At 67.4% G+C, this 57671-nt stretch carries 50 protein-coding genes and 1 pseudogene; 28 read left to right on the forward strand and 23 right to left on the reverse strand.

Features of this window, described 5'->3' with window-relative positions; translation table 11 throughout:
* The 5 genes from ACYVD1_RS12355 to ACYVD1_RS12375 all read left to right on the forward strand — a co-directional run.
* On the forward strand, window positions 1-1200 hold a 1200-nt coding region (locus ACYVD1_RS12355), incomplete at its 5' end, for a WD40 repeat domain-containing protein (protein ID WP_460771564.1).
* Window positions 1201-1272: 72 nt separating this feature from the next.
* Window positions 1273-3375, forward strand: a complete 2103-nt coding sequence (locus ACYVD1_RS12360; protein WP_460771568.1) for a WD40 repeat domain-containing serine/threonine protein kinase — start codon at window positions 1273-1275, stop codon at window positions 3373-3375.
* Window positions 3376-3535: 160 nt separating this feature from the next.
* On the forward strand, window positions 3536-5590 hold the full coding sequence (locus ACYVD1_RS12365) for a WD40 repeat domain-containing serine/threonine protein kinase (RefSeq protein ID WP_460771570.1): 2055 nt from the start codon (window positions 3536-3538) through the stop codon (window positions 5588-5590).
* Between the two features lie 49 nt (window positions 5591-5639).
* Window positions 5640-7691, forward strand: a complete 2052-nt coding sequence (locus tag ACYVD1_RS12370; RefSeq protein WP_460771573.1) for a hypothetical protein — start codon at window positions 5640-5642, stop codon at window positions 7689-7691.
* A gap of 93 nt (window positions 7692-7784) precedes the next feature.
* Window positions 7785-8222: a GerW family sporulation protein gene (locus tag ACYVD1_RS12375; RefSeq protein ID WP_460771575.1), complete on the forward strand. Its 438-nt coding sequence runs from the start codon at window positions 7785-7787 to the stop codon at window positions 8220-8222.
* Window positions 8223-8291: 69 nt separating this feature from the next.
* Here ACYVD1_RS12375 and ACYVD1_RS12380 read toward each other — a convergent pair whose 3' ends face one another.
* The 3 genes from ACYVD1_RS12380 to ACYVD1_RS12390 all read right to left on the reverse strand — a co-directional run bounded on the left by ACYVD1_RS12380 (window position 8292) and on the right by ACYVD1_RS12390 (window position 9363).
* Window positions 8292-8618 carry a hypothetical protein gene (locus tag ACYVD1_RS12380; protein ID WP_460771578.1) on the reverse strand — a complete coding sequence of 109 codons (327 nt, stop codon included), beginning with the start codon at window positions 8616-8618 and terminating at the stop codon, window positions 8292-8294.
* A 28-nt stretch (window positions 8619-8646) separates the two neighbouring features.
* A complete protein-coding gene (locus tag ACYVD1_RS12385) occupies window positions 8647-8943 on the reverse strand; it encodes a WXG100 family type VII secretion target (RefSeq protein ID WP_460771581.1) in 297 nt (98 codons plus the stop codon).
* Between the two features lie 84 nt (window positions 8944-9027).
* Window positions 9028-9363: a hypothetical protein gene (locus ACYVD1_RS12390; RefSeq protein WP_460771583.1), complete on the reverse strand. Its 336-nt coding sequence runs from the start codon at window positions 9361-9363 to the stop codon at window positions 9028-9030.
* A gap of 265 nt (window positions 9364-9628) precedes the next feature.
* Here ACYVD1_RS12390 and ACYVD1_RS12395 point away from each other — a divergent pair, with 265 nt between their 5' ends.
* From ACYVD1_RS12395 to ACYVD1_RS12405, 3 genes are read left to right on the forward strand one after another with little or no spacing between them, the layout of a single operon-like run.
* Window positions 9629-9925 carry a hypothetical protein gene (locus tag ACYVD1_RS12395; protein WP_460771585.1) on the forward strand — a complete coding sequence of 99 codons (297 nt, stop codon included), beginning with the start codon at window positions 9629-9631 and terminating at the stop codon, window positions 9923-9925.
* Between the two features lie 35 nt (window positions 9926-9960).
* Window positions 9961-12516 (forward strand): TPR repeat region-containing protein, encoded by a 2556-nt coding sequence (locus tag ACYVD1_RS12400; protein ID WP_460771587.1) that lies wholly within the window; start codon window positions 9961-9963, stop codon window positions 12514-12516.
* 40 nt (window positions 12517-12556) lie between these two features.
* Window positions 12557-14005 carry an outer membrane protein assembly factor BamB family protein gene (locus ACYVD1_RS12405; protein ID WP_460771589.1) on the forward strand — a complete coding sequence of 483 codons (1449 nt, stop codon included), beginning with the start codon at window positions 12557-12559 and terminating at the stop codon, window positions 14003-14005.
* A gap of 164 nt (window positions 14006-14169) precedes the next feature.
* Here the strand turns inward: ACYVD1_RS12405 and eccCa are convergent, their stop codons facing one another.
* A complete protein-coding gene (gene eccCa, locus ACYVD1_RS12410) occupies window positions 14170-18081 on the reverse strand; it encodes a type VII secretion protein EccCa (protein WP_460771591.1) in 3912 nt (1303 codons plus the stop codon).
* On the opposite strand from eccCa, the gene ACYVD1_RS12415 reads away from it, so the two are divergent.
* Complete coding sequence (locus ACYVD1_RS12415; RefSeq protein ID WP_460771593.1) at window positions 18035-18235, forward strand: hypothetical protein; 201 nt, start codon at window positions 18035-18037, stop codon at window positions 18233-18235. The genes eccCa and ACYVD1_RS12415 overlap by 47 nt on opposite strands.
* Before the next feature lie 53 nt (window positions 18236-18288).
* On the opposite strand, the gene eccD is transcribed toward ACYVD1_RS12415, so the two are convergent.
* Window positions 18289-19626 (reverse strand): type VII secretion integral membrane protein EccD, encoded by a 1338-nt coding sequence (gene eccD, locus ACYVD1_RS12420; RefSeq protein WP_460771595.1) that lies wholly within the window; start codon window positions 19624-19626, stop codon window positions 18289-18291.
* 831 nt (window positions 19627-20457) lie between these two features.
* Between eccD and ACYVD1_RS12425 the strand changes: the two are divergent.
* From ACYVD1_RS12425 to ACYVD1_RS12445, 5 genes and pseudogenes are all read left to right on the forward strand, one after another.
* A pseudogene (locus ACYVD1_RS12425) lies at window positions 20458-21219 on the forward strand (protein kinase domain-containing protein); the annotation flags it as partial.
* Window positions 21220-21672: 453 nt separating this feature from the next.
* Window positions 21673-22410, forward strand: coding sequence for a hypothetical protein (locus ACYVD1_RS12430; protein WP_460771762.1), 738 nt, complete (start codon window positions 21673-21675; stop codon window positions 22408-22410).
* Window positions 22411-22526: 116 nt separating this feature from the next.
* Complete coding sequence (locus ACYVD1_RS12435; RefSeq protein WP_460771597.1) at window positions 22527-23705, forward strand: hypothetical protein; 1179 nt, start codon at window positions 22527-22529, stop codon at window positions 23703-23705.
* A gap of 179 nt (window positions 23706-23884) precedes the next feature.
* Complete coding sequence (locus ACYVD1_RS12440) at window positions 23885-24817, forward strand: AEC family transporter (RefSeq protein WP_460771599.1); 933 nt, start codon at window positions 23885-23887, stop codon at window positions 24815-24817.
* Between the two features lie 174 nt (window positions 24818-24991).
* Window positions 24992-26929: a serine hydrolase domain-containing protein gene (locus ACYVD1_RS12445; RefSeq protein ID WP_460771601.1), complete on the forward strand. Its 1938-nt coding sequence runs from the start codon at window positions 24992-24994 to the stop codon at window positions 26927-26929.
* 262 nt (window positions 26930-27191) lie between these two features.
* Here ACYVD1_RS12445 and ACYVD1_RS12450 read toward each other — a convergent pair whose 3' ends face one another.
* From ACYVD1_RS12450 to ACYVD1_RS12495, 10 genes are all read right to left on the reverse strand, one after another.
* Window positions 27192-28619, reverse strand: a complete 1428-nt coding sequence (locus ACYVD1_RS12450) for a dihydrolipoamide acetyltransferase family protein (protein ID WP_460771604.1) — start codon at window positions 28617-28619, stop codon at window positions 27192-27194.
* A gap of 19 nt (window positions 28620-28638) precedes the next feature.
* Window positions 28639-29619 (reverse strand): alpha-ketoacid dehydrogenase subunit beta, encoded by a 981-nt coding sequence (locus ACYVD1_RS12455; protein ID WP_460771607.1) that lies wholly within the window; start codon window positions 29617-29619, stop codon window positions 28639-28641.
* A gap of 3 nt (window positions 29620-29622) precedes the next feature.
* Window positions 29623-30738, reverse strand: coding sequence for a pyruvate dehydrogenase (acetyl-transferring) E1 component subunit alpha (pdhA, locus tag ACYVD1_RS12460; RefSeq protein WP_460771609.1), 1116 nt, complete (start codon window positions 30736-30738; stop codon window positions 29623-29625).
* A gap of 362 nt (window positions 30739-31100) precedes the next feature.
* Window positions 31101-31670, reverse strand: coding sequence for a PIN domain-containing protein (locus ACYVD1_RS12465; RefSeq protein ID WP_460771611.1), 570 nt, complete (start codon window positions 31668-31670; stop codon window positions 31101-31103).
* A gap of 14 nt (window positions 31671-31684) precedes the next feature.
* A complete protein-coding gene (locus tag ACYVD1_RS12470; protein WP_460771614.1) occupies window positions 31685-32134 on the reverse strand; it encodes a helix-turn-helix transcriptional regulator in 450 nt (149 codons plus the stop codon).
* Window positions 32135-32435: 301 nt separating this feature from the next.
* The gene (locus ACYVD1_RS12475; protein ID WP_460771617.1) at window positions 32436-34169 is read right to left on the reverse strand and encodes an ABC-three component system protein; all 1734 of its coding nucleotides are present in this window, start codon (window positions 34167-34169) and stop codon (window positions 32436-32438) included.
* The gene (locus ACYVD1_RS12480; protein ID WP_460771619.1) at window positions 34159-34419 is read right to left on the reverse strand and encodes an ABC-three component system middle component 6; all 261 of its coding nucleotides are present in this window, start codon (window positions 34417-34419) and stop codon (window positions 34159-34161) included. Before ACYVD1_RS12480 ends, ACYVD1_RS12475 begins: the two co-directional genes overlap by 11 nt.
* Window positions 34416-35354 (reverse strand): ABC-three component system protein, encoded by a 939-nt coding sequence (locus tag ACYVD1_RS12485; RefSeq protein ID WP_460771621.1) that lies wholly within the window; start codon window positions 35352-35354, stop codon window positions 34416-34418. Before ACYVD1_RS12485 ends, ACYVD1_RS12480 begins: the two co-directional genes overlap by 4 nt.
* 144 nt (window positions 35355-35498) lie before the next feature.
* The gene (locus ACYVD1_RS12490; RefSeq protein WP_460771624.1) at window positions 35499-36041 is read right to left on the reverse strand and encodes a hypothetical protein; all 543 of its coding nucleotides are present in this window, start codon (window positions 36039-36041) and stop codon (window positions 35499-35501) included.
* Window positions 36038-36592, reverse strand: coding sequence for an ATP-binding protein (locus tag ACYVD1_RS12495; protein WP_460771626.1), 555 nt, complete (start codon window positions 36590-36592; stop codon window positions 36038-36040). Before ACYVD1_RS12495 ends, ACYVD1_RS12490 begins: the two co-directional genes overlap by 4 nt.
* A gap of 333 nt (window positions 36593-36925) precedes the next feature.
* On the opposite strand from ACYVD1_RS12495, the gene ACYVD1_RS12500 reads away from it, so the two are divergent.
* The 6 genes from ACYVD1_RS12500 to ACYVD1_RS12525 all read left to right on the forward strand — a co-directional run bounded on the left by ACYVD1_RS12500 (window position 36926) and on the right by ACYVD1_RS12525 (window position 41328).
* Window positions 36926-37774 (forward strand): helix-turn-helix domain-containing protein, encoded by an 849-nt coding sequence (locus ACYVD1_RS12500; protein WP_460771628.1) that lies wholly within the window; start codon window positions 36926-36928, stop codon window positions 37772-37774.
* Window positions 37774-37968: a DUF397 domain-containing protein gene (locus ACYVD1_RS12505; RefSeq protein WP_460771631.1), complete on the forward strand. Its 195-nt coding sequence runs from the start codon at window positions 37774-37776 to the stop codon at window positions 37966-37968. Before ACYVD1_RS12500 ends, ACYVD1_RS12505 begins: the two co-directional genes overlap by 1 nt.
* A 227-nt stretch (window positions 37969-38195) precedes the next feature.
* Window positions 38196-39275, forward strand: coding sequence for a DUF2207 domain-containing protein (locus tag ACYVD1_RS12510; protein ID WP_460771634.1), 1080 nt, complete (start codon window positions 38196-38198; stop codon window positions 39273-39275).
* Between the two features lie 103 nt (window positions 39276-39378).
* On the forward strand, window positions 39379-39672 hold the full coding sequence (locus ACYVD1_RS12515; protein ID WP_460771636.1) for an ArsR/SmtB family transcription factor: 294 nt from the start codon (window positions 39379-39381) through the stop codon (window positions 39670-39672).
* Window positions 39669-40085 carry a VOC family protein gene (locus ACYVD1_RS12520; protein ID WP_460771639.1) on the forward strand — a complete coding sequence of 139 codons (417 nt, stop codon included), beginning with the start codon at window positions 39669-39671 and terminating at the stop codon, window positions 40083-40085. Before ACYVD1_RS12515 ends, ACYVD1_RS12520 begins: the two co-directional genes overlap by 4 nt.
* A gap of 325 nt (window positions 40086-40410) precedes the next feature.
* Complete coding sequence (locus ACYVD1_RS12525; protein ID WP_460771641.1) at window positions 40411-41328, forward strand: lysostaphin resistance A-like protein; 918 nt, start codon at window positions 40411-40413, stop codon at window positions 41326-41328.
* 88 nt (window positions 41329-41416) lie between these two features.
* Here the strand turns inward: ACYVD1_RS12525 and ACYVD1_RS12530 are convergent, their stop codons facing one another.
* A complete protein-coding gene (locus ACYVD1_RS12530; protein WP_460771643.1) occupies window positions 41417-42052 on the reverse strand; it encodes a sigma-70 family RNA polymerase sigma factor in 636 nt (211 codons plus the stop codon).
* A 276-nt stretch (window positions 42053-42328) separates the two neighbouring features.
* On the opposite strand from ACYVD1_RS12530, the gene purS reads away from it, so the two are divergent.
* From purS to purL, 5 genes are all read left to right on the forward strand, one after another.
* The gene (gene purS, locus ACYVD1_RS12535; RefSeq protein ID WP_014910038.1) at window positions 42329-42571 is read left to right on the forward strand and encodes a phosphoribosylformylglycinamidine synthase subunit PurS; all 243 of its coding nucleotides are present in this window, start codon (window positions 42329-42331) and stop codon (window positions 42569-42571) included.
* A gap of 213 nt (window positions 42572-42784) precedes the next feature.
* A complete protein-coding gene (locus ACYVD1_RS12540) occupies window positions 42785-43264 on the forward strand; it encodes an ATP-binding protein (RefSeq protein ID WP_460771646.1) in 480 nt (159 codons plus the stop codon).
* A 308-nt stretch (window positions 43265-43572) separates the two neighbouring features.
* Window positions 43573-44268 (forward strand): phosphoribosylformylglycinamidine synthase subunit PurQ, encoded by a 696-nt coding sequence (purQ, locus tag ACYVD1_RS12545; RefSeq protein WP_460771650.1) that lies wholly within the window; start codon window positions 43573-43575, stop codon window positions 44266-44268.
* Window positions 44269-44298: 30 nt separating this feature from the next.
* Window positions 44299-44859 carry a hypothetical protein gene (locus ACYVD1_RS12550; RefSeq protein WP_460771653.1) on the forward strand — a complete coding sequence of 187 codons (561 nt, stop codon included), beginning with the start codon at window positions 44299-44301 and terminating at the stop codon, window positions 44857-44859.
* Between the two features lie 80 nt (window positions 44860-44939).
* On the forward strand, window positions 44940-47234 hold the full coding sequence (gene purL, locus ACYVD1_RS12555) for a phosphoribosylformylglycinamidine synthase subunit PurL (protein ID WP_460771657.1): 2295 nt from the start codon (window positions 44940-44942) through the stop codon (window positions 47232-47234).
* 60 nt (window positions 47235-47294) lie between these two features.
* On the opposite strand, the gene ACYVD1_RS12560 is transcribed toward purL, so the two are convergent.
* Both ACYVD1_RS12560 and ACYVD1_RS12565 read right to left on the reverse strand, forming a co-directional pair.
* Window positions 47295-47702 (reverse strand): type II toxin-antitoxin system VapC family toxin, encoded by a 408-nt coding sequence (locus ACYVD1_RS12560; RefSeq protein ID WP_460771659.1) that lies wholly within the window; start codon window positions 47700-47702, stop codon window positions 47295-47297.
* Window positions 47702-48022, reverse strand: coding sequence for a type II toxin-antitoxin system Phd/YefM family antitoxin (locus ACYVD1_RS12565; RefSeq protein WP_460771661.1), 321 nt, complete (start codon window positions 48020-48022; stop codon window positions 47702-47704). The genes ACYVD1_RS12560 and ACYVD1_RS12565 overlap by 1 nt, the downstream gene beginning before the upstream one ends.
* 155 nt (window positions 48023-48177) lie before the next feature.
* On the opposite strand from ACYVD1_RS12565, the gene ACYVD1_RS12570 reads away from it, so the two are divergent.
* The 3 genes from ACYVD1_RS12570 (at window position 48178) to ACYVD1_RS12580 (ending at window position 49813) form a co-directional block, all read left to right on the forward strand.
* Complete coding sequence (locus tag ACYVD1_RS12570; protein ID WP_460754446.1) at window positions 48178-48426, forward strand: hypothetical protein; 249 nt, start codon at window positions 48178-48180, stop codon at window positions 48424-48426.
* Between the two features lie 497 nt (window positions 48427-48923).
* Window positions 48924-49097, forward strand: a complete 174-nt coding sequence (locus ACYVD1_RS12575; protein WP_460771664.1) for a hypothetical protein — start codon at window positions 48924-48926, stop codon at window positions 49095-49097.
* Window positions 49097-49813 carry a DUF6518 family protein gene (locus ACYVD1_RS12580; RefSeq protein WP_460771666.1) on the forward strand — a complete coding sequence of 239 codons (717 nt, stop codon included), beginning with the start codon at window positions 49097-49099 and terminating at the stop codon, window positions 49811-49813. The genes ACYVD1_RS12575 and ACYVD1_RS12580 overlap by 1 nt, the downstream gene beginning before the upstream one ends.
* A gap of 21 nt (window positions 49814-49834) precedes the next feature.
* On the opposite strand, the gene ACYVD1_RS12585 is transcribed toward ACYVD1_RS12580, so the two are convergent.
* The 5 genes from ACYVD1_RS12585 to ACYVD1_RS12605 all read right to left on the reverse strand — a co-directional run bounded on the left by ACYVD1_RS12585 (window position 49835) and on the right by ACYVD1_RS12605 (window position 57542).
* Window positions 49835-51727, reverse strand: a complete 1893-nt coding sequence (locus ACYVD1_RS12585; protein ID WP_460771670.1) for an endonuclease/exonuclease/phosphatase family protein — start codon at window positions 51725-51727, stop codon at window positions 49835-49837.
* Window positions 51728-51871: 144 nt separating this feature from the next.
* Window positions 51872-52780, reverse strand: coding sequence for a glycine betaine ABC transporter substrate-binding protein (locus ACYVD1_RS12590; RefSeq protein ID WP_460771757.1), 909 nt, complete (start codon window positions 52778-52780; stop codon window positions 51872-51874).
* 55 nt (window positions 52781-52835) lie between these two features.
* Entirely contained in the window at window positions 52836-54803 is a 1968-nt protein-coding gene (locus ACYVD1_RS12595) for an ABC transporter permease (RefSeq protein ID WP_460771672.1), read from the reverse strand.
* Between the two features lies 1 nt (window position 54804).
* Window positions 54805-55971 (reverse strand): quaternary amine ABC transporter ATP-binding protein, encoded by a 1167-nt coding sequence (locus ACYVD1_RS12600; RefSeq protein WP_460771676.1) that lies wholly within the window; start codon window positions 55969-55971, stop codon window positions 54805-54807.
* A complete protein-coding gene (locus ACYVD1_RS12605; protein ID WP_460771680.1) occupies window positions 55968-57542 on the reverse strand; it encodes a GMC family oxidoreductase in 1575 nt (524 codons plus the stop codon). Before ACYVD1_RS12605 ends, ACYVD1_RS12600 begins: the two co-directional genes overlap by 4 nt.
* Window positions 57543-57671 lie beyond the last annotated feature (129 nt).

A 57671-nucleotide genomic window follows, 5' to 3' on the forward strand; every position in this document is an offset into this window, starting at 1 on the left:
CCCCGGCGGGGGCGGGCCGTCGCGCTGGCCGCGGGCGGCGCGGCACTGCTGCTGGCCGCCGCGGGCACGGTCTGGGCCCTGCGCACACCGCAAGGGGCGGAAGCAGAGGCCGAGGCAGAGGCCCCCGGAGGCATCACCGAAGCGGGCTGCCTGGACGGCACCGGATTCCCCGAACCCCCCGGTGAGATCACCTCCCTGGACGCCATGAACGTCGCGTTCTCGCCCGACGGCGACCTTCTCGCGGTCACCAGCGCCCACCACGGGCTCACCCTGTGGGACTGGCGCGAGGGCGAGGAGATCGCCCGCCCGACGGAAGAGGTGCACATGGACGGCAGGCCCGTGTTCGCCCCGTTGGGCTGCATGGTCGCCGCCGTGGTCCCGCACGAGCCCGACGGCGCGGACGAACCCGTGGGCGGGGTGACCACCTTCGACGTGCCCTCGGGTGACGCGGTCGAGCGCCCGGACCCGCCCCTCTCCGGCCGGGTGTCCGCCTACCCGGACCGCGTCCCCGCCTTCTCACCGGACGGCACCCAGCTGGTGATCGCCCTGGGCGGCGGCTACGACGAGATGGGGGACCAGGACACGTTCGCCCTGGTCGACATCGACACCGGGGAGACCGAACGCACCTGGGGTTCTGAGCGGATCACGGACGCCGCCTACACCGGGGACGGCCGGGTCGTCGCCGCGGGCTCCGAGGGCGTCACCCTGTGGGACACCGGCACCGGCGAGAACCTGCGCACCGAGTCCCACGCCACCCCGCACCTCCTGGACCCGCTCCCGGGCACGGACGAAGTGGTCCACGTCGACGGCGACTACGGGCACATGGTCCGGTGGGACCTCGAACAGCGCACCGAGACCGACGCCCCCGAACTGGGCGGGCTGGCGGAGGACCCCTACACCGTCCTCACCCACGTCACCCTCGACCCGGAGCGCCAGCGCGTCCACGTCGGCTGGGTGACCGACGAGGAGGGCCTGAGCCAGCGCTACCTCGCCCAGTCCAGCGGGGCCGAGTACACGAACCACGGCGCTCTGTGGGACCTGGAGAGCGGGGAGGACCTCATGGCCGACCGGGGGGAACACCAGCTCGCCCGCCCCCTTGCACTCCACCCCGACGGGGACGTCATCGCCGCCATCGCCCAGAACGGCGACGTCAACCTCGTCGACGCCGACACCCTCGAGATCATGCACCCCCTGAGGTGAACCGCACCCGCTGAGCCACCCGAACGGGGACGCCCCGCCTCCCCTGTCCCGCCCCACATCCAAGAGAGCGTCATGAAACCCCTGGCCCCGTCCGACCCCGACCGCATCGGCCCGCACCGGCTCCTCGCCCGCCTGGGCGCGGGCGGCATGGGCCACGTGTACCTGGCGCGCTCCCCCGACGGGCGGCTGGCCGCCGTCAAGGTGGTCCACGCCGAACTGTCCAGGAACACCGAGTTCCGGGCGCGGTTCGACCGGGAGATCCGCGTCGCCCAGCGGGTCCAAGGGCCGTTCACCCCGACCGTCGTGGCCGCAGGCCCCGACGAGGACACCCCTTGGATGGCCACCGAGTACGTCCCGGGGCCCACGCTGTCGGAGGCGCTCCGGGAGAACGGCCCCTTCCCCGAAGACTCCCTCCGGGTCCTCGCCCTGGGCCTGGCCCGCGCTCTCCGGTCCGTCCACGCCGCCGGGCTCATGCACCGCGACCTCAAGCCCGGCAACGTCCTGCTCTCCCCGCGCGGCCCGCAGGTGATCGACTTCGGCATCGCCCGCGCCGTCGAGGGCACCGTCCTCACCAAGACCGGGCAGTCGTTCGGGACCCCCACCTACGCCGCACCCGAGACGGTGCTGGGGCGGGAGCAGTCCGCCGCGAGCGACGTCTTCTCCCTCGCCGGGGTCGTGGTCTACGCGGCCGGCGGCCGACCGCCCTTCGGCACCGGCCCCGCACCGCAGGTCCTGCACCGGGTGGTGAGCGGTGAACCCGGCCTCGGCGCCCTCCCTGAGGGCGCGCTGCGCGACCTCCTCGCCCGCTGCCTGGCCAAGGAGCCCCGGGAACGGCCGGACGCGGCGGAGATCATCGGGGTGCTGTCCGCGGGGCCCCTGCCTTCGGCCGAGCACGGTTGGCTGCCCGACGAGGTGAGCGCGGACATCAGCGACCGGGAGCGTGAGCTGGACCGGGTGATGGCCGCGGTGCCCGTCGCCCCGCCGGAGCAGCCCGTGCCAACCGCCCCGAAGCGCCGCCGGGTCGCGCTGGTGGCCGGTACCGCAGTAGCCGCCGCCGTGCTGCTCGCCGGGGCCGGGCTGGCCGCAGTGCGCCCCTGGGAGGGCGACCCGAACGGGACCGCCGACGAGGCTGCCGGGGAAACTTCAGACGAGGGCGCGGCCGAGGGAGCGGAATCCGGGGAGGGTTCCACGAACCCGAGCCACCCGGACCTGCCCGGGGCCGTGGAGACCATCCGCTTCTCCCCCGACGGCGACACCGTGTACGTCCTCACCGGCGAGAGCTACACCGCCTGGGACTGGCGCGAGGGCGAACCCCTGGACCCCGGCGAAGGGGGGATCCCCGGTACCGGCGACAGGATCCCGGCCTCGTTCGACGTCAGCGCCGACGGCATCTGGGGCATGGGCACCCAGGACGGTGTCCGGGTGTGGCCGGACGGCGAGGAGGCCGACCAGACCCGCACTTCCCCGGAAACCCCCGGGAGCGGCGAACCGCACGTTTCGGTCTCCCTCGCGGACGAGCGGACCAGGGCGGCCTTCGTACAGGAGGGACCCGAACGCAGCACCGCAACCGTGTGGGACTGGGGCCGGGGAGACGAAGGGGTCCTGATGGAGACGGAGATCGCACACGACCCGGGCGAGTCCGTCGAGGTCCTGATGAGCCCGGACGGCACCCGCGTCGCGGTGGCCCGCCTGGTCAGCCGGGACCCGGGGGTCGCGGTGCTGGAGGTGGACAGCGGGGAGACGGTCGTCGAGCTCCCCGGCGACGGGGATCCCCCCGGCTACACGGGTCTGGGAGAGGCCTACATCCCGGCCTTCGCCCCGGACAGCTCCCTGGTCGCGCTCCACCACCCCGGCCTGGAGAACGTCACCCTCCACGACCTGGCCTCGGGCGAGACCACGGCGGAGCTCGAGACCCCCGAGAGCATCGACAGCCTTTCCTTCACCCACGACGGCTCGGCGCTGCTGTCCGGAGGCGCCTACAACGGCGGCCGGAAGTGGGACGCCGCCACCGGCGAGGAGCTGACTTCGGGCAACACCCTCCTGCACGACCGGGTCACCGTGCACCCCGACGGGGAGACCATCGTGGTCGCGGAGGAAGGCACCCGCGGTTCCCACCTGGTGTTCCTCGACCCGGAGACCCTCCTGGACACCCACACCGTCGGAGGACCCGAGTAAGGGCACCGAGCCGGAGCCGGGCGGGTGACGGCCCACCGTCTCCGGTGCACGGCACCGAACAAAAACGTCCGATGAGCACTCGAAACCCCCGGACCGCCCCGTAACCGTACGAAGCCGATGAGTAAGATTCGCGCGGAACCCCGTAGAACGCGAGTACACCATGACCCCACCCCACGACGGACCGCCCGAGCGGATCGGCCGCTACCGCATCGTCACGACCCTCGGATCCGGCGGTATGGGCCACGTCTACCTGGGCCTGGGGGCCGGCAACCAGCCCTTGGCGATCAAGGTGGTCCGGCCCGAGTTCACCTATGAGCCCGACTTCCGCGAGCGCTTCGCGCGCGAGGTCCACCGTGCGCTCCAGGTGACCGGCGGCGACCTCCCCCGGGTCCTGGACGCCGACACCACCGGCTCCGAACCCTGGCTCGCCACCGAGTTCGTGCTGGGCCCCTCGCTCCAGGAGATGGTGCGCCGGGTCGGCGCCCTGCCCGAATTCACGGCCGCCCACATGGGCCGCGCGATCGCCCGCACGCTCGCCCACCTGCACTCCACCGGGGTGGTCCACCGCGACCTCAAACCCGGCAACGTCCTGGTCTCCGCGCTCGGCCCCCGGGTGATCGACCTCGGGATCTCCCGGGCGATGGACGAGGCCCCCGGCGGCGAGACGCCGGAGTTCGCCGGCACCCCCGGCTACATGGCCCCGGAGACCGCCCGCGGCGACGAGTCCGGCCCCGCGGCCGACGTGTTCGCCCTCGGCGCCGTCCTGGTGTTCGCGCTCACCGGCCGGAGCCCGTTCGGCGACGGGCACCCCTCCGCGGTCCTCTACCGGATCGGCAACCAGGACCCGGACCTCGACGGGGTCCCGGAGCCGCTGCTCGGACTGCTCACCGCCTGCCTGGACAAGGACCCTGCCCGCAGGCCCAGGGCCGACCAGGTCCTCCAAGCCCTCGGCGGCCCCGTCCCGCCGGTCCCCGGAGCCGGGGCGTGGCTGCCGCAGACCGCCGTCGCGGTCCTCGACGGTTTCGAGCACGACCACCGCGCCGCCGTCCGCCCCTACCTGGAAGCGCCGCCCGCCCCGCCGAAGAAGGGCACCAAGGGCCGCACCCTCGCGCTGGTCGGTGCCGCCGCCACCGCCCTCGTGCTGGTGGCCGGCGCCGGTGTGTGGGCGGTGACCGACGGCGGATTCGGGCAGAGCGCCTCGGGGGAGGAAGAAGAAGAGGACGAGCCCGGGCGCAAGCAGTGCGACCCCACCGTGCACCTGGCCCCGGAGTACGTCGAGGCGGCCGACGCCGAGCCCACCCTCCCGGAGGACGCCTCTTCCGTCCGCTTCTCCAGTGACGGTTCGGTGCTCGCGGTGCAGCGCCAGGACGGCGTCGTCTCCCTGTGGGACTGGGAGGAGCGGACCGCCCTGGCCGACGTCCCGGTCCCGACGGACGCCTACCGGCCCGTGGTGTTCAGCCCGAACGACTGCTACATCGGCCTCGGGTCGGATCAGGGCGCACACATCATCTCCCTGGAGACCGCGGAGCACACCAGGCACTTCAACGACCGGAGCGTGCGGTCCGTCGCCTTCACCCCGGACAGCCGGAGCGTGCTCCTCGCCGATGACAGCTTGACCGACGACAGCGGCGGCGTCTATCCGGTGGATCTGGACACCGGTGATGTGTCGGAGCGGTTTTCCGCCGAAGCCGCCCGCAGCCTCCGCTACTCCCCCGAGGGCACCCGCATGGCCGGCATGACCGGCTACAACCTGACGGTGTGGGACGCCGACAGCCAGGAAGAGCTGTTCGAGTCCGGAGGGCTCGCATGGCACTCCTGGAACCAGGTCGCCTTCCTGGACGAGGACAGCGTCCTGGCTATCCACAACGAGGGCCCGGTCGTGTTCGACCTCGAGAGCGGTGAGGGAGTCCTGTACGAACCCGATGAAGAGACCAGGGGTAAAGTTACCAAGGTGGAGGCGAACCCGGTACACGACCTGATCTACGCCCTCTATATGACCGAGGCCGACGAGGACGACATGAGTTACTTCTCCAGCAGGGTCTGGCACCGGTCCACCGGGGAGGACTTCACTCCCGATCCGAGCGACGACACGCACCCCTTCATCCTGTTGACCGTCCACCCCGAGGGCGAGGTCCTGGCCAGCCTCTCCGAAAACCTGGACGAGGTCCGGATCATGGACGCGGTCACCATGGAAACCATCGACACGTTCGACTGAGTCGGACCGCTTGGACTCAGACCGAGCCGGACCACCCTGACTAGGCAGCATGCTTCCCCTACACCCCTACGACCCGCCGACGGCCGGGCCCTACCGGCTCCTGGCACGCCTGAGCGAGGACACCCACACCCGCTCCTACCTGGGCACGGCCTCCGGGCAAGCACCGGTTCGGGTACGGATCCTGCGCTCCGGGCACGCCACCGACCCCACCGCGCGGGCAGCCTTCACCCACCGGGTGGAGAGCACGCGAGGGCTGCGCGATCCGCACGTGGCCGCGGTCCTGGACTCCGACCTCAACGCCCCGGTCCCCTGGGTCGCCACCGAACAGCCGCTCGGCGCGGACCTGGCCGGGCTGGTCGCCGTACACGGAGCGCTCCCGACCGCTGCCCTGCATCCGCTCGCGGTGGCCACCGCCCAAGGACTGGCGGCCCTGCACGCCGCCCAGGACGCCCACGGCTCCCTGACTCCCGCCGGCGTCCTGCTGACCGGCGAGCGCGCGCTCCTGGCCGACCCGGGTGTGACCCCCGCGCCCGTGGTCGACGACTCCGAGAACAGCGTGTTCTCCGCCCCTGAGGGCGGCGGTGCCCCCGCCGGGGACGTCTTCTCCTGGGCCGCGGTCCTGTGCTTCGCCGCGAGCGGGATCGAGGGGCCCGATGGCCTGGACCGCGTGCCGCTCCAGCTCCGGGCTGTGGTGGACGCTTGCCTGCGGGAGAACGCCAACCTCAGGCCGAGCGCCGTCGACCTCGTGAGCATGCTCGGCGGGGCGTCCTCCACCGCTGCCTGGCCTCCGGAGCTGCTCCCGGTCCTGGAGAGCTCCGCCGCCGACATGCGCCGAGCGTTCCCGGCCGGGCCCGCAGCGCAGGCACAGGCCTCTGGCCCGGCCCCGGCACCGGGCAGCCGAGGAGGGTTCGTCGGGCTGACCGCCGGTGCGCTGGCCCTGACCCTTGTCGTCGCCGCCGGAGCGTTCTGGGGCTACGAGCGCGTCTTCGTTCCGTACGAACAGAGCGCGTCGGGCGGTGATGAGTCTGCCGAGGAGTACGGGCTGATCACCGACACCGCATGCCTGGACGGCGGGATCGGCCTGCCGGAGCCCGAAGGAGACGTCGGAACCCTCAACGCCGTCGAGGCAGCCTTCTCCGATGACGGCGACGTTCTGGCCCTGGCCGGAGAAGACCACGGATTGAGCCTGTGGGACTGGCGTGAAGGCGAGATCCTCGCCCGGCCCGCAGAGGGGTCGGACCCGGTCAGCCACCCGGAGTTCTCCCCGGCCGGCTGCACGGTCGGGGCCGTGTGGCCCGACAAGACCGCGGAAGACGACGAGTTCCCCACCCGGATGGCGACCGCCTACAACCTGCCCTCCGGGGAGAGGTACGAATACCGCGGGCCGAAGCGCCCGGAGCTCCACGACGGCACCCAGGAGCTCAACAGTGTGGTCGACCTCGCCTTCAGTCCCGACGGCCGGTGGCTGGCCTTGGGAACCACGACCGGCCATGGACTCGAACGGGACGACTCCATCGCGGTGTTCGACACGGAAACCGGCGAGAAGGTGCTGACCTTCAACGACGAGGAAAGCTCCCGTTCCCTCACTTTCATCGACGACACACGGATCGCCAGCGCCGCGGGCGACGTCATCTACATCTGGGACGTGGAAACCGGCGACCAGCTCCAGACCGTTCGGAACGTCGTCACCAATACGGCGGTGACCGCCCCCGACCGGAACCAGCTGATCTACGTTAAGGACGACGCAGTGGTCTGGCATGACCTGGATGACGATTCCGAACTGGGCACCTTCCCGCTGGACGACTACGCGAAGGTCGACTACGGCCGCCACATCCGAGCGCTGACCCCCGAAGCCGACCGCGGTCTGGTGCACATCACCTGGGTACACCCCACCGACGAGGAGGACCCGGCCGACCGTAGCAACGTCCACCGCGCCCACCTGTGGGACGTGGAGACCGGAGAGGACCTGCTGGACGGGGACGAGGACCCCATGCTCCTGGGAGCAGCCTTCCACCCGGAGGTGATCGCCGGAGTCGGTGGCGACGGGAACGTCAACTTCATGGACCCGGACACCCTCGATGTCATCGACACCATCGAGTAACCAGGACACTCCAGACGCCACAGAATCCCCATCTCCGGACGGCACCCGCTATAGCGTGACATCAGATTGCCACCGTCGGAGAGGAAGCCCAGCATGCCCAGGAACAAGGCCCGAGGCGGCACGATGGCCGCGCTGACCTCCCTGCTCGACAACGCCCGCTCCGTGGCCAGCTCCACCACGGCCTTCGGCGACCCGGTGACCTCCGGCAGCACCACCGTGGTCCCTGTCGCCCGCGTCAGCATCCTGAGCACCATGGGCGGCGGAACCGGGAACGTCCCGTTCTACGGCGGCGACGGCGCAGGGGGCATCGGCTACACGCGTGTCCGCCCGTCGGGCTTCCTGGTCGTGAACCCTGACGGGGCGTCCTTCAGGCTCATCCGCCAGCCCGCCTCAATGCTCGTCGTCCCCTTGGCCGCCATCACCGCCGTCGCGGTCACCCGCATCGTCTCGGTGTCCGTGAAAGAAGCCCGCCGCCGCAAACGCATCGCGGTCGAGCAGGCCCAACAGCAGAAAGAACGTTCAGCGGGTTGACGGTCCCCGCCGAGTCGATCGCACCGTCAGGGCTCGCCAGACCGCTCTGCCCGCTCTGCCCGCCATGTCTTACCCTTTGGGCTGGGTCTGGGACATCAGCGGGATTCCCCGCCCCCGCTCTTCGTTGACCTCCTGCTGCCGGTCAAAAGCCCCGATGAGGGCGATGACACCGCAGATAACCGCCACCAGGATGGCCCCGAAGATCACCGACGGCCAGACACGCTGCTTCCGTCGCCAGAAACGGCTGGACCCATAGAGCAGGGCGGATCTCAGCTGACGGCGGCGAAGGGCATCCGCCTCCAGAACATACTGCTCCGCGTTGGCGGTGACCCTGAACGCCTCTGGTACCAGCTCGTCATGGTCTCCGCCGCTTTTGGTCGTGTCGGGTGAACTCATCGATTCCTATTCCGGGGCGGGTAACCAGTTAAACCGAGAACTTGGTACTGAGTGCAGCAGAAGTCATGCGCCAATTGTCAGCGGCGTTCCTGGTCTCCAGGATCACCTGGTCGAAGGCGGCCTCAACCTTCCTCTTCCGATCGTCGAACTGTTCGTAGTTCTCCTTGAACTTGTCAGACGATTCACCATGAAACTCGGTCAACGTGTTGACGACAGACTTATCGACAGCTTCAAGGATCATATCCAGCTGATCCTTGTAGAACTGCTCCCGACCAGCCAGGTCATCAATCCGGTCACTGTCGCCGCCAACGTTAGAAGGGGCCATAAATCCCACATCCCAAAATAGATGAATAAAGAATCGAATCAAGAAGCACTAGGAAACTAGTGTCAGGTGCGAATCATTCGGGCTCTACCCATTGATCGAAGGAAAACCTACCGCTTCAGAACCAGCAGCATCGATAGCCGCTCCGCTCTCGAAGTCGGCTTCGAGGATCTCCGAGTTGGCATCACCGAGCTTGATGCCAATGTCGTCCAACCACAGGACCATTTGCGTAAAACTGCCATTCAAATCAGAATGGGCATTGAGGAGTGCCTGAGGTGAGGATCCCTTCATCGCGTCCTGTACCTCATCCTCCATCGCGTTGAACAGCGAACGCGCCTGCGCGTCAAGCTGGGCGGCCTCCTCCCCAAGCTCCCGACCGCCGGTGGATAGAGAGTCATCGTTCTCCATGCCGGTATAGCTCATGCCTGTGACCTGCCTCACTCAGACTTACTGTCGGACTGCTGATTCAGCCGATGAGAGCGCGGCAGTTGAACCTTCGCCCTCATCTACCAGGGAAAACAAGGTACTGGACCCAACACGGGATCAGCCAGGCCAGAATGTGAAACTCCCCTGCGGCTTGACCTGGAAGACGGAGCCTATAAGGATCGGCTTGTACGAGTCAACGAAGCAGTCATGCAGGTCCCCCTGGCCCTGCATCTGCCTGTGATCTCAGAAAAGGATCCGAACCATGCCGAATGTAGAAGCAGACATTCCCAGCGGACAGGCCGGGGCTGACAACGCCTTGACCATCGCGGAAGGCCTCAAGGGAATGTCACAAGACTTCAAAACCATCTGCGACGAAGCCGATTCCATGTTCAGCGGGGAACCGGCGGTCGATGGCATGCCGGAGTTTCAATCCGAATACCAGCATTACATGGACAGCGTGCAGTCGCAGGCCAACGACATCTCCGACAACATCTACTCATCGGCCAGCGAAATCGGTAATACAGATGCGGATAACATGGAGAATATTGAACTCATGTAGGACCACCCCCACTTACTCACTACAGGATACTATTCATGTCATTCGATCCCAAGATTCCCGATTCCACCCCAGAAGAAGCCACTGAGATTGCAGATGATTTCCGCAGCCTGATCAGGAGGCTAACCGGAAGCAGCGGTGATCTGTACTCTGGGTTCAACACGACTTCAATGGACTTTAGCGACATTCTCGCAGAGGAAATCCGAAACGCAGGGGCAGTCAACCACGACCACTGGGGAGAGGCAGGCCTCGCCTTTGCTGTCGCTGCAGAAGCCGCAGACCAATGGTCCGAGGATCTCACTTGGTATGACGAGAAAATTGAGGCTCTTGAGCTTAGGCTGAGCGCAACGCCAATCACAAAGGACACTCCAGAAGAGGCTGCCCTTTACGATAGTTTCGTACAAGGCCTGCAACAAGAAGCCGACGAGCACTGGGAGACTCTCGAGGGAAAGGCCGAGGACTGCTCCACCCTCCTTAAAGGTGGGACCAGCGCGGAAACTGTCGCTGAACTAGTTAACAACGGACGGCTGGGCTGGCTTGCACACAACTTCGTGGGGGACCGTGCCCCTATGCCGCTAGACGCTGAAATGGGTGGATCACACGGAAACACCCTGCGTGACGCACTCGAAAGCGGGGAAATTAACAGTAACGAGTATGAACGCGCACTGAGAGACCTGGAAATGCTTCAGGAGCGTGCCGAAAAGGCACAGCAACGGGGCGAAGAGCTCTCCGAAGGGGAGATTGCCTACCTTGATGCCCTGTACGAAGCGATGGAGGGTATGGAGGCGCCATCAGGGTCCGGCGGTAGTGACGGCGCAGTGGCTATCCCCGACGCTATTGCGGAAAATATCGATGATGATACAGCCGCGGAAACCCTTCTTGCTGCGCTTGGTGCTGGAGCAATGGCACTCTCCAATGACAAGCTTGGCGGCGGTTACGAGAAACTTCCTGACAGCATCCAACAGGCGTCTTTGGGCCCGACTTGGGGCGATGACACGTACACCAATAGCGGCGACGGGGATACCCGATACGGGGAAGACCTTGCCAACCTGGCTGCACTGTTGGGGAACGCACCAGAAGACCTGGAGGCGGGAGAGCGGCTGTCCCTGAACATGTCCCTCTCCATGGGCACGCTCCTCAACGATGCCACCGTGGATCCAGATTCAGATATTACCCAAACCATCATCGAAACTGCTGGGGAGGGTGCCATCGGTGACCTTATTGAGGTAGCCACTAGAAACTCTGATGCCAATCACGCTATCCTTAAACAGGATATTCCGGAAAGCCACCACGTGGACCCGGATAGAGTTTCCGATCTAGCCAATGATTCCCTGTTGGGCCTGCTCGCATACCAGTGGAATGAAGATGGAAGGCACTCGAACGGAAGTGCGGTAACCGGCCTCTTCGACTGGATCCCCGACGATTCCCTCGAGGGAGACTCCGCAGAGCAAGAGCGGGCTGCTGAGGCAATGCTCGGATTCTTTGATTTCATCTCCATCGAGGAGAATCACGATGCATTGCTTTACACGGGTAACGAAGTAGAAGTTGTAGCAGAGGACGGCAGCACTTGGACTTATGACAATGCTGGATTCGGCCAATTCAATGGTGATATCACGAACAGTCTCGCTGATATGTACGAGGCTTATATAGTAAGCTTCGCCGGAAACGAAGGCTATAATTCTGAAGGAATCCCGGATCTTGATTGGGAAAGGCAGGATGGCATAGATGCTTGGAACCCTGACGATAATACGCTTTCCTTGAGCCCTTCCGAGCGGCTACTTTTCCTGGAACTTGTGATGACAAATGATGTTTCAGCTGGGCGTGCCCACGTTGCAACCGATATTTTCAACACCGCCATGGCCGTTGATGCTGTAGAGCAGGGGGATCCCACTGAAGCCACACGAAAGGCAGGGACGCTCGCTTCGCTAGTCGACGGCGCACTGCAGAACGAATACGTTGCCCGTAATCTCGGGGAGGAGGACCAAGCGAACAGAGAGCAGAATGTCGCAGACTCAACAAGGTCCGTTTTGACCAAACTTGTCAGCGACGTCCCTATCGTCGGAACAGCTGTGGATCTTATTGGTGGTCATTATTCTGATGAGATTGCAAACCTTGTTGTGGCTCAGAACAGCTCTGAAGAACATGGACTGACCGTAGGCTCAAGGGAAGGGATGGTGAACAAAATGAATGCTGTCGTTCTTGAAACGGCAATGGAAGAATTTAACAATGGGAATAGCGATAATCCATTGGAGGAGATCGGAGACTTGCATTTCGATGGCGACGGAAGCAACCGTACCGTGGAGGAAATTCTCGATGACACGGGCATTCTTTCTGAAGACGAGGACGGAAATCTTCACGCCAATAAGGACGCAGCATTCGATAGCATGGCCGAGACAGAAGGGACTTCTGTAGCCGAACTTAACTGGGCCCTTTCACAGGCCGCTCAGGCCACGGAAACTACCTGGATACCTGGGTCCCACGATTCCGGGTTGACATTCACCGGAAATGCTGCTGATAGTTTTACTGGACGAGAGACTGGCAAAGACAACCCCTACCTTAATGAGGACGCCAGGGCAGCACTCGATGATCAATAAAAGACGAGATAGATGTTCAAATGCGAGCTATTTTGATAATATGCACACCAGCAACTCGCCTCATCCCTTGAAAACATCATTGCGCGTCCACGGGCTCTGCTCAACACGAAAACCATGGGGCATATTTTCGACCATTTTTGCGCTTTCTGCATTAGGGGCTTCCCTCACAGCTTGCGAGGATCAACAGGAAGACTCCCCGGGTGAATCCCTTGAAGGCATCGCTGACTTCTCCGACACTACTTCCTACATCTCGTCCGTGAGCGATGTAGCGTGGGAGTGGGAAGCGGAACACAGCTTTATCTGGCGTGAACTCCTCCCTACCGCGTACGGACTCGTTGCAGCCAGTAGAAGCGGAACCATCACTGGCCTGCACGGTGAATCCGGCACCGAACTCTGGAACTACGAGGCAACGAGCCACGACTTCTCAGTCGCCGTGACGACAGACGGGCTCGAAACAGTCATCGTGGATCCGCCCTCTGAGGAAGGGGACGGAGAACTTGTCCTCCTAGACGCGGCCACAGGGGAAGAAATATCTCAATCCCCCCTACCCGAGGACGCGATCAGCCACCCCGACCTCGTCACCGATGACCACCTGCTCATCCCCTCAGACGGAGAGCTCACCGCCCACGACCTCACCACAGCAGAACCCTCCTGGACCTACACCCCCGAACCCCACTGCCTCGGAGTCCCCGACTTCTCCCCCGAAGAAGACTGGAGATGGCCCGTCAGCAGCATCGAAGGCTCCGTCCTCCTGCCCGCCCAGTGCTCCGCCGAAGGCTCGGAGGAACCCGAACCCCAAGAGCAGAACGCGTCGATGCACACCCTCGCACTAGACAACCGCGACGGCACCGAACTGTGGAGCGCCGAGCCTCTTCCCACTACTCTTGGGGACAATCCCTTGGAGCACCTCCACTACTATGCTCTGACTCCTTCAAACGACGGGGAATACCTCATCCAAAGACTTTCCCAGGAATTTCGTGTCCTGGAAGCCTCAACCGGTGAGGAGATCGAGGTTGAGTGGCCCGAAGAGGGGCAGGCGGGTATCAGCTTAACAAACCGTGTCAGCACCACCGGTGACCATGCTGTTTGGTATGAAGAGCAAGAGTCAGAGGACCAAGAACACCGGTATACCAAGTACTCCCACTCCGGCGATGTCCTCGATGAGATCCTGATCCGACCCAACCAGCACGAGGTCGTCGACAACAGCACGTGGTCTCCTCTAGGCCGTGTTGCGGATCTGGATGACGGGCTACTCACCTACACCTGTGGAAACCAGTGCCCGAATTTCGGGAACATGGAAAGCCCTCTCAGCGCCACGTTCACCCCTTGGCGTGGGGGCGATCCGGTAACCATCGAACTAGACCAACTCGACGGCCGCGAGGGACACGAAGACAAACGAACCCGATTCCTCCCCGTTCCCGGCGCCGTCATCAGCCACCAGGCGGACGTGAACGGAACAGCAAGCGGCTCCCTGGTCGCACTCAACTGAGAGACACCAGCGAACACCTTCTCCTGAACTCGCACGATGTGAGCGTCCCCGTAGCACGGTGTCCCCCAGCCGCCCTGTGCCCCGACGTTCACCGACTTCCGAAGGGAACCGTCCAGGGGGCCGCTTCCGAGCCGGACGCGCACGGGCCCGGAAGCGGCTCTGGGTCAGACGGGTTCGTCGCTCCAGGGGGCCTGTAGCTGCTCGGGTGATCTACCGCGGCGTACGAACAGGGCCCGGCCCGGGGCCAGCTGCTGCGACGCCACTCCGTTGGCCAACCGCCCCTCGCGCCGGTCACCGGAGAACAGGACCGCTGGTGCGGCCATGTCGCTCAGCGTCTGCATCGGCGGCTCGAACATGGCGCGTCCAGCGCCCCCAGTGCGCCGGGCCACGATGAGGTGGAAGCCGAGGTCCCGACCCTGCGGGATGAGCCCGGCCAGAGGGAGGAGCGGATTGGCGTTCCTGCTGCCCAGCATGTCGAGGTCGTCCACCACGACGAAGATCTCCATCCCCTTCCACCAACTCCTGTTCCTCAGCTGGCGGGGGGTGATGTCGGGCCCTGGGATACGCTCCTTCAACTGCTCGGCCAACTGAGTTGCGACGGAACGGGTTTGGTCCGGACTCGCGCAGTACGCGAGTGCCCGGCCGTCCTCCAGCAGGCCGAGGTGGGTACGGCGGTAGTCCACCAAGACGATACCGACCTTCTTGGCGGGTCTGTCGCCGATCTGACGGATCAGCGCACGGAGCAGCGTGGACTTCCCCGATTCGGGGTCACCGAAGACGATCAGGTGCGGCTCCTGGTCGGGCCGTAGGACGGCGGGCTCCAGTTCCCGTTCGCCGAGCCCGAGCACGAGGTTGAAGTTCCGGGAGGAAGCCGGTTTCTTGACCAGCTCATCCAGCGTCACCTTCGACGGCAGTGTGCGCACCCCGGTGACGGCCTTCTGCGGCCACCGGGCACCGATCCGTTTCACCAGGTCCTGAACGCCCTCCCGCAGTTCGGTGCCGTCCGCGGTGCCGTCGATGCGCGGGAGCGCGACCTGCGCCATACTCATGTCCTCCATGAGCGCCCGACCGGGTAGATCCTTCGGGAGTTCCTCTGAGGCCTTCCGGTCAATGCCGGAATCGTGGGCCTCCGTCAACCGGAACTCCAACCTCCCGCCGAAGAGCGACTGGATTCTGGACCTGATCTGCATCGCAGCGGTACCCGTCACCACCACGTGCACCCCCAGAGCCGTGCCCCGGTTCAGGATGTCCAACAGCTCGTTGTCGCTGTCCCCGAGCGTCTCCCTGACCTGCGACCAACCGTCGATAAGCAGGAAGATGTCCCCGACCACGCTCTGAGGCACCTTGCCCTCAGCCCGAGCCCTCCGCAAGGCGTCAGGCGAGTCCAAGCGTGAGCTACGAAAGATCCGCTCCCTGCGGTCCAGCTGGTTCCGCACGTCGGTGATCACCCGGCGCACGCGTTCTGGATTGGAGCGGCCCGCCACACCGGCCACATGGGGCAGGTCCTCCATCGAGGCGAGCCCGCCACCACCGTAGTCGATCGCGTAGACGGCCACCCGCCCCGGCGGATAACGCCAGGCCAGCGCGGCGACGAGTGTGCGGAGGAAGACGGACTTGCCAGAGCGGGGCCCGCCGAGCACGATCATGTTGCCACTGGAACCAGTGAAGTCCAGCTCCGCGGGACCCTGCTTCTGTTCGCGGGGTACGTCGCGAATCCCGATGAGCGCCTTGAGCTCGCCTACCGGGGGCTCCTCCGGTTCGGACTCCGGCCCCGGGTCCGCCCCTCCCCATGTGTGTACCGCGTCCAGAGGCAGTACGGGTTCGAGAGGCGGCAGCCACACCGGTCGGACCGGATCCGCTCCCGCCTCGACAAGTTGGTCGACCGCCACCTGAAGCACGCTCCGGGCCTTCTTGTCCTGCTTGGCCGGCTCCTGGTCCGCGGCGAACATGTCCTTGAGCCGATCCGCGAGGAGGTCCGGGTCCGTTTCAGCGAGACCGTTGTAGGAGATCAACGGCAGCACCGGGTCGTCCTCCACAGCGACCTCGCGCGGCGGCGTGTACGGGGAGGAGACCATCGCGGCCTTGAACCGATCGAAGACGGAGGTGTCGACTTTGAGATAACCGGAGCCGGGTTCAGGCGGCAAGTGGTAAGCGTCTCCGACGCCGATCGCCTCCCGGCTCTCAGCTTCCGAGAAGGTACGCAGACCGATCCGGAACGACAGGTGGGTCTCCAGTCCCTTGATCTTCCCCGCCTCGAGGCGCTGAGTAGCGAGCATCAGGTGCACTCCGATGGAACGACCGATACGGCCGATGGCGAGGAACAGTTCGGCGAAGTCCGGATGCGCGGTGAGGAGTTCGGAGAACTCATCGATGATCACCAACAGATGGGGCATCGGCTCGAGCTCTCCGGGCCGCTCGGCCCGGGCTTCCTCGTAAGCGTGCAGGTTCGGCAGGTTCCCGCTGTCCTTCAGGACCTGCTGTCTTCGGCTCAGTTCGCCGTACATGGCTTCCCTGAACCTGATGACCATGCTCTCGTCGTCGGCCAGGTTGGTGATAATCCCTGCACTGTGTGGCAGACGGTCCGTGTCCGCGAAGGTCGCACCGCCCTTGAAGTCGACCAAGAGCAGGGCTAGGCGGTCCGGCGGGTGGGCAACCACCAGTGACGTGACCAGGGTGCGCAGCATCTCCGACTTGCCGGAACCCGTGGCACCGACAACTAGTCCGTGCGGACCCATACCGCCGAAGGCGGATTCCTTGAGGTCCAGCAGCACGAGGTTTCCTGAGGGCCCGACTCCGATCGGGACACGGAGGAAGTCACCGCTACTGCGCGGACGCCATGTCCTACGGGTGTCCAGCTCGGCCACATCGGGGACACCGATGATCTCTGGCAGGTCCACGTTGGAGTGAAGTGTGTCCGCACCGTCTTCAGCGGACAGGCGGTAGGGAGAGAGCATACGGGCGAGGGCGGTGATCTGGCCTACGCTCAGACAGTCCACCTCACCCGACAGGGGTTCACCTTGCGCTCCGTCTCCAAGGCCGTTGACTGTGCCCTCTCGGTCCTCCTCAACCTTGCTGTCATTCACGTTCAGCCGCATGTTGACGGGTTCAGGTTCCTCACGGTGATCGCCCACCAGGAAGATCACGTGGATACCCAATTGGGCGAGGGATTCGACGGGGGGTTCGGCGGACAGGCCCGAGAGGGTCGGCTGGTATTCACCGTCCACGATCACAACGATGCGCCGGGTACCCGGGCCTGGCGGGCCGCCCCTCCTGCGCTGCAACTCGACGGTGCGTCTCTCCACCTCCGCCTCAAGCATGTCCTGCATCTCCATGGTGTTCCGGGCCACGACCCGGGCCGGGAGCGGTCCGTCGGTAGGCTGATCCTCGAAACCCACTGAGGAGTTGTGGCCCACCCACTTCGTCCAGTCCCACTCCAGGGCGAGTTTGTCCGAACGGATCACCCCGAGGCAGACGTCGTCCGGGGATGAGAGGCTCATGATCTGCGCGGCCATCGCCCTGGCGACCGTGCGGCCGACGGCCCGGTCACCGACGATGGACACTATTCCCATCCGCCTGAGGGGCACGACCAGGGGTTCCTCCGCGACGTGCGCGTAGAGCTCGACCAGCTGTTCTGCCATGCCCTGGCACAGGGGGTCGTAGACGATGAGGGGGTTGGACGTGTCGACTTTCAGGGTGAGTTTCCGGGCTAGAGGCCGCACCCCCTCACCCACGCGCAAGTACAGGAAGTCCCGGTCGGACGCCCTTCGCTCCCAGCGCCGGGAGGGAAGCCTGGCCACGTCGGTGAGCAGATGCGGGGCCGGGTATCGGTACAGGTTGCCCTTCCGCTGCACCGCGGCAACGTCACGAGCCTTCTCCCGGAGCTGGTCCAGGTAGTCGAGGTAGCGCTCTCGCTGTTCCCGCATCCTCTTGCGCGGACCGTTGTACTGCGTCACGAACATGACGATGCCGACGACGACACTCACGAGCATCACGATGGCGCCGATCGCCGCCATCAGGGGTCGGTGCCCCATGGTGATCGACATCATCAACGACCCGGAGCCGGTGATGATCGGCATGATGATCATCGCGGAAGAGGCACCCGACGGCGGATTGTCCGGCAACTGCGGCGGTGTCGCGATCACCAACGGTTCGGTGCCGGGCTCCGGAGGGAGATCGCGGGCGGGCCGTCGCAGCAGCTTAACCGACACTTCGGTTTCTCCCGTCTTCTAACTAGCCAAGGTGGAATCCGTTCAGCGCGGGGCCAGGCTTTCCCGCTGCCATCGTCAAGTGGTCATATCGGCGACGAAGTCGAACAGACCCATCGACCAAGCCGCCACCGTCAGCATCCCCATCACCAAGGCCATCTCGACCCAGTTGAGCACTCGGCTCAGGGATGCCTGTGAGACGTCTCCCAGCTTGATCCAGCTCAGCGAGACTACGACCAGGCCAGCGATCAGGGCGATGAAGGGGATCCATGCGGCGAGGGCAGGAACGGTCTGGGGGAGGTGAAGCAGGCAGATCAGGAGGCCGAGCACCCCGCCCAAACGCAGCGGCAGCACATGGACAATGCGGGCGAACAACCTCGAGCGCAAGAGGAGGAGGACGGAGATGAGCGCCGCCAGAAGTCGGTCCGGTAGCCCCTCTGCGACCAGGATGATGAGGGGGACGGTCGCCGTGGCGCTGACGGCCGCCCCCAGCACGACTCCGAGAAGCAAGCGGTCACTACTGTCCAGGGTCTCCTCGAATTTCTCTGTGGGAATCTCACCGGAGTTAACCACTTGGTAATCAAGCGCGGAGAGTCCCCCCATCACCAGCGCCAGCCGCGGCAGTCCTCCAACGCACAGGACCAGTATCAGCGCGATTGCCCTGACAGCCTGTTGGGCGTCGAGGAACAGGGTAATTGCGAGCAGGACGCCACCGCTGAGGCAGATGAACGCGAGCGCCGCGAGGCACGGCAGACCCGCCTGGTCCACGGTCCACGTGACACCGGCTGCCACAAGTGCTCCAGCCAGGCCCAGGAAGACCATGTGTTGCGTCTGGGGTTCAGCAGCGACGAAGAACACCGTTAGCGAACCGGCCGCCCCGCCCCAGAGAGCGGAGGTCACAAAGAGGAGATGTGCGGTGGCGTGCATCGCGCGTCGTCGTGCCACCACCACCAGGACGATGGAAACCGCCATTCCGCCCACTGCAACACCCGGGTACCCAGCGGCTGGTTGAAGCCAGCTCATCGCGAAAAGCACCAGCAGAGGCGCAACAGCGGCGAACAGGAGGCCGAAGGCGAAGGTGGTCGGATGGCGCCAGTGGCCATCGGCCTCATCGACCCTGTCCTCTACCGCCCCACGTACATCGTCCACGTACTGGGGTCGCGAGGGCGCCGTCTCACGGCGGAGCAACAGGACTTCACCATCGGCGACCCCGGTAGCGCCGAGTGACTCCGCCATCGGCAGAGCGTCGTCCTCGAGCGTGGTCAGCACCCAGCCAGCGGCTTCACTGCCGTCGGCCTCGGGCAAGCAGACGCCAAGGATCTTGGGCATGAGTGCGGCCACCGGGACCGTGTCCGGCAGGGCGAGATCAGCCCAACGCTGAGGCCCGGATATTGTAACGCGACTGTACCCACCCACGCGGGATGCATTCTTTCTGTCGGGATGACGGGATTCAACTGGTTGACCGCCCAGGTACTCGCTCCTGGAGAACTATCAACCATGTAGCCTTGCGAGGCTATACCTTGGTGACACCATGGAGAACCGCGCACCTCTACTACGGCACCACGGCTGGTAGGTATCAGGCCCTTATACACAAGGGCCCTGCGAAGGCGGGCACCGGGGCGGCCGGTGACAAACCGAACCCCAACTGATCAGGGAATCTTCGTCTGCGGATCGGCATTCCCCTGCCCTGACCTCACAGACGAACGGCGCAGTCGGCCCCAGGGGGAGCACAGCCCAGGATGATAACGATTCGGCGCACGGAAGGGTGATGATGGCCCCCGAAGCATGCGTGCACCCCCTGCCAGCCCCCACGCGTCCACCAGCCGCATCCCCCTTGCATGGCGGGGGACGCATCGCCGCACACCCACCACCCCCGCGAGGGTCCCGTCACATCACATCGAGTACCGAACCCCGGCGCCATCACGCGGCTAGCACACTCACCAGCAAATTCAGCACCAATAGCACGCAGGTGCATATCCGCGCCCATGGAAGCGATCACGAAACTCCTGGTCTTTCCCTCGGGTCCGGAAATGACCTGGGGCTCGACAGCACCCCTTTTCGCAACCAAATGGCCAGCGACCTGCTGAAATATACTGCTCTTGGCGGAGAATATCTCGCGCCTCCACTGCGCGTTCCCAGTAGGTTCTGGCCAGGACTCGGCGTATGCGCTTGCCCGGGGACCGTCATATTTCTCCCTGTGTACGATTGCCCGTGCACGAACGGTTCTCCAAGGGCGGTGCAAGAGACATGAACTCCCCGGCACCGAGCGCCGTTCCGCCCGACGGTTGGGCACCCGGATACCACTCCTTGCGCCGGATTCACCGGAGCAGGTCATCCGAGCTGTACACCGCTGTACGCGCAACGGGTGGCATGCAGGCTGTGCTCAAGGTACTCCTGAACCCCGACACAGCCACGGAACACATCACGACCCTTCAGACACTCAACGGCAACCAGGGGATGCTCCCGCTTCTCGACCTGGGTCGCACTACCTCTGGACAGCACTTCCTCGTGCTGCCCCTGTATCCGGCAGGCTCTTGCGGCCAGGTGCTGGGAAACTCCGGTCCATTCTCACTGGCACAGGCCGTCGCCGTGGGGCGAAGCATCGGGCCGGCCCTGACCGCCATGCACGGCCATGGCCTGGTGCACAACGCCGTCGCTCCCGAAAACATCCTGGCGGGCAGCATGTCCCTGCTGACCGGTTTCGGGGCGGTCATCCGAAGCGGTGACTCGGGCATCAAGGTGCGTGGGCGTGAGTCCTTCTTCCACGCACCTCCTGAAGCGCTCCGCGGTGCCCGTCTCACACCCGCATCGGACGTCTACCGGCTCGCATCGACGATCTGGACACTACTCATCGGCAGGACACCCTTTGCCAGTGAGGGAGGAGAGCCGCTTACCGACCAGGCGTACGCCGAGCGAGTACTTGCCGTAAACGCCCCACCCGTCCCCCGCAGAGACGTCTCGCGAGTTCTGTCCCGGGTTCTTACTCGGGGGATGGCCAAAGATCCCGAAGAACGCTATGCCTCGGCTGTCGACCTTGCCACCGCCCTGGAACGAGCGCGCACCGGGACCCGTACGGGCCCTCATGCCGCATTTTCAGCCATGCGGACCGCTGAACCTCCCACAGGAGTAAGCGGCAACTCAGCCACGGACGGGCCCGCACGTCCCCCCAACTCTGGTCGCGGCAGCCCAGCTGACCCCCCGCACACTCCCCGGGAAAGCGCGCCCACTCCTCGAGAGGCAGCTCGGACGCCCCAGGAAAGTGCTCCTGGTCGTGCGTCGGCACATCGGCAGAGCGCACCGCCGTCCCGAGAGGGCACCCCCGAGCCGCGACGGGGCACGCCCGAAGACCCGTACGGACCGCCGCCCAACGAAGCTCTGAGGCGGCGGGGCAGCCCCGGTTCTCGGGGCGAACACGCTCCGGCGCCGAGCGCAGCCTCAGCTGCTCCGGCGGTGCCCGACAGCGTGGACCAGCAGGTAGTCGAACCTGCTCCCGCCCAGTGGGCCAGCCTGGTTGGTTGGGCGGGCAGCATGGACACGAGCCTGTCCGAGTATGACACTTCAGCAGAGGATACCCCGTTCGACGAAGGCAGGGCTTGGGACCGGCTCGACCAGGGACCGCACTGGCGCAAGCACCTCAACATCGCGGTCGCCGCGGTCAGCATCACGGCATTCTCCATCACCACCGGAATCGTGGCAGCACTTGAGCCAACGGCTCCCGCCCTGGCCTCAAACGAATCCGAGGAGGAGGCCGAGGCTGCCGAGCCGGAGGAGGAGAGCGCCGACGTCACGGTGGAGCCCTCGCCGCTGCCCGCGGTCGACCCTGCCTCCGAGATCGCGCTCGAGGACACCCTCAGCGCGGTCACCCTCACCTGGGCGGACCACACCGGTGGCACGGGGTCCTACTTCGTGCTGGGCGGGCCGCAGGGCCACGATCCGGTCACCTTGGCCCGGACCGGGGCCGGTGCGGTGACGGCGCAGGTCCCCACGGACGACACCAACGCGGAGTACTGCTTCACGGTCGTCGCCGTCGACGGCGGCTCCGCGCCCGCTGACGAGGTGTGCACCACCCGTGCGGCGGACCGGGCCGAGGCCGAGCGTCTGGCCGAGGAGGAAGCCGCAGAGCAGGAAGAAGACGAGGACGACGAGGACGCAGACGACGCCGATCCGTCACCGTCACCGTCACCGGACGCCGATGACTGAGTGCCGCCGCCGTTCCCGGAGCTGGGGCTGGATAACGTGAGGAATCGGGAGAACCGCGGCGACCTCTCCGCTATCCCACCTCTCGAACACACCCCACTCCCCCGAAAGGCGTATCCATGCGGCGCTCTCTCGCCTTGGCTTCGGCCGTGTGCTTGCTCGCCGTGACGGCCTGTGACGACTCCAACGGCTCCGCCGACGGGGCTCCGGAGAGCGTGGAGGACCTCGCCGACGACGGGCTGGTCGGGTTGGCCCTGCTCCACCGGGGTTTCGAGGGCGGCGACCCGGAGACCGACCAGGTGCTGGTCTTCCACGACCCCGAATCCGGGGAACCGCTCCAGCGGATCGACCTGCCCGACGCGGCCGTGGACCCGATGGCCGAGGACGTCCCGGCCCACCAGAGGTTCTCCGATGACTGGCAGCACTTCGCCTTCGTGACCCAGGAGCCCAACGCCGTGCACGTGGCAGTCCTCAGCGACCCGGAGGAGGCCGAAGAGTCCGAAGAGGCGGGCGCAGGTGCCGAGGGGGAAGAGGGGGCCGAGGGATTCGAGACCGAGGAGTTCTCCTACCAGCCCGTCGAGACCATCCAGGCTGGCCAGGACGAGGTCCTGTCCGATCCGGTGGTCCACGGTGAGCGGCTCTGGTTCACCTCCGCTCAGGGCGAGGGCCAGCCGCCGCAGGTCATGTCGGTGCCGCTGGACGCACCCACCGGGACGCCCAACCAAGAGGGGAGCCTCCCCCTCGGGGAGGGGCAGCGGCCCAGCGACTGGGCGCTCACCCCGGACGGTTCCCTGCACATCCGCGACAGCGTGCCTACCGAACCGGTGGCCGGCGGCGAGGGCGACCTCGTGGTCCGGGCGACCGACGACACCGTCGTCAACGCCACCCTCAACACCGGCGGCGAGCAGTGGCAGACCTTCGACGAGGCCCCCGTGTGGGGCGGCGGGACCGCGCTGCTGCGCCCAGACGCCGACGGCAATGGCAACGGCGACGACGGACCCAGCGGCGCCTATCTGCTGACCATCGAGGACCAGGGGCACACGGCGACCCGGGTCCTGGAAGACGAGGACAGCCCTGTGGTGCAGTTCGCCCCCGCGGAGGAGCGCGACGCGCTCCTGATCCAGACCGAGGAGGGCTGGTTCCGGGTGGAGCTGGACGAGGGAGAGGCGGACGGTACCGAGGAGGCCTTCCCCCGGTACCACGACGCCTCCATGGACGGGTGGCCCTTGGCCGTGCGCTGGGCCCAGGAGCCGCCCGCCGAAGCCGACGACGAGCCCTCCGAGGAGCCCAGCCCCTGAACCCCTCGGCGGCCCCGCAGCCCTGACCTCGTCGGCCGCCCCGACGGGGTAAGGCCCCACGGGTCCGCGACGCCGACGTTTCCGTCACGCTCCGCAGTGTGACGTGGGCCGTATCACCCTGGGGCGTGCTCCGATAGCGTTGGCGGGCTTGAACTGCACGCTTGTTCGGAGGGCGCCCGTTGTCCGGTGTCATCGTCGGGTTCGGAGTCATCGCCAGCATCGTCGTCATCGGCTACATGCTCGGGCGCCTCCCGCTCCTCGGCCCCGGGGCGAAGGAAGTCCTCACCCGGTTGGCCTTCTACGTGGCCAGCCCCGCGCTGCTGTTCACGATCCTCACCGACACCGACCTATCGGTCCTGCTCTCGGGCCCGGTCCTGGTGAGCGTGCTGAGCGTGGTGGTCGTCGCCCTGGTCTTCCTCGTGCTCGGGGTCATCCGACGATGGGGCGTCGGGCGCACGACGGTCGGGACGCTGGGTTCCTCGTACGTCAACGCGGGCAACCTCGGCATCCCCATCTCCGCCTACGTCCTCGGTGACGCCTCCCTGGTCGCGCCCATCCTGCTGTTCCAGCTCCTGGTGCTCGCACCGGTCTCGCTGACCGTGCTCGACCTGAACAACGGCAGTGCCCGGGGCTTCTGGCCGGTGGTCCGCCGGTCACTGGGCACCCCCGTGCGCAACCCGGTGGTGATCGCCTCGATCGCCGGGGTCGCCGTCTCCGCTTCCGGCTGGGTCCCGCCCGCGCCCCTCATGGAGCCGTTCGAACTGATCGGCGGTATGGCCGTCCCGGCGATGCTGCTGGCCTTCGGGATCTCCCTGCACGGCAGTGCCGTCCCGGGGCGCGGCGGCCCCGACCAGGTCCCGGTGCTGTTCGCCGTGGCGCTGAAGTCCGCGGGCCAGCCCCTGACCGCGTGGGCCCTGGGTGCCCTGGTGTTCGGGCTGGAGGGGGCCGCCCTGTTCTCCGTGGTGGTCCTGGCCGCCCTGCCCACCGCGCAGAACGTGTTCAACTACGCCGTCCAGTACCGGGCCGGCGAGGTCCTGGTGCGCGAGGTGGTCCTGCTGACGACCATTCTCACCATCCCGGTCCTGTTCACGGTCACCTTCCTCCTCGGGTAGTCCTGCCCGGCCCCGGCCACCCGTGCGGGCCTGCCCGCACCACCCGTGCGTGCGCACCCCCAGAGGCGACTACAGCTGGCTCCACCGCGAAGACGGTCGCGGAGGCCCGTGCGCCCGGGAGCCGGGATTTCTAGCGTTGTCGGTGTACACAGCCACCACGCCCGGGAGCCCGGAATGCACCAGCGCCCCTCGGTGGTCAGCGCCTGTCTGGCCACCGCCTTCGCCCTCGCCCTCCCCCTGGGTGCGGCCCCCGCCAGCGCGGGCGTCCCAGGCACGGCCGCGCAGGGGGCTGGCCCACCAGTACCCGTCGGCACACCGGAACCGGGCGCCGCACAGGAGTTCGTCGACGAAAGGGTCCCCGAGCTGCTGGCCGAGCACGGCGCCCCCGGTGTGATGGTGTCGGTCGTCGCCGATGGCGAACCCCTCGCCTCCGGCGCACACGGGGACGCCGACCTCGCCGAGGGGACCCCCATGGACGCGGAGACCCACTCCTTCCCCACCGCCTCGGTCGCCAAGTCCTTCACCGCCCTCTCCGTACTCCAGCTCGCCGAACAGGGCGAGGTCGACCTGCACGAGGACGTCAACACCTACCTGCCCGAGGGACTGCGGATCCCGGACACACTCCCCGAGCCCGTCACCCTGCACCACCTGCTCACCCACACCCCCGGCTTCGACGAGCGGACCGACTCCGACGACGCCGAGGACGTCGAGAACCACCGGGGTCTCGAGGAGTTCCTGCGCGACAACACACCGGAGCGCATCTTCCCGCCGGGCGAGCGCTCCGCCTACTCCAACTACGGGACCGGCCTTGCCGGGTTCGTGGTCCAGGAGGTCAGCGGGGTGCCGTTCGAGGAGTACGTCGAGCGGAACCTGTTCGCGCCGCTGGGCATGCACGGCACCGAGTTCGGTCAGGTCCACGAACTAGCCGACGAGCACGCCCTGGTCACCGGGCACCTGCCCGACGGATCCGCGGCCGAGCAGGAGCACATACCGCTGTCGTCGGCCGGGGCCGCGGTGACCACCGGCGCGGACATGGACCGGTTCATGCTCGCCCTCCTCAACGGCGGCGAACTGGACGGGGAGCGCGTGCTCAGCCCCGAGTCGGTCGACATGATGCTGGACCGCCAGTTCGAGTACCACCCGGACGGCACCGCCATGGGATACGGCACCTACGAGTGGCGGACCGGACCGCCCAGGGGCGTGGGCCACGGCGGCGACCTGGAAGGGCTCCACCTGGGCTATCTGCTCCTGCCGGAGCTGGACACCGGGGTGTTCGTCGCGGTCAACGGCGACGACACGGATCCCGAGGCGGCGGCGAGCCCCCTCCACGACCTGCGCTTTACCCTCCTGGACGCCTTCGCCGACGAGTTCGGCCCGGCCGAACCGGTCCAGGCCGAGGCCGACCCCGGGGCCGACCTGGGCGCCTACACCGGCACGTACATCACCACCCGGCGCGCCGCTGAGGGGGTCGACCAGATCGTCACGCTCTTCGACAACATCACGGTGCGCGACGCGGGCGACGGGTCCCTGCGGGTCCGGGGCGCCGTCGTCGCCGAGCAGCGCTGGCTCCCGGTCGGCGACGGAGTGTTCGCCGCGGAGAACAGCGGTGACCGGATGGTCTTCGACGTCGAGGACGGTCGGGCCGAGGCCGTGTACATGACCGCCAACCCCACCAGCGGCTACGACCGCACCGGGCTGCTCACCAGCCCCGTCACGCACATCGTCACCGTCGCCGTCGCCCTGCTGGTCCTGCTCAGCGGCACCGTCCAGCTCCGCCGCCCCAGGGGCGGGGCGCGGATCACGGCGGCCGTGTCCGGTTCTCTCACCGCGCTGTCCTGTCTGGTCGCCGTCGGGCTGCTCGCCTACGCGGTCCTCGACCTCAACCGGATGCGGGACTGGATCACCGGCGACTCGATCGTCCTGGCCCTGCCCTTGGCCGTGGCGGTCCCCCTCACCCTGGCCACCGCGGGCTTCGCGGTCACCGCCTGGGTCCAGGGCTGGTGGGGGACGGCCCGCCGCATCCACTACTCGCTCCTGCCCGTGGCCGCGCTCGCCGTCATCGCGGTCGGCGCCCAGTACCACCTGGTCTGGCCCCTGGGCGGAGCCCTGTGAGCTTCAGGGAACCCTCGGTCATCAGAAAACCCGGAGTCAATGGTTGGTCAGCCCCCGAGGGAGGGAACACTCATCCGTAGGGCCCGTCCCCACCCCCTTGAGGGACGGGCCCGTCCACGTGTCGGCGGCCCTGCACGCCAAGCAGCGCCCCAGAACATGCGCCACCGCCCCGAAGCAACGTAAAAGGGCCGGTGCGAACCGGGCGGATTCCAGAACCCGCCGTCGTCGCACCGGCCCTTCGCTCTTCGTCGAACCGGGCGTTCTACCCCCAGGCCAGAGCGGTCAGCTCCGGGTCCTCGAGGGCGGTGCCGATGTCGCGCAGCACCTTCGAACCCAACTCGCCGTCGACCAGCCGGTGGTCGAAGGAGAGGGACAGGGTCGTCACCTTGCGAACCGTCAGCTCACCCTCGTGGACCCACGGCATGTCGCGGATCTGCCCGAAGGCGAGGATGGCGGCCTCGCCCGGGTTGATGATCGGCGTACCGGCGTCCACTCCGAACACGCCGACGTTGGTGATGGTGATGGTGCCGCCGGACATGTCGGCCGGGCTGGTCTTGCCCGTACGCGCGGTGTCCGTCAGCGCCTTCAGGGACCCCGCGAGCTCCGGGAGCGTCCGGGCGTCGGCGTCCTTGATGTTGGGCACCACCAGACCCCGCTCGGTGGCGGCCGCGATGCCCAGGTTCACGTAGTTCTTGACCACGATCTCCTGGCTCTCCTCGTCCCAGGAGGCGTTGACCTCCGGGTGGCGGCGGACCGCCATGAGCAGGGCCTTGGCCACCAGCAGCAGCGGCGACACCTTGACGTCGGCGAAGTCGCGGCGCTCGCGCAGACGGGCCACGGCGTCCATCGTCTTGGTGACGTCGACCTGGAGGAACTCGGTGACGTGCGGCGCGGTGAACGCGCTGTTCACCATGGCCGCGGCGGTGTGCTTGCGCACGCCCTTGACGGGGATGCGCTGTTCGCGGGCCGTGCGGTCCGGTGCGGGCGCGGCCTGCTGCGCCGTGGCTTCCGCAGCTGGGCCCGGGGCCTGGGTGGCCTCGACCGCCGCGTGCACGTCCTCGCGGGTCACGATCCCGCCGCTGCCCGTGGGCTCGACGGTCGCCAGGTCCACCCCGAGGTCCTTGGCGAGTTTGCGCACCGGCGGTTTGGCCAGCGGGCGGCCCGAGGCGGGCGCCGGTCCCGCGGGTGCCGCCAGGACGCCGGGGGTGTTGGCGGGTGCGGGCTCGCTGAGCTTGGGCGGCGGTGCGGACACCGGGGCCGCGGGGGCCGGGCCCGAGGGGGTCGGGCGGCGGCGGGCGCGGCGCTGTGTGGACGCCGCCTTCTCGCCGTAGCCCACGAGGGGCTTCTCCCGGTCCTCGGTCTCCTCGGTGCCCGCGGAGGCACCGCTGTCCGCCGCGCCGGAACCACCGGAACCGCCGGTGCCGTCGTCCACGGTGATGATCACCGAGCCGACCTCCACCGTCTCGCCTTCGGCGGCCAGCAGCTCCTTGACCGTGCCCGAGAAGGGGCAGGGCAGCTCGACGACGGCCTTGGCAGTCTCGATCTCGCAGATCATCTGGCCGTCGGTGACCTCGTCGCCCGGCTTGACGTACCAGGTGAGGAGCTCGGCCTCGACCAGGCCCTCACCGACGTCGGGCAGTTTGAACGCGTGCACGCCGTCGACCGCGGGCGTGCTCTTCTGAATCGCCATGTCTTGCGGTTACCCCGATCTAGTACGCGAACGCCCGGTCGACCCCGTCAAGGACGCGGTCCAGGTCCGGCAGGTAGTACTCCTCCAGCCTGGACTGCGGGTACGGGGTATCGAACCCGGCCACGCGGATGACCGGCGACTCCAGGTGGTAGAAGCACTCCTCCGTAACCCGGGCGGCGATCTCCGCGCCGGGCCCGCCGGTGAGGGCGGCCTCGTGTGCGACGACGAGACGGCCGGTGCGGCGCACCGACTCGTTGACGGTCGCGTAGTCGATCGGCGCGAGCGAGCGCAGGTCGACGACCTCGATGGAGTGGTCGGTGTCGGCCTCGGCCGCCTGCAGGGCGGTCTTGACCATCGGGCCGTAGGCCAGCAGCGTGCAGTCGGTGCCGGGCCGCGCGATCCGGGCGGCGCCCATCGGGGTGGCTTCTTCGATGGGGGCCTCGGTGTCGACCTCGGACTTCTCGTAGTAGCGCCGCTTGGGTTCCAGGAAGATGACCGGGTCGTCGGAGCGGATGGCCTGCTGGATCATCCAGTAGGCGTCCTCCGGGTTGGCGACGGTGACCACGCGCAGACCCGCGGTGTGCTGGAAGTAGGCCTCGATGGACTCGCTGTGGTGCTCCACCGCGCCGATGCCGCCGCCGTACGGGATGCGCATGACGACGGGGACGCTGAGCTTGCCCGCCGAGCGGCGGCGCATCTTGGCGAGCTGGGTGAAGGTCTGGTTGGCGGCGGGGAAGAAGAACCCGTCGAACTGGATCTCCACCACGGGGCGGTAGCCGCGCAGCGCCATGCCGATGGCGGTGCCGACGATGCCGGACTCGGCCAGCGGGGTGTCGATGACCCGGTCGGCGCCGAAGTCCTTGTGCAGGCCGTCGGTGACCCGGAAGACACCGCCGAGCCTGCCGACGTCCTCGCCCATCATGAGGACCTTGGGGTCGTGCTCCATCGCGGCGCGCAGGCCCGCGTTGATGGCCTTGCCGATCGTGAGGTTGGTGGCCATGGCCTAACGGCCCCCTTCCGCGCCGACGCCCTCGAAGGAGGACAGGTACTCGGCGAACTCGGACCGCTGCCGGTCGATGTGGACGTTGGGATCCGCGTAGACCTCGTGGAAGATGTCCAGCGGCTCGGGGTCGGGCATCGAGCGGCACTGGGTGCGCACCATCTCGCCGACCTTGTCGGACTCCTCGTCGACCCGGGCGAAGAAGGCCTCGTCGGCGAGGCCGCCCTGCTCCAGGTAGCGGCGGACGCGCAGGATCGGGTCCTTGGCCTTCCACTCGTCGAGCTCGGCGGAGTCGCGGTAGCGGGTGGGGTCGTCGTTGGTGGTGTGGGCGCCCATCCGGTAGGTGAAAGCCTCGACCAGCGTGGGCCCGTTCCCGGTGCGGGCGTTGTCCATGGCGGCGCGGGTGACCGCGAGGCAGGCCAGGACGTCGTTGCCGTCCACCCGCACGCCCGGGAAGCCGAAGCCGGCGGCGCGCTTGTAGATCGGCACGCGGGACTGCCGGTCCGGTGATTCGGAGATGGCCCACTGGTTGTTCTGGCAGAAGAAGACCACCGGGGCGTTGTTCACCGAGGCGAAGTTGAACGACTCGTTGGTGTCGCCCTGGCTGGTGGCCCCGTCGCCGAAGTAGGAGATGACGGCCGTGCCGTCCTCGCCGACGGCGCCGTCGCGCTGGACGCCCATGGCGTAGCCGGTGGCGTGCAGGGCTTGGCTGCCGATGACGATCGTGTACAGGTGGAAGCCGTGCTCGTGGGGGTCCCAGCCCCCGTTGGTGACCCCGCGGAACATGCCGAGCAGTTCCTTGGGTTCGATGCCGCGGCACCAGGCGACGCCGTGCTCGCGGTAGGAGGGGAACGCCATGTCGTCGGCGCGCAGTGCTCGGGCGGAGCCGATCTGTGCGGCTTCCTGGCCCAGGAGGGAGGCCCACAGGCCCAGTTCGCCCTGGCGCTGCAGGGAGACGGCCTCGGTGTCGACCCGGCGAACCAGAACCAGGTCGCGGTAGAGCTCGCGGATCTCCTCAGCTGAGATGTCCAGGGGGTAGTCGGGGTGCTCGCTGAGCTCCCCTTCCGGCGTCAGGAGCTGGATGAGCTCCGGTTCTTCGTGCGCGGCGATGTCCGACACGTCGCTCCTCGGGTTCTCGGGGCCGGCTTCGCGTGGGTGAACGCTGGCCGACCGTTTAACGGCCCACGCGCGCTCCCAGGGTGGCGGGATGGCGTGGGCAGTCCTTCCCACATCGTGACAGAACTCACCGCGGGAAGCGCAAGCCCCCAACGACACCTTTTACGCTCCGCCACCCATACTCCCGCACAGGTGACCAGGGCCGATACCAGGGGTTCCTAGCATGTACAAGGTCTTCCAACTACTTTGTGACAACTTGTCCGCAACGGGCCGGTGGACCACAGGCCGGAGCTCCGACGCGGGTCACCACGGACTGCCCCGGAACCCGCCCGAATCGATTGCGGCCGACTGGCTTCCCGCTTCGCCTACGGACTTGGGGCGCCCCTGAGTCTGAGCCGTTCCGCGAAGTCGGGCACTCCCGCCTTGTCCAGGGCTCCGGCGAGATCTTCAGGGGTCCTCGGCGGGCGGCGTTTCTCAGCGGCCATGCGCACGACTGACTTCGTGATCTCGTCCGGCAGTTCTTCGAACAACTCACACAGGTAGGTGTCGGGATCGATGACTCTCAGTCCGAGTTCAGCCAGGGGAGCGCTTGGGAAATCGGCCAGGTTCCAGGTGAGGATGGACTGCGCCCGTCCCGCCAGAGCCGCCGCCATGTGGTGTCGGTCGTCCGGGTCATCGCCCGGCATGGTCGGGCTCAGGTGTGCGTAGTACTCCTCCGGCACACAACCTTCGGGAAAGTACTCCCTGATCGCGGAGGCGATCGCTTCCGCAGAAGCGGGCGAGCGCCGTTGCTCGCGCACGATGACTCGCTGCCATTCCGCGAGGAGCCTCTCCGTCCAGATGACCTCGTGGACCATGTCCTCGGTCAGAGCCAGAAGCAGGTCCATGGTCGAGAAGGGGAAGAGCACATTGGTGCCGGCGAAAACACGCGCCATGCGTGACCTGTCGTTCAGTACGGGAGATCGGCGGACTCGACTGCATCAACGATCTTCCGTCTCCCTTCCCGCCACCTCTCCCGCTTGGCCTGGAACGCCAAGACGTCTTCCAGCCGAACCACCCGATGACGGCTACCGGGCAGGTACTCCGACGGGATCGTTCCCTCATTCAGCAAGCGAGCGACGAACGGCCTGGACAGCCCCAACATCTCCGCGGTTTCCGCAGGGGTCAGATTGGTCTCGGCGGCCAACACCCGGACCGCGTGTCCAGCCGAGAGCTCACCCGCCAGAGCCAGCAGCGCCTTGACCAACGCTTCGGACAGCGGGAGTTCCCTCCCGTCGGCCAGCTTCAGAGCCAACTGTGACTCCTCACCCACTCCTCTCATCAGCTTCTGGGCGGCAGAGCGGTCTTCGGCGTCAGGCTCGATCCTGGGGGCGTCACTCAGCACACTCGCTCGAACCATCACGACTCCCTCCGTCGGCGTATCTGAAATAAGTGTAACCGACATGCCAGGGATGGGCCCGCGTACGGGCGGCCGCGCCGCTCTTCCCGAACGGCGCGGCCATACGTGCGGAGTCTGGAGGGTCAGACCAGGAAGGCGACCAGGTGCTGGCCCACCGCCCCGGCCATTGCGGCGAAGGCATAGCCGGTCACGAGGTGGCCCATCCGGCGGCGGGGCTTGCGGTGGCTGACCGGGCGGCGGGGGCGGCCCGACCTACGCGGAAACGGAAGGCGAGGGACGCGGGCCCTGGCCCGCCTTCCGGTCAGAACCGGAAACCGAAAAGCCCTCCGGTCTCGGAGTCGTCCAGCCTCGGAGCGATGATGTACGGCCTGGCATCGAACCCCATTCGTTCCGCCTTGGCCAGATCATCGGAGTTCATGGTGACGATGTACTGCATGCCCTCTTCACGGGCGACTGTGGCTCCCAATTCCAACGCTCGGGCGACTTGGCGTTCGTCCACTCCGTCGTAGATCTTGCTGTCGTGCACGAGGAAGTCGGGCCCCCGTCCGGCACGGTGCGCGATCACGGCCCAGGTCAGATCGAAGCAGAACATCTTCATGTTCGAGATGCCGGTGCTGTCATCGGCTTCGAGCTTGAGCTCGATCTCCAGGTGACTACGCCTGGCCTGGAAGGTCAGGTACGGAGCGCGGGCGTCACCGTACAAGTACTCGGCGAATCGGTTGAACAACAGGCTCGCCTGCTGCTCCTGCTCCCTCCTGGCGTCGATGTCGCTCTGGACCTCGTCCTCCAGGGCGGCCTTCTCCTGGTCGATCTGGCGACGGCTCTGCTCCAGGGTTCGCGCGGCGTTGAGCCTGCGCTGAAGGTACTCCCGCTGCGCCTCTTCCTTGGCGAGTGCTCCCTGCATCACTGTCAGGGTGTCCAGTGCTCCACCCTCGTTCAGGGTGCGCAGGAGTGCGGCCTGCCTCTCGCCGAGGGCCTCACGTTCCCTCTCGCTCGTGGCGAGCTTTTCCCGCAGGCCAACGGCTTCCTCGTCCAGATACTGTCGCCGGTTGCGCACGACCGCCCGATGGAACGCCTCCACCTGGTCGAACCGGGCCCGCACCTGGTCGCCGAGAAGCACCCCCATCTCCTGGTAGGCACGTTCGAGGTAGTCATGGCCGGGGTCGCCGGCCTCCTCGATAGAGCGTTCGATGTCCGCGAGGTTCCTTCGACCGATCACGTCCGCCTCGCGCAACTCGCGGATCCGAGCGTTCACGCGCTCCGCTTCTCGGCGGATCTCCTCGTACTCCGGAACGACCTGGTAGGCAGCGATCTGCGCTTTGAGTTCGGCGATGCGGCGTTCGATGACGATGAGCTGACCGCGCAGGTCACCGGACTTGCCGACGATGTCCTTCCATACCGGATCGTTGGTGGCCTGCGCGAGTTTCCTTCGGGTCTGTTCCCGTTCGGAGAGTTCGCCGTAGCGAGCGGCCAGTGCCCAGTCCATGCCCAGCAGATAGCACAGGTTCGCGGTGGCCAGGTGCCGGGAGGTCTGCGGGTTCGGTCTGAGAGCGTCGGCGAAACCGCTCTTCTCGGTCCTACGCAAGTAGTAGCCGAGAAGCAGTCTGCCGCTCAGTGCCTTGTCAGGGTCCCTGATCCCGAACAGATCGCGATCGAGAGCGCCCCTCCACTCCTTCACCCCGGCCACACCGGCTCTTTGGATGAGCGCGTCGGGATCATGACCCAGGATATCCGGGTCGAGGTAGATCTTCCCCGGGTCACTGCCAGAGCGACGGACGCTGAGCCAACCGCTGGGCTTGGGCCAGTCCAAGACAAGCTCGAACGTAGTTCCCTTGTTCTCCCTACGAGTGACCAGACGTGTCCTGTCGGCGCCCAGGAGGAAGTGAAGCAACTCCACCATGCTGGTCTTACCGACCGCGTTGCGACTCTGGTCATCGGTGGAAGCGTTGGTGCGGTGCGCGACGAGCAGGTTGAGGCCGAGCCCGAAGGTGACCGTACTGAACCGGGGATCGCTCGCCTTCAGTTCACGCAGCATCCGAGACCTCTCGGAAAACGAGGACATCGTCACGGAGTTCGACTATTCCCAGGGCGTATAGGACGTCGAGGGCGAGGACGAACCACCAGAACGGCACGGGGGCGTTGTGCTCGTGGTCGGACCGCCACTTCTGAAGCCGACGCCATGCCTGGTTGACGGTGATGCTCTGGCGTTCACTTGCCATGAGGATCTGAGCACCCACGGTCAACAAGGCCCTCTGCGGCGCGATGCCCTTGGTCGGTGCGATCACGTCGTTCCCCCTTCCAGGACCCCATGGGCGGCGGGCCAGTCCTCCGGCGGCACCTTGAAGATCTCGCACTCACCGAAGAAGTACATCAGCACGGTGTTGGCCTCGATCTGATCCTTCAGAGCCTTGGCCTCGTTACCAAGGATGTACCACTGGAGGCGGGAGACGATCGCATCGGGGTCATCGTGGGTGTCGGCGAGTTCGAGGTATTCCTGCCGGAAGGCCGCAGCGACCTCGTCTCTCTCGACGGGGTCGGCCAGACCGTTGTAGTAGTCCTTGACGAGGGGAACATGGGGCAGGCTCAGTCTCAGGAAACCCGCCATGTCCTCGCCGAACCGGTTGTACTCCAGCTTGCGGCTAGGCGGGATAGAAATCCCGTCCGGCAAGGGAGTCCGCTTCCTGTTCGTGGAAAGGTGTGCCAGGAGTGGCGCCAGTTCGGCCATGCCGACACCTGTGACCATTGCCTTCAGCGGGAACGGCCCTATGAGGTCCTCGACCTCTTCCTTGTCCAGCTTTCTGAGAACTCGGAACATCTGGTCGAGGCCGAAGTTCTCGAACTTCAGGGAAGGGTGCTCAGCTTGGGCCTCGGAGATCTCCAGAGTCACCTGGGGCGCCACACCACGCGGATTGTTGTGGACGAAGACGAAGGTGTCGAAATCGCTTCTCCTGTGCGCGATGGCATCGTGCAGGTCCGAACGGAACTTGCGGCCGACCTCGTACTCGTTCGCCTTCTGAGGGCCGTAGCAGGCGTAGAGCTTGCGTCCGCTGATCAACAGGCCGTCGGCGCCCCGGTCACCCTTGGTCGTACGGACGGGGAAGAATCCCGGATCTGCCAACTGCATGAGGTTGTGGAAGAAGTCCTCGAACGCCTCACCGTGCAGGTTGGCGGTCCTGTCCTTGAGCATCGTGCGCGCGCACCAGCGTTGCCAGGGCTCCATGCGTGCTTCTTTCGCTTTGATGTTCCTTTACTCGCCGTGGTTTTTACCTATCACTCGGACACCTTCAGCGACCGCGCTTTGGCCGTTTGTGGCCGCACCGGGTCCCCCGCTTCCGGTGCGGCCTTCCGGATGGGTCCTGGCGGATCAGCCCAGGAAGGCGACCAGATGCTGGCCCACCGCCCCGGCCATTGCGGCGAAGGCATAGCCGGTCACGAGGTGGCCGACCCGGCGGCGGGGCTTGCGATGGCTGGCCGGGCGGCGCGGAAGCGGCGCGGGCGGCACGCTCTCCCGGCGGGGTCTCGGGACCGGCACGGGACGGGCGGGCTCGGCGTCCCGGTCAGGTTCGCGGGACGGCTCCGGGGTGCGGTCTGGGGGAGCGTCCTGGCGCCAGCAGGACTCCGAGGATGGGGGTGCGGGGCTGCGCATCCACTCGGGAAGGTCCCCATGGGTGAAGCGGCGACGCAGCCGGGGCGTGTCGGGCATACGCGCGAGGAGTTCACGCTCCCTTGGAGTACGGCCCAGGGAGACCAGGGGCGGGAGCCGCTCGGGCCCCGCACCGGTCGAGGGGCGCGGTTCCGGGCGGCTCCCCAGGCGGTTTGCCGGGCTGTGCGGGGTGCGGCTGAAGCGGCGCACCCGGGGCGCGTCCAAGACCCGGCGCAGATCCATCGGAATGGTCGCGGTGCTCATCGCCCACCCCCGCAGACACAGGTGGTGACCTCGCTGCTGGAGGTGTCGGCAGTGGGTGTGGGGTAGGTGAACTCGGCCCACAGCACCGTGCCCAACACGGCCAGGGAATCGGGGTCGGCCCAGCGCTGGGTGCCCCATTCACTCGCCAACTGGTGGATGAGTAGCAGTCCGCGCCCGGACTCGGCCTGCTCCCACTCCACAGGCGAACGCCGCTGGGGCGGGAACATCGGACGGGCATCCAGAGGCCCGTCGTCGATCACCGACAACCGCAGGGTGGTCTCGCTCCCCATGACCACGGGCGTGGAGAGCATCCGCACCACCGTGCCACCGGGACGCTGAGAGCGCGAGTGGGTGAGCGCGTTGGCGAACGCCTCGCTCGCGCACAGTTCGATGTCGTCGCGCAGGTGGCTGGGAACCCCGGCCAGGGTTGCCAGGTCAAAGCGCAGATCCGCACGGAAGCGGGGGCAGGCCTCGGGGGTTCCGGGGTAGTGGCGGGCCTCCCAGCGCCGCCCGGGGTAAGCGGGGGTGGGTATCTGAGGGACAATAGACACGTCGGCAACTCCTCGTTCAAGGGTTGGTTGTCGATGCGGCCCTGGCGGGTGGTGCTAGCACCCACCAGGGCCTTCTTCATGCCCAAGCACGCTGGGTTTCGGCCGGGCGCCCGAGGCTCCACCTGAGAGCAGGCACAAAAGACAGGATGAACGGAACCGCAGCCGATCCTGCAGAGTGACCGTCACCCGCTTGGAACTGGTGGAATACTCGTTGCAACCAGAAGACAGCGATCCCAAGTGAAAGTCAAGTAGAAATTCCACTTATACTGAACCAGGCCACCAGGTAAGGACTCAGAAGATGGATAAATCGGACTTCAAAGGCGGATTTGGGCCATGGTGACGCCAGGACCTCGGGTACTCCGGCTCCAACTAGGCCGCGAAATCCGACGGCTCAGGGACAGCACTTCCCTCTCAAGGGAGGAACTCGCCAAGTCTTTGGGCTGTGGGACTTCGAAGGTCAGCAAACTCGAACTGGGTTACAGCACGCTGAGCTCCCCCGAGTGCAACAAGCTCGTCAAGCTGTTCGCGTTGAGCGGGGAAGAGGCGACCGTCTTCCGTGACTTGGCCGCTTCCGCTCGCAAACGCGGCTCCTACGGCAAGGTTCTCGACTTCGCCCGTGGCTACGTGAGCATGGAAGCAGACGCCACGGACCTGAAGATCTTCTACGAGGACCTCATCCCAGCGCTGTTCCAGACACAGGCCTACTCCAAGGCCGTCTGTTCTACCTCCGTGACCATCGCCCCGGCCGACATCAGCCACGTGGTTGAGGGACGAATGAGTCGTGCCGCTGTACTTTTCCAGCAGAGGCCGCCCAACGTGTCCCTGATCCTCGGGGAAGGCGCGTTGATGCGCACAGTTGGTGGCCCTGAAGCCTTCCTCGAACAGCTACAGCACCTTCATCGACTCGCCCACGAGCCACATATCGACCTCCAGATTCTCCCCTACTCATCAGGCGAGCACGCAGCAATGGGGACTGCCTTCACCCTGCTACGACTGGACGAGGTCGAGGCGACCTACGTCTACTTGGAGGACCTCACCAGCTCAGATTTCTGGGATCGCCCCCAACACACCGGCGTGTACGAACTGGTCTTCAACAAGCTGCAGGTGGCCGCCCTCGGCAAGCGTGAGAGCATAATTCGCATAGAGGAACGCATCGCAGAACTAGATGAGGGAGCTGGCTGATGTCTCAACAGAACCGGGCGTCAGCAGCGTGGCACAAGAGTAGCTACAGCTCTGGCGCCAACAACTGCGTCGAGGTCGCGGAAGGGCCGGTCACCGGGGTCCGCGACACCATGCACCGCGAACTCGGGGCACTCTTCTTCTCCGGCGGCGAATGGGAGTCCTTCCTCCACAGCGCCAAAGGCGACCTCCGCTAGCCAAGCACCCACGGCGTTGCGGGTGGGGTCCAAGCGGCTCCACCCGTGGCGAACCGTGTCGGGACTCTGTTCTGTGAAAGGCAGCATCGAACGCGCCGAGGAGGAGCACGGCGGCCTCGGGCCGCTATCCACCCGTCGCCGCTTTCGCCGACGGCACCGCCGCACCACCGGTGTCCGCTTCCGGCCCCGCGAACAACTCCTCGGGTACCTGAGGCCTCCAACCGACCATGGGCCCAAGAGAAGGCAGGATCTCGCGCACTCTGTTCCGGGCGGCTACGGTCGTCGCCGCCGCGTCCGTGACCATGGTCGGCCTCACCCCCGCAGCGGGCGCCGACACCACCGACCGCGAAGTCACCTCCTTCGAGGTCAGCGTGACTCTCGTGGAGAGAGGCCCCGACGAAGGCAACGTCAGTGTGACCGAGCAGCTGACCTACGATTTCGGCTCCGACGGCGACGCTCCGGCGGAGCGCTGGTTGCCGCACTCGGGGAGCATCGGCGACGGGCCCGAGCGCGGCTTCGGACTGCGGGACGTGGAGGTGACGGAAGCAGACGGGGTCCCGTACGAGATCGACGAGGACGGCGATGCCACCACCGTCCGCTTCGGGGAGGAGGGAGGCGGCAACGGCTTCGAGGGTGAAAAGTCCTTCGAGATCTCGTACACCTACGCCAGCCTTCTCGAAGAGGGCGGCACGACGCGGCCGCGGTTGGCCCTGGACGTCGTCGGCGAGGAGTGGGAGATCCCGGTTCGGGACGTATCCGTATCGGCTTCCACCTCAGGCCTCGGCCGGGTTGCGAGGATCACGTGCGTGAGCGGCCCCTCTGGATCAACCGAGGGGTGTGACTCCGATCGGAATGACACCGTTGCCCAGGACGAAGTCGTCCCCGGGCATGCGATGAGCATCGAGGTGGAGTTCTCCCGGTCGATCTTGGACGTCACACCCTCGGGGTCCGATTCCAGCGGCTCGGGTTTCACTCCTCCGACCAGGGATTCGGAAAGCCCGGAAGCGGCGGGAGCGTCGGAAACCTCCTTCGAAACCGACGTGTACCCCGTCCTCGTATTCCTCTTCATCGCGGTGGTGCTCTTCTTCGGCTTCGCAGGGTCGGCCACCGCGAACAACCGCCAGGGCGGCCGCCGGGGCGGAGGCGTCGTGGTAGGGGACGACCCAGCATCCGGTAGTGCGAGCGGCTCTGGCAGTGCGAGCGCCTCCGGCGGCAGCTCCGGTGGCGGAGACGGGGGCGGTAGCGGTGGCGGCGGTGGCGGCGGTTTCAGCGCCGGTGACGGCGGTGGCGGCGGAGGCGGCTGCTGACCCCGCATCGCCCCCGGCGCCGACAAGCCGACAACTCGTCCTTGAGGGAAAATTCCCAGCACAGGGCTTGATAGGCAAGCAAGAACTTGCCTATCATGGCGCTATGGCCGATGAGATCTTCAAGGCTCTGGCCGACCCCACCCGCCGGACGATCCTCGACGAACTGGCTGAACGGTCCGGACAGACCCTGTTCGAGCTCTGCGGACGGCTGGTCATGAAGCACCAGCTCAGCATGTCCCGCCAAGCCGTCTCCCAGCACCTGGCCGTACTGGAGGAGGCCGGGCTGGTCGAGAGCAGGCGCGAGGGCCGCTACAAGTTCCACGACATGAACCCGGCACCACTTCGGCACATCACCGAGCGGTGGATCCGGCCCGACACAGGAGAGAAAAACCCATGAGGATCCACCTGAACAGCGTCTTCGTCGACAGCCAGGTCAAGGCCCTGGACTTCTACACCAACGTGTTGGGCTTCGTGAAGAAACACGACGTCCCCTTGGGCGAACCCGTGGACGAGCACCGGTGGCTGACCGTGGTCTCGCCCGAGGACCCCGAAGGCACCGAGCTGCTCCTCGAACCCTCCGGTCACCCCGCGGTGGGGCCGTACCGGGAGGCCCTGGTCAACGACGGCATCCCGGCCACCGCCTTCGCCGTGGACGACGTGCACGCCGAGTTCGAACGGCTGCGCGACAAGGGGGTGCAGTTCACCCAGGACCCCCTGGAGATGGGCCCGGTCACCACCGCGGTGCTGGACGACACGTGCGGCAACCTCATCCAGCTCCAGCAGGTGGACGAGGCCGCCGATCCCGCTTAGCACGGCGGGACGGCGCATGACATCCGTCATGCGCCGTCCCGTGTGAAACACGGGGAAACCTCATGATCCGCGGTACTTCCCCGGGATCACCCCGCAGAACTAGGTTCGGTGCATGAACCGGGAAGACGACCGCTCCAGCCCTACGCCCGCACCGACGCCCGGCGATCCGTCCCCCACCCCGGGCCAGGCACCCCCAGTCCCACCGGAACAGGCTCCGCCCACACAGCCCGCGTACGGCCAACCGCCGGGACAACCTCCCGGGCCGCCACCTGGACCACCGCCCAGGAAGCGGCGCCGTCGCGGGCCTCGGCCGGTCCCACCCGGGGTGCCGTACCACCTCGTCCTCTCCGACGAGAAGCGGCGGATCTGGCGGGGCATCGCCGCGCTCCTGCTGCTGGTGGGCGGGATGCTCGCCTTCGCGGTCGGGTTCAGCTTCGTCGGCTTGTTCATCGACATGGCGCTCGGCCGGAGCAACGTGATGATGGAGGACGGCACCGAGTTCACGCCCGCGCTCCAGGCCACCGCCCTGCTGGGGCTCGCCCTGCTCCTGCCGTGGAGCATGCTCATCCAGCGGTGGCTCTACGGGGTGAAGGGCGCCTCCCTGCATTCGGTCCGCTCCCTGTTCCGCCCCGACGTGTTCGGGCGGGCGTTCCTGGTGATCCTGCCCGTGTGGGCGGTCTACCTGACCCTCTTCTCGGCCCTCGCACCCCAGGAGGAAGGGCACTGGCCGGTGGGCGACCTCCTCGTCATGTTCGCGGTGATCCTCCTGTTGGCACCGCTGCAGTCGGCCGGTGAGGAGTACGGCTTCCGAGGTCTCGCCTTCCGGGTCGCCGCGAGCTGGGGCCGGGGGCCGCGCGCCGCACTCGTGCTCGGCGTGGTCGTCTCGAGTGTGCTGTTCACGGTCGCGCACCTCGCGCTCGACCCGTGGCTCAACGTCTACTACTTCACGATGGGGGTCACCCTGGCCCTCATCACGTGGCGGACCGGCGGGCTGGAGATCGCGGTCGTCATCCACGCGGTCAACAACACGCTCGCCTTCCTCATGGCCGCCCTCATGCGCGACGACTTCGCTGAAGGGATGGACCGGTCGGCGGGCGCCGGGTCGCCGGTCATGCTCGTGCCCTGTGTCCTGCTCGTCGCGATCACGATCGTGGTGTGGCGGCGCACCCGGCGGACGGGTCCTGCTCTGACCGACGCGGCGCCGGGATCGGCGCACGCGCCACAGGCGGCACGGGGTACGTGAGGTAGCGCACTGACCGGCGCAGGCTACTCAGCCGGAAAACGCGGTGGGGGAGGTGCCCGGAATGGGAATCCGGGCGCTTCTCGACCGGTTATTCGGCGGCGGAACCGGCCTTGGGGGCCGGCACCTTCATTCCGCGCTCGCGACCGTAGTCGGCGAGCATCTCGCGCAGCTGGCGGCGCGCACGGTGCAGTCGGGACATCACCGTGCCGAGAGGCGTCCCCATGCGGGCGGCGACCTCCTTGTAGGCGTAACCCTCGATGTCCACGAGGTAGATGACCTCCTGGAACTCCTCCGGCAACCGGGCCAGGGCCTGCTTGATGTCGGAGTCGGGCAGGTGGTCCAGGACCTCGGTCTCGGCCGAGCGCATACCGGACGACGTGTGCGCCTCGGCTGCGGCGAGCTGCCAGTCCTTGATCTCGTCAGTGGTCTCCTGACGCGGCTCCCGCTGCTTCTTGCGGTAGCTGTTGATGAAGGTGTTGGTCAAGATCCGGTACAGCCAGGCCCGGAGATTGGTTCCGGCCCTGAACTGGTGGAAATTGGCGAAGGCCTTCGCGAACGTTTCCTGAACGAGGTCTTCGGCGTCGGCGGGGTTGCGGGTCATCCGCAACGCCGTCGGGTAGAGCTGGTCTGCGAACGGTGTCACCGCAGTGGCGAAGTCCAGAGTCTGTTCCCCGTCGCGGGTTTCACCGGTCGTGGAGGCCTGGTCCTTTTCGAGAGTCGTCAAGATTCCCCCTCGGGACGACCGGATGATCACTTCCACACTGTTAGACGCAGCATCACGCCTCCAATGATGACATCAATACGCGTGATACGGGTCACGGGCCTACCGAAAGCATCGCCTGTCCCGGTAAGCATGCGGTAAAGGCCCTGCGTGGCGCCTGGCCCATGCCACTACCCGGTCCCGGGGTGTCATACGCTGGCGTCGCCCGCCAGGCGCGTCCAGAAGAGGCGCCCATCGAACGGCGAACCAGTGGCATACCCATTTTCCTGTGGAGGACCTGTGGCCCGCGTCGTGGTTGACGTCATGCTCAAGCCCGAGATCCTGGACCCCCAGGGCCAGGCCATCGCCGGCGCCTGCTCCCGCCTCGGTTTCGAGGGGGTCGAACAGGTCCGCCAGGGCAAGCGGTTCGAGGTCGAGGTCGAGGGCGAGGTGGACGAGGCCAAGCTCGCCGACGTCCGCCGCCTGGCCGAAACCCTGCTCGCCAACACCGTGATCGAGGACTTCGAGGTCCGCCCGGCCTGAGTCCCGTCGTCAGGTCCTGTGACCCCGGGCTCCCGCGGAGCTGAGCCCCCGAGCTCCCGGGTTCCCGATCCTGAAACCCCAGGCACCGGAAGTGTCCGGTACCGGCAGCCGTGTCCCTTGGGGGCACGGCTGTTCGTTTTACCCTGAGCAGCCTCGGGAAGGCTCCCTAACGTGCCGAGCTGGTAACCGACACGGAGCACGAGAGGTGCACGGATGGACACCGCTTTCTCGATCTCCCTCCCCAGGCAGGCGTACACGGTCTCCGTCGTGCGCGACGTACTCGGCGCCCTACTCGGCCGTGCAGGGCTGTGCACCGAATGTGTCGACGACATCCTCCTGGCCGTCTCCGAAGCCAGCGCGAACGCCGTCGAACACGGGGAACCCGCCCGCGCCTACGCGGTCGAGGCCGAACTCGCCCCCGGCTGGTGCGAACTGAGGATCTCCCATACCGGAAGAGCGCCGGACAACGCGGCGCTCGTCGAGAGGTTCACCTCGCAGCAGTTGCCCCTCCCGGGTCTGGAAGAGGAATCGGGCAGGGGCATTTTGCTGATGCGGTGTCTCATGGACGAGGTCACCTTCAGCGGCGAGCCCCGCACCACCGTCATCCTGCGCAAACGCGTCACCACCTGCGATCCGGCCGACCGGGAAGAGCTGGCCCACAGCTCCCGGTCGCCCCGTTTCGTCCTGCTGTAGTGGTTCTGCTGTGCGTGGAGGTTCCCTTGTACGGCGGCCCCTGCACTACACAGTCCCTGGCGGCGGACCCGGGGCTACGCCCGGCCCTGCCGTGACGCATGCCACGCGACCTGTCGGGTCACACATCTCCACCCCGCCCCAGAGGGGATTCCATCAGAGGATCACACAGGCCGAAACCCCCTGGAGGGGGTGACCGTCGTACTCGCGCACAGGTGAGCGGGTACGCTGCGGAAGTAGCGGAGCGCCGTCCCCGTGACGGGGCCAGGCACCGACTTCTCCCCGTCGAACAACAAACTCGGAGTGTGCTCATGACAGCCCGTGTGGGCGTCGTCACCTTCCCCGGCTCCCTTGACGACAAGGACGCCGCTCGCGCGGTCTCGCTGGCGGGTGCCGAACCCGTCGCGCTCTGGCACGCGGACGCCGACCTCAAAGGCGTCGACGCCGTGGTCCTCCCCGGCGGCTTCTCCTACGGCGACTACCTCCGCTGCGGAGCCATCGCCCGGTTCGCCCCGCTCATGTCCGAGCTGCTGCCGGCCGCGCGCTCGGGCGCGCTGCCGGTCCTGGGCATCTGCAACGGCTTCCAGATCCTGTGCGAGAGCCACCTGCTCCCCGGCGCCCTCACCCGCAATTCCTCTCTGCGGTTCGTCAACCGCGACCAGGTCCTGCGGGTGGAGAACGCCGGGACCGCGTGGACCAACGACTACACCGAAGGCCAGGAGATCCTGGTCGTCCTCAAGAGCGGCGAGGGCAGCTACGTCGCCGACGACGACACCCTGGACCGGCTGGAGTCCGAGGGCCGGGTCGTGGCCCGCTACGTCGGCGGCAGCCCCAACGGGTCGCGCCGCGAGATCGCCGGGATCACCAACGAGCACGGCAACGTCGTCGGCCTGATGCCGCACCCCGAACACGCCGTCGAGGCCCTCACCGGGCCCTCCACCGACGGCCTGGGCTTCTTCAACTCGATCCTCACCCACCTGGCAGCCGGTACGCCGGCCCTGGCCTGAAGCAACACCGAGAGGGGGACGATCCTCGCGATGATCTCGATGCTGCGCTCCCGCATCATGCTGTACCTACTGGTGGGGCTGCTTGTCTTCGGCCTCGTGGTCACCGGGGCCATCGGCCTCTTCCAGTCCTTCAACCAGCCCCCCGCGGCCGGACCCGAAGAGGAGTTCGGGCCGGGCCAGGGCCAGGAAGGCCAGGGCCAGGAAGGGCCTCAGGCGCCGGAGGGTGAAGAGCAAGAGCCCCCGCCGGAGGTCGAAGCGCTGGGCACGCCTCCGTCCGGATACACCTACGTGGACCAGGACGAGGCCCACTGCGCCGAGGGGTACTGCTTCCGCCTGATCCTGGTCGCCGACGAGGAGGGCGAAGAGCTCGACGCCGGGCCCGAGGAGAGCGTCGAAGCGGTCTACGAGCACCTGCTGGCCCACGGCTGGAGCCAGGACCTCCCGGAAGACGAGGACTCCCCGGACGACGTCGCGCTCACGGACTCCGTCCTCACCGACGGCACCACCCTGGTGGCCGACTCCTCGGCCCCCGAGGCCGACGCCCTCCCCGTCCTGATGCTCGGCAACGCGGGAGACCAGCCCGCCAACTGAACCGGTGCCGGGCCGCGGACACAGCCAAGGCTCGGCCGCCACCTCCGCGCAACCCCGCGACACCCGAACGGAACCACCGCATGTCTGATGTCCCCGGCCTCGACACCGTCGCCACGGCGTACGGAAACCCGGACACACCGCAGCCGTACGCCGAACTGGGCATGCCCAAGGACGAGTACGAGCGGGTCCACGAGATCCTGGGCCGCCGTCCCACCGCGGCCGAGCTCGCCATCTACTCGGTGATGTGGAGCGAGCACTGCTCCTACAAGTCCTCCAAGACGCACCTGCGCCAGTTCGGCGAGAAGGCCCCCGCCAGCGACGCCCTACTCGTCGGCATGGGCGAGAACGCGGGCGTCGTGGACGTCGGCGACGGGCGCGCGGTCACGTTCAAGATCGAGTCGCACAACAGCCCCTCCTTCGTCGAGCCCCACCAGGGCGCGGCCACCGGAGTGGGCGGCATCGTCCGCGACATCCTCACCATGGGCGCCCGCCCGGTCGCCGTCATGGACGCGCTGCGCTTCGGACCCGCCGACGCCGACGACACCAAGCGCGTCCTGCCCGGCGTGACCTCCGGGATCTCCTTCTACGGCAACTGCCTCGGCCTGCCCAACATCGGCGGCGAGATCGGGTTCGGACAGAGCTACCTCGGAAACCCGCTGGTCAACGCCTTGTGTGTGGGCGTGATGAAGCATGAGGACATCAAGCTCGCCGAGGCCCCCGGCCCGGGCAACAAGGTGGTGCTGTTCGGCGCCACCACCGGCCCCGACGGCATCGGCGGCGCCTCCGTTCTCGCCAGCGCCTCCTTCGACGAGGAATCGGAGTCCAAGCGGCCGAGCGTGCAGGTCGGCGACCCGTTCATGGAGAAGCTGCTCATCGAGTGCAGCCTGGAGCTGTACGCCGAGAACATGGTGGTGGGCATCCAGGACCTCGGCGCGGCCGGCGTCTCCTGCGCCACCACCGAGCTGGCCGCGGGCGGCACCGGCGGCATGAACATCCAGCTGGACCGGGTCCCGCTGCGCGACCACCGGCTCACCCCCGAGGAAATCCTCATGAGTGAGTCGCAGGAGCGCATGATGGCGATCGTCGAGCCCGCCAAGATGGACGCGTTCCTGTCGGTCTGCGAGAAGTGGGGCATCGTCGCCACCGAGATCGGCGAGGTCACCGACGTGACCGCCGAGGAGGCCGAGCGCGGCGGCCGCCTGGTGATGACCTGGCACGGCGAGACCGTGGTGGACATGCCGCCCCGGACCGCCTCCGACGAGGGCCCGGTCTACCAGCGCCCCTACGCGCGCCCGGAGTCCCAGGACGCCCTGCGGGCCGACGACGCCGCGATGCTGGCCCGCCCCGAGGGCGACGACGAGCTGCGCGAGCAGGTCCTGCGAGTCCTCGGCGCCCCCGGCGTGGGCGACCCGACCTGGGTCACCCAGCAGTACGACAGCTACGTGCGCGGCGACACGGTCGTGTCCGCCCCGCACGACTCCGGCATGATCCGGATCTCCGACGACTCCGACCGCGGCGTGGCCCTCGCCACCGACGGCAACGGCCGCTTCACCCGGCTCGACCCCTACGCCGGAACCCAGCTGGCCTACGCCGAGGCGTTCCGGAACGTCTCCGCCACCGGCGCCCGTCCGCTCGCGGTCACCAACTGCCTCAACTTCGGTTCGCCGGAGGACCCCGGGGTCATGTGGCAGTTCGCGGAGAGCACCCGGGGCCTGGCCGACGCCTGCCAGCAGCTCGGTACCCCGGTGACCGGCGGAAACGTCAGCTTCTACAACCAGACCGGTGACGTGCCGATCGACCCGACCCCGGTGATCGGTGTGCTCGGCGTGATCGACGACGTGAACACGCGCCTGCGCTCCGGCTTCGACACCGAGGGCGCCCGGGTGTTCCTGCTGGGCGAGACCCGCGCCGAGTTCGGCGGTTCCGCCTGGGCCGACGTGGTGCACGGTCACCTGGGCGGGCTGCCGCCGCAGGTGGACCTCGCCGCAGAGGCAGCGCTGGGCGAGGTGCTGGCCGCCTCCGCCGAGCGGGGTCTGGCAGCCGCGGCGCACGACCTTTCGGACGGCGGCCTGGGCGTGGCCCTGGCCGAGTCCGCTCTCCGCGGCGGCAGGGGCGCGCGGGTCGAGGTGGACGGCGACGCGTTCACGGCGCTGTTCAGCGAGTCCGGCGCCCGCGCGCTGGTCGCGGTCGAGCCCGGTGACGAGGAAGCTTTCGTGGCGCTGGCCGCCGAGCACGGCGTGCCGGTCGCCCAGATCGGTGCCGTGGGCGGCGAGAGCGTGACCGTGACCCACCCGGGCGGTGTACTGGAGTTCGGCCTGGACGAGCTGCGGACCTCGTACGAGGAGGCCCTGCCCGCCATCATGGACGGCGTGTAGGCCAAGAGCTGGACGAGGGGCGCTCCCAACGGGGGCGCCCTTCACCTTGCCCGGTGCAGTTCAGGGCTCGGGGGACACGACCGGTAGGGACGCGGCCGCTGCCGATTCGGCCAAGCGCTTGTCGTAGGTCACGAACGCGGTCAGGGCGGCACCAAGCCCCAACGCACTGGCGAGATGCAATGCGTCCAAGGACCTGAGCCGACTACCGGGAGCGAGCTCACCGGCCGTGTCGAATACGTCTGCGGGCATGCGCAGATGCGCCACCCGGGATAGCCAGGCATCCGCCCTCTCAAGGGTCTCCGGCCGCGCGCCAACCGCGTGCAGTGCGCGCCGCAGCTCGGTTCGGGTGAGGTAACTGGTGATCTGACGCGCCTGGTCCTGAGCGTTCAGCCAGTTCTCCAGCGCTTCGGACTCGACCTCTTCCTTGAAGAGCTTGAGTGCAGCACAGGTGTCGAGGTAGACGAACATCAGTATTCGGTTTCCTCCGACCGCAGTTCCGCCAAGGCATCCGTCGCCAAGCGGGTACCGGGAGGCGACTCCTCGCGGACCATGCCGACGGCTTCTCCTGCTTTGGGTAGAGCGTCGAGATCACGCGGATCGATGAGTCCGCGGTCCACCGCGTCCGTGAGCGCTTCCTCCGCTTCGTCCGGGGGAAGGACACGACCGACCGTTACACCTCGCCTTGTCACGGTGAAAGTCTCGCCCCGCCCAGCCCGATCGAACACCTCAGCGGCGTTGCGCTGCAATTCGCGGATGGTGATTCTGTGTTCCTTCATGTCCGAACCCATAACCGGATGGTATGACAAGGAGAAGGTCACGTCAGGCGGTTTCCAGATATGACTGACGCCGATGGAGCCAAGCATCGCCGCTCAGCCGCACCGGGGTCAAGAGCGGTATCGCGATCGGGTTGGGGTAGGCCTGTGGATGAGGGAGGTGTGCAGTCATGGAACGTGCCAGACGCGGCAGGTTGAAGGGTGCGCTCGGGAGCCACGACCGCCCGGCGAGCGCGCTCGGGTTCCGGTTGTCGCTGGCTGTGTTCGGTGCCTTGGTGCTGCTGGTGGGCACGGCCGCGGCCATGTACTGGACCGACGAGGCCTGGCTGATCCTCATCCTGGGGATCGCCTTCGTGGCGTCCTGCGTGAACGTGTACTGGGTGAGCCGCCGCCTGCACTACGAACGGCCATCCCACTGAGAAGTCCGGGAAACTCCGTCCACCCGGCACGGGACACCGCTATAGTTACACTCAGTCAACACCCGGCGTGTTCGGGTGTTTGATCACCCCCGGGCCGGACTCCTACCCCCGGCCCGGGGTCTCCAGTTCCCCTTGTGCCCCGGGAACCCGTTCCGCGCTGCAATCGCGGGCCGCAGCCACCGCCTCTGAGCCATGCGCCCTCACCGAGGTAGGCACCAGTCAGCACTCGCTGGCCAGATCCGGTCACCCCCACCGAAGCCTCCGCCCTGAGGCACCGCAGAACTGCTGCTCAGCGCTGCCTTCGAAAGCGAGCGCTGAACCACCCGTCTCACCTTTTCGCTACCGAGCGCTGTTTCACCAGGACACACAGCACAGCCCGAACCGCCCGTGGGACAGAGCGTGCCCGACAGCTAACTCCGTGATTACACATCTCAGCCTGCGCCTCTAATCTGTGGTCAGCCCGCTCCCTGGAGTTGCTTCCATGCCCTAGGAGCCTTGTGTCTGTCACCGGTGTCCACCATCCCCAAGCCAGTACCGCCGCGCGCAGCGCGGAGGACATGGTCGAGAAGACACTGGCAACACTGCCTAGTGAGCTCTCCGTGGCTCTCGACTTCGAAGGTGAAGAGACGCTCACCTACCTGGGCGATGTCCTGACCGGCGGACAGCCCTGATGGTTGAGGGTTCTCCCGATGCCTCGCAGACAGCACGGGCCATGCGGTTGCTGGGGCTGGAAGAGCGTCCGGAACCTCGCCCGTCAGCGCTTCGTGCGTTCTGGGACCGGCACCCGTGGGCGCTGCTGCTCCTGATGGCTCCTCTGGGAACCGCGGGCGGTGTGCTCTCGGCGCTGTACATCCTCAAGATGAACGAGTACCCCAGCGTTTCGTACGGCCTGTTCGTCCTGCCCGCGGTCTTGGCCAGCTGGTCCGCGTCGCGTCCGGGCCATGCCTCACTGGCCGGTATGACGACCCTGCTGAGCGGGGTCCTCGGCCACGCCCTTGGGTCACAGGTCATCGAGTACGCGCTGAACGACCTGGAGTACCGGGGCTGGGTGGTCATCGGTCTCGCCTTTGGCGCACTGCTGGGCTTCTGGGGGCACCGCCTCAGCTCCCAGCGGACGATGCGACGTGTCATGGCCGCGGCCACGACCATCGGGCTGGTGCTCGCCCCCGTCTGCCTCTGGCACCAGGACATGCGTCACCCGATGCAGTACGTCGATCCGCGCGTGTACGTCTTCGACGGAGGCGTCGCCGCCCTGGTCCTCCTGGCCTGCCGAGGCCTGGCACCCCGGGTGTGCGCCCTGGTGGTCAGCGTGCCGTTCGCCGTGGTGTTCGCCGTTCTGTCGGTGTTCTCCTCATCCGTGCTGTGGCGTGCCGGGGGCGGCATCTGAATCCTGACCCTCGCCCCCGTGTCAGGGCCCGGGGGCGAGCGTGACGGCGATCGGGCGGTGGTCGGAGTACGGCACGTCCGGGTTGGCGGTGCCGCTGGCGACCAGGTCATCGGTCGTCAGGACGTGGTCGATCTGCTGGTCCGACTCCGTTTCCGTGACCATCGTGGGGAAAGGCCGCACCTCCTCGAACGCGTCCCGAAAAGGCCGCCGGTCGAACCCCAGTTCCTCCGGTTCGAAGTTGAGGTCCCCGGCGATCACCACGGGCCGACCCTCGCTGTGCGCCCGCTCCCCGATGGACATCAACGCGTCGAGCTGCTCCTCCGCGGTTGGATTACCGATGTCGTAGCCCTCGGGCTGGAGGTGGGTCGAGATCACCGTGACCTCGGTGCCGTCCCAGTCGAGGACTGCTTCCAGGGCCTGGGCGCCGGTGGGGCCGCTGTCGGGCAGGGGGTGCCCGCGCAGATCGGAGACGGGCAGGTTGGTGAGCAGGGCGTCACCCCAGAAGGGGTCGGCGGCGGGGCCCCAGTACGCGGTCATTCCGAGTTCCTCCGCCAGCAGGGAGAGGCCGTCGTGGGAACCGTTGAGCAGCCATCCCCGGTCGATCTCGCTGAGGGCGATGACGTCTGCGTCGAGTTCGCGCAGGACCTCTGCCTGCTCGGTGACGGTGAAACGGCCCTCCATCCCGAACCCCATGCGCACGTTGTAGGCCGCCACCCGCAGTCCGTCGGCTTCCGGCTCGGGGGCGGGGACGGGTGGCCGGAGCAGTGGTGCGGCGACCGTGGCGGCCAGGGCGACGACAGCGGCCGCGCCGGTCACCCCGAGCACTCGGTCCTTGGGCGGGGTGACCGGGGAGCCCGCCCTCGGCAGGACCGCCGCGGTGAGGGCGAGCAGGGCCAGGAACGGCACGTAGTCGTTGGGGATGTGCAGGTCGTAGGCGGCGAAGAAGGCGAACACGAACACGACGAACAACAGCAGGCCCGAGGCGGCGAGGATGCCGGTTCGCAGCGCCGGGGCCTTAGAGGCGGTGTCGATGGCCGCCCAGCCCGCGCAGGCGGCCAGGGCGAGCTGGCCCAGCAGCAGCGCCGCCAGCGACCACGCGGGCAGAGTCCCGGGCACGTCGCCGGGAAGGAGAGGCGCCAGCCACAGGGTGGTGAGGCTGGCGAGCAGCACGGCCAGGGGCAGGAGCGGGTTCGGGGTGAGCAGGCGGGGCCGGGCCGCTAAGGCGACCGACAGCACGGCGGCCGTGCTCAGCGCCGCCGCGGTGTAGGGCGTCCCGCCGACCGTCTCCGCAACGGCCGGGTTGGCGAAGTAGAGCCCGGCCAGGAAGAGCAGCGGCCCCAGCGCGAGCCAGGTGCGCGGTTTGGTGGCGGCGGATTCTCGGAGGGGCGCGCGCAGGGCGCGGAAGGCCAGAACCAGAAAGGTGACCGCCAGGGCGAGCACCCCGAACCAGGCGGTCCAGCCCTCGCGCCAGAGCAGGTCCACCGTGCCGAGCACGGTGTGCAGCACCGCGGAGGCGGCCACACCGGCGACCACACCGACCATCGCCCCGTGCGCGGTCAGCCTGCCGTCCGCTGCCGTTGCCATGGCCGTGCACACCAACCACACCGCTCCCAGACCCACCAGGGCCGAGGCCAGGTACAGCTGGGGGTCTCCGCCCTCGGTGACCTGCAGGGCCACCCGGCCGAGCGCGAGCAGAGCACCCGCCGTCAGGGCGACGGCCAGGGGCGACAGTCTGCGGGCGAGAAGAACCGCGGGGAACGGGAGCAGGAACCAGGCGAGGGCGTAGGCCCCCATGAGTTCGGGACTGGTCGAGCCCGCCTGCCCGAAGAGGGTGATCAGCGAGGGCAGAAACACCCGGAGCGCGTCCAGTAAAAGGACCGTACCGAGCGCCGTTACCAGTCGTCCCTGGTGCATGTCGCTCCAGCCGCTAGGGGGATAGGTGAATGATTCTCACCTTTCCCCTGCAAGCGGGCAAGGGGGGTTCCAGCCCTGCAACAAGGAGAGGGCGGGAGCCCCTCGACCCCCGCCCCTTTGGTCACTCATGATCCCGCTAGCTGATCACCGGTTCTCGTAGCCCTCGGGGAGCCACTCCTCCCACACGTCGCGGTTCTCGTCGGCCCAGATTTCGGCCGCCTCCGGAGGGGACAGCTCCTCGTCCGCGATCAGCTGCGCGACGGCGTTCTGGTCGGTGTTGGTCCACGTCCAGTTGTCGAGGAACTGGTAGGCGTGGTCGCCCTCCTCGACGAAACCGGCCCGGAAGATCTTGTTCAGGTCGTAGGCCGGGTAGTCGCAGTCCACGTAGTCCAGATCCTCGTCGCACCCGTCGTAGTAGTCCGGGAAGTCGACCTTGACCAGGTCCACCTCCTCCTGGAACCACTGCGGGTCGAAGAAGTAGAAGAGCACCGGTTCCTCGTTGGCGTACCGGCGGCGCACCTCGGTGATCTGAGCGGCCTCCGAACCCGCGTAGACCATCTCCAGGTCCATGTCGAAGGCGTTGATCATCCCCTGGTCCTGACTGACGAACCCGGGCGCCCCGGCCAGGAACTCACCCTGGTCACCCGTCTGGGCGGTCTGGAACAGGTCGGTGTTCTCCCGCAGGCCCTCCATGGTGGTGATCTCCGGGTACTCCTCCGCCAGGTAGGCGGGGACGTACCAGCCGATCACGCCCTCGTTGCCGTTCGGGCCACCGTCCACGACAGTGCCGTTGCCCTCGGGCCCGTACAGCTCCAGGAGGTCGTCGTGGCCCCAGTTCTCCACGATGACGTCCAGGACCCCCTGGTCCAGGGCCTGCCACGAGGGCTGCTCGTCGACCCGGACCAGCTGCACCTCGTAGTCCATCTCCTCGCGGAGGATGTGCGCCAGCACCTCGGCGCTGGCCTCGTAGCCCACCCAGTTGTTCACGGCGATCCGCACGGTGTTGGGGTCCCGGGTGATCTGGTCGGTGCGCACCGCGCAGGAGCTCACCATCACCAGGGCCAGCCCCACCGCGAACAGCCGGAACAGGGTGTTCTTTCTCGCCGGACTAGGCACGGGATGCCCTCCTTCCCTGCGTCACCCGGTCCAGGAACAGACCGAGGAAGACGATCGCCAGGCCAGAGGCCAGACCCAGACCGAGCTCGTTCTGGGCGAGACCGAGGACCACGTCGTTGCCGAGCGCGCCGGCGCCGACCAGCGCACCCATGACCACCATGGACAGCACCAGGATGATCCCCTGGTTGACCGCGAGGCGCAGCGAGCCAACGGCCATCGGCAGCTCGACCTTGGTGAGGAGCTGCCACTTCGTGGAGCCTTGGGACACCGCGGCCTCGATGGTTCCGGCGGGAACCCCGCGGATACCGTCGTTGACCAGCCTGACCACCGGGGGCAGTGCGAAGATGATCGCGGCCGCCAGCGCCGGAACGGGACCCAGGCCGAGCAGAGCCACCGCCGGGATCAGGTACACGAACGGCGGCAGGGTCTGCATGAAGTCGAGGACCGGGCGCAGGATGGCCGCGAACAGGTCGCTGCGCGACATCAGGACACCGAGCACCACACCGAGCCCGATGGTGAGCACGGTGGCGACCAGCACCTGCGACAGCGTGTCCATGGCGTTGTCCCACACACCAAGCAGCCCGATCGCCACGAAGGCCGCACCGGAGACCACCGCGGTGCGCGCACCACTGAAGATCCACCCCAGCGCGGCGGCGACCAGCACCACCAGCCACCAGGGCGAACCCGTGAGCAGCTCGTTCAGCGGACCCAGCACGTTGCCCTGGGTCCATTCACCCAGGGCCTCGGACGCGCCGCCGATGGCCGACTCGATCGCGTCGTTCACCGCGTTCACGGGTACGTCGACCCGGAACGACAGATCGCGCGGCCAACCGCCCAGGTCAGCGAGCCGGGCGAACGCCACGATGAGGATCAGTCCGGCGAGCCCGCCGCCCAGTAGCGGTTTCCGGTAGCGCTCGGGGATGTCCGGGGTGTGGGCACCGTGGCCCACCGCACCGGTCACCCGGTCCATCGCGATCGCCAGCATGACGATCGCCAGACCCGCTTGGAAGGCCTGGCCGACGTTGATCTTGGCCAGCGCCTGGAAGATGGCGTCACCGAGACCGCCTGCGCCGATCACCGACGCGATGACGACCATGGAGACCGCGAGCATGATGGTCTGGTTGACGCCCAGGAGGATGGTGCGCTTGGCCAGCGGCAGCTGCACCTTGGTGAGCAGCTGCCACGGCGTCGACCCGAGCGAGGTCGTCGCCTCGATGGCGCCCTTGTTCACCTCCCGGATGCCCAGCGCGGTGATCCGCACGACCGGCGGGAGCGCGTAGACCGCGGTCACGACCGCCGATGCCGGGTTGCCGATACCGAACAGCAGCACGAACGGCAGCAGGTAGGCGAAGGCCGGCATGATCTGCATGAAGTCCAGCACCGGGCGGATCGCCCGGTAGAACCCGTCGCTGCGCCCGGCGAGGATGCCGAGCGGAATACCGAACAGCAGGGCCATGAACACCGCGGTGATGATGAGCGACAGCGTCGTCATCGACTCGTTCCACAGCCCGGTGAGCGCGAACACCGCGAAGGTCGCGAGCACCAGCAGGGCGACGCGCCACCCGGCGATCCGCCACGCGGCGAACAGGCCGAGGGCGGTCACCCCGACCCAGGTGAGGGCGTCGAGGAACTGGTTGATCAGCACGACGGCCGATCCCAGCCCCACCGAGATGTAGTTGAAGAAGTAGAGGAACAGCGGGCTGTCGTTGCGGTTCTCGACGATCCAGGCGTACACCCCGTCGAGCCACGCCATGAAGCTGTCTCCGACGCCGGTGGGGAACCCCCCGGCCCAGGCCGGGTTGCCCAAGGCACGCGACACCCAGTAGCCCGCGACCAGCACCGCGAGCACGGCGAGGGCCTGGACCCAGCTGCTGCGCAGCAGGCTCCCGGTCCCTCCGGAACCCTCGGGCTCCCCCGCGCCGGTTCCCGTGGAACCGGCGGGTTCGGTCACCGTGGCCATGTCACCCTCCGCTTCCGGTCGGTGCCGGGCCGCCGTGGTCGGAGGCTTCGTCAGAGAACTCCTCGACGGTCTCCTCCACGATCGCGGCCACCGCCTCGGCGTCCTCCATCTGGTCCTCGGCGATGGCGCGCAGCACGTCGTCGCGGCCGACGTAACCAAGGAGGGTGTCGCCGTCCATCACCCGGACCGGGGCTGTACTCGCGGCGAGCATCGGCAGGACCTCGGCCAGGACCGTGCCCGGCTCGGTGGTGGGGCCGTCGGTGCGCTCCTCCGGGTAGGCGTCGCGGACCAGCCACCGCGCGGTGAGCACGGTGGTGCGGGCGACGTCGGAGGTGAAGTCGGCGACGTACGAGTTGGCCGGGCGCCCCACCACCTCCTCCGGGGTGCCGACCTGGACGAGCTCGCCGTCGCGCATGATGGCGATGCGGTCGCCCAGCTTGAGCGCCTCCTGGAGGTCGTGGGTGATGAACACCGACGTCTTGTTCAGCTCACGCTGGAGCCGACACACCTCGTTCTGCATGTCCCGGCGGATCAGGGGGTCGAGGGCGCTGAACGGTTCGTCGAACAGCAGGACCTGCGGGTCGACGGCCAGCGCGCGGGCCAGGCCGACACGCTGCTGCATACCGCCGGACAGCTCGCCGGGTCGGGCGTTCTCGCTGCCGGCCAGGCCGACCATCTCGATCATCTCGCGGGCCCGTTCGTAGCGTTCGGCGCGCGGCATCCCGCGCACCTCCAGCCCGTAGGCGACGTTGTCGATGATCTTCCGGTTGGGCAGCAGGCCGAAGTGCTGGAAGACCATCGCGATCTTGTGTCGGCGCAGCTCGCGCAGGCGCTGGTCGGTGGCCTCCTCGATGTCCTCGCCGTCCAGCAGGACCGATCCGGAGGTCGGCTCGATCAGCCGGGTCAGGCACCGGATCAGCGTGGACTTGCCGGAACCGGACAGGCCCATGACCACGAAGATCTCACCGGGACGGACGTCGAAGGACACGTCGCGCACCGCGACGGTGCAGCCGGTCTCCGCCTTGATGCGGTCCCGGTCGGCCCGCTCCAGTTCGGTGCCGATGACGCTGTCGGCGTTCTTGCCGAAGATCTTCCACAGGTTGCGGACCGAGAAGGTCACGTCGGAGGCGCCCGCGGACGGGGCTGCCTCGGCGGCCTGGGTGCTCATCGGGTCTCCTCCTTGTCGGCCGCCCGATCCTGGCGGATCAGGTCCGCGGCACGCTCACCCAGGGCGAGGACCATCACCATGGGGTTGGGTGTGGGCAGGGTGGGGAACACGGACGCGTCAGCCACGCGCAGGCCCTTCAGGCCGCGCACGCGCAGCCGGGGGTCGACCACGGCGCCGTCGTCTGCGGCTGCGCCCATCCTGCAGGTGCCGGCCGGGTGGTAGACGGTGTGCGCGGCGCGGCGTCCGTACTCGGACAGCTCCTCGTCCGTCTGCACCTTCGGCCCCGGAGCGACCTCGCGCTTGAGCCACGACTTGAACGGCCCGGTGGCGGCGACCTCGCGGGCGATCTTCAGCCCGTCCACGATGGTCTTCTCGTCGTAGCCGTCGGGGTCGGTGAAGTAGCGGAAGTCCAGGGCGGGCTTCTCCTGGGGGTCGCTGCTGGTGAGGTAGAGCTTGCCGCGCGCACGGGACCGCGGGATGTTCGGGGTCATGCAGACCGCGTAGCCGTCCTCGGGCGAGTCGTAGCCCAGCCGCTTCGTGTTGTCGTCGAAGGGGATCTGGTAGATGTGGAACATCAGGTCCGGGCGCGGGTCGCTCTGGTCGCGCCGCACGAACAGAGCCGCGTCGGAGTCCATCACCGTCTCTTCGGGGACCCGCTCCTTGGTCTCCCACATGATGATCGACTCGGGGTGGTCCTGGAGGTTCTCGCCGACGCCCGGCAGGTCGTGGCGGGACTCGATGCCCAGCGTGCCCAGCTCCTCGGCGTTGCCGACGCCGGACAGCATCAACAGGCGGGGACTGTCGACGGCGCCCGCCGCGAGGATGACCTCCTGGCGGGCGTTGACGGTGATCCGCTCGCCGTCGGCGGTCGTGGCGCTCACGCCCGTGGCGCGGTCACCGTCGAACAGGACCTGGCCGGCCCAGGTCTCCAGCATCACGGTGAGGTTCTTCCGCACGTCCATGACGGGGTGCAGGTAGGCCACCGAGGCGGAGGAGCGGTAACCCGTGTAGGGGTCGTAGGCGATGGACAGGAAGCCGGTGCCGTCGGCGAAGCCGCCGCCGTGCGAGGTGAGGGCGTTGAAGTCCTCGACGACCGGGACGCCCGCCGCTTCGGAGGCCGAGGACACCCAGTCCTTGACCATGTCGTTGCGGTCCTTCTCGGCGATCGGGACGATATTGCACTTGATCCGGTCGGCGTAGGACTGCACGGTGGCGTTGTCCCAGCCCTCGGCGCCCGCCGCGACCCATTCGTCCAGGTCCTCGGCGAACGGCCGGAAGCTGATGAGCGTGTTGTGCGACGAACAGCCGCCCAGCACCCGGGCGCGCGAGTGCAGGATGTGCGAGTTGCCGTTGGGCTGCTCGGTGGTGGTGTACCCGTAGTCGAGGTCGCCGTCGAGGACGCTCAACCAGTCGCGGAGCCGGAGCACGTTCTCGTGGTCCCGGTCGTCGGGTCCGCCTTCGATCACGCAGACGGTGGTGTCGGGGTCCTCCGTGAGCCGGTTGGCGATCACCGATCCAGCGGTACCGCCACCGACGATCACGTAGTCATACGTGGTCTCGTTGTTGGACACGGCCCGAATCCTCTCGTTTCGCTTACTCGGGGGATGCCGGGGGGAATCCGACCTGTGTGTTGTGTGTCGTGCGTTGTCCGTTGCTGAGGAAGGACACCCGGCGGCGCGGGGACGGACCGCGCCACCGGG

Source organism: Nocardiopsis nanhaiensis (assembly GCF_054778635.1).

Coding starts and splice junctions, on each gene's coding strand:
- ACYVD1_RS12360 (WP_460771568.1), top strand. CDS start 1,273: ATGAAACCCCTGGCCCCGTCCGACCCCGACCGCATCGGCCCGCACCGG.
- ACYVD1_RS12365 (WP_460771570.1), top strand. CDS start 3,536: ATGACCCCACCCCACGACGGACCGCCCGAGCGGATCGGCCGCTACCGC.
- ACYVD1_RS12370 (WP_460771573.1), top strand. CDS start 5,640: ATGCTTCCCCTACACCCCTACGACCCGCCGACGGCCGGGCCCTACCGG.
- ACYVD1_RS12375 (WP_460771575.1), top strand. CDS start 7,785: ATGCCCAGGAACAAGGCCCGAGGCGGCACGATGGCCGCGCTGACCTCC.
- ACYVD1_RS12380 (WP_460771578.1), bottom strand. CDS start 8,618: ATGAGTTCACCCGACACGACCAAAAGCGGCGGAGACCATGACGAGCTG.
- ACYVD1_RS12385 (WP_460771581.1), bottom strand. CDS start 8,943: ATGGCCCCTTCTAACGTTGGCGGCGACAGTGACCGGATTGATGACCTG.
- ACYVD1_RS12390 (WP_460771583.1), bottom strand. CDS start 9,363: ATGAGCTATACCGGCATGGAGAACGATGACTCTCTATCCACCGGCGGT.
- ACYVD1_RS12395 (WP_460771585.1), top strand. CDS start 9,629: ATGCCGAATGTAGAAGCAGACATTCCCAGCGGACAGGCCGGGGCTGAC.
- ACYVD1_RS12400 (WP_460771587.1), top strand. CDS start 9,961: ATGTCATTCGATCCCAAGATTCCCGATTCCACCCCAGAAGAAGCCACT.
- ACYVD1_RS12405 (WP_460771589.1), top strand. CDS start 12,557: ATGCACACCAGCAACTCGCCTCATCCCTTGAAAACATCATTGCGCGTC.
- ACYVD1_RS12415 (WP_460771593.1), top strand. CDS start 18,035: ATGGTGATCGACATCATCAACGACCCGGAGCCGGTGATGATCGGCATG.
- eccCa (WP_460771591.1), bottom strand. CDS start 18,081: ATGCCGATCATCACCGGCTCCGGGTCGTTGATGATGTCGATCACCATG.
- ACYVD1_RS12435 (WP_460771597.1), top strand. CDS start 22,527: ATGCGGCGCTCTCTCGCCTTGGCTTCGGCCGTGTGCTTGCTCGCCGTG.
- ACYVD1_RS12445 (WP_460771601.1), top strand. CDS start 24,992: ATGCACCAGCGCCCCTCGGTGGTCAGCGCCTGTCTGGCCACCGCCTTC.
- ACYVD1_RS12450 (WP_460771604.1), bottom strand. CDS start 28,619: ATGGCGATTCAGAAGAGCACGCCCGCGGTCGACGGCGTGCACGCGTTC.
- ACYVD1_RS12455 (WP_460771607.1), bottom strand. CDS start 29,619: ATGGCCACCAACCTCACGATCGGCAAGGCCATCAACGCGGGCCTGCGC.
- ACYVD1_RS12465 (WP_460771611.1), bottom strand. CDS start 31,670: ATGGCGCGTGTTTTCGCCGGCACCAATGTGCTCTTCCCCTTCTCGACC.
- ACYVD1_RS12470 (WP_460771614.1), bottom strand. CDS start 32,134: ATGGTTCGAGCGAGTGTGCTGAGTGACGCCCCCAGGATCGAGCCTGAC.
- ACYVD1_RS12475 (WP_460771617.1), bottom strand. CDS start 34,169: ATGCTGCGTGAACTGAAGGCGAGCGATCCCCGGTTCAGTACGGTCACC.
- ACYVD1_RS12485 (WP_460771621.1), bottom strand. CDS start 35,354: ATGGAGCCCTGGCAACGCTGGTGCGCGCGCACGATGCTCAAGGACAGG.
- ACYVD1_RS12490 (WP_460771624.1), bottom strand. CDS start 36,041: ATGAGCACCGCGACCATTCCGATGGATCTGCGCCGGGTCTTGGACGCG.
- ACYVD1_RS12500 (WP_460771628.1), top strand. CDS start 36,926: ATGGTGACGCCAGGACCTCGGGTACTCCGGCTCCAACTAGGCCGCGAA.
- ACYVD1_RS12505 (WP_460771631.1), top strand. CDS start 37,774: ATGTCTCAACAGAACCGGGCGTCAGCAGCGTGGCACAAGAGTAGCTAC.
- ACYVD1_RS12510 (WP_460771634.1), top strand. CDS start 38,196: ATGGGCCCAAGAGAAGGCAGGATCTCGCGCACTCTGTTCCGGGCGGCT.
- ACYVD1_RS12515 (WP_460771636.1), top strand. CDS start 39,379: ATGGCCGATGAGATCTTCAAGGCTCTGGCCGACCCCACCCGCCGGACG.
- ACYVD1_RS12520 (WP_460771639.1), top strand. CDS start 39,669: ATGAGGATCCACCTGAACAGCGTCTTCGTCGACAGCCAGGTCAAGGCC.
- ACYVD1_RS12540 (WP_460771646.1), top strand. CDS start 42,785: ATGGACACCGCTTTCTCGATCTCCCTCCCCAGGCAGGCGTACACGGTC.
- purQ (WP_460771650.1), top strand. CDS start 43,573: ATGACAGCCCGTGTGGGCGTCGTCACCTTCCCCGGCTCCCTTGACGAC.
- ACYVD1_RS12550 (WP_460771653.1), top strand. CDS start 44,299: ATGATCTCGATGCTGCGCTCCCGCATCATGCTGTACCTACTGGTGGGG.
- purL (WP_460771657.1), top strand. CDS start 44,940: ATGTCTGATGTCCCCGGCCTCGACACCGTCGCCACGGCGTACGGAAAC.
- ACYVD1_RS12560 (WP_460771659.1), bottom strand. CDS start 47,702: ATGTTCGTCTACCTCGACACCTGTGCTGCACTCAAGCTCTTCAAGGAA.
- ACYVD1_RS12565 (WP_460771661.1), bottom strand. CDS start 48,022: ATGGGTTCGGACATGAAGGAACACAGAATCACCATCCGCGAATTGCAG.
- ACYVD1_RS12570 (WP_460754446.1), top strand. CDS start 48,178: ATGGAACGTGCCAGACGCGGCAGGTTGAAGGGTGCGCTCGGGAGCCAC.
- ACYVD1_RS12580 (WP_460771666.1), top strand. CDS start 49,097: ATGGTTGAGGGTTCTCCCGATGCCTCGCAGACAGCACGGGCCATGCGG.
- ACYVD1_RS12585 (WP_460771670.1), bottom strand. CDS start 51,727: ATGCACCAGGGACGACTGGTAACGGCGCTCGGTACGGTCCTTTTACTG.
- ACYVD1_RS12590 (WP_460771757.1), bottom strand. CDS start 52,780: ATGGTGAGCTCCTGCGCGGTGCGCACCGACCAGATCACCCGGGACCCC.
- ACYVD1_RS12595 (WP_460771672.1), bottom strand. CDS start 54,803: ATGGCCACGGTGACCGAACCCGCCGGTTCCACGGGAACCGGCGCGGGG.
- ACYVD1_RS12600 (WP_460771676.1), bottom strand. CDS start 55,971: ATGAGCACCCAGGCCGCCGAGGCAGCCCCGTCCGCGGGCGCCTCCGAC.